Below are 56964 nucleotides of genomic sequence, written 5' to 3'. Positions count from 1 at the left end.
GGCCGCCCGTCGCCCACCACCATGCACTCTGCGACCAGGGCGTGCGCCCGGATGCGGTCCTCGATCACGGCCGGGGCGACGTTCTTGCCGCCCGCGGTGACGATGATCTCCTTCTTGCGGCCGGTGATCCTGAGGTAGCCGTCCTCGTCGAGGGTGCCGATGTCACCGGTGTGGAACCAGCCGTCGGCCAGCGCCTCCGCGGTCGCCGCCTCGTTGTTCCAGTACCCCTTGAACAGGTGCTCGCCGTGCAGCAGCACCTCGCCGTCGTCCGCGATACGGATCACCGAGCCCGGCAGCGGCTGGCCGACCGTGCCGATCTTCTGGCGGTCCCAGGGGTTGAAGGCGGTGGCGGCACAGGACTCGGTCAGGCCGTAGCCCTCCAGGACCGAGAAGCCGATGCCGCGGAAGAAGTGACCCAGGCGCTCGCCCAGCGGGGCACCGCCCGAGATGGCGTACTCGCCGCGGCCACCGAGCACCGCGCGCAGCTTGCTGTAGACGAGCTTGTCGAACGTCTTGTACTTGATCTTCAGGCCGAGCGACGGGCCGGACGGCGTGTCCAGCGCGCGGCTGTACGCGATCGCGGTGTCCGCCGCCTTGTCGAAGATCTTGCCCTTGCCGTCCGCCTGCGCCTTGGCGCGCGCCGAGTTGTAGACCTTCTCGAAGACGCGCGGCACGCCGAGGATCAACGTCGGCCGGAACGAGGCCAGTTCGTCGGTGAGGTTCTTGATGTCCGGGACCAGGCCCAGCTTGATCGGCGCCATCATCGGCGCGATCTGCACCAGCCGGCCGAAGACGTGCGCGAGCGGCAGGAACAGCAGGACGGAACACTCACCGGTACGGAACAGCGGGCGCAGCCGTTCCACGATGTTGCCGCACTCGGCGAAGAAGCTGCGGTGGGTGAGCACACAGCCCTTGGGGCGGCCGGTGGTGCCGGAGGTGTAGACGATCGTCGCCGGGTCGTCGGCCCGCGCCAGCGAGCTGCGGTCCTCGACCATCGCGTCGGTGACGTCCTTGCCGGCGTTGCCGAGTTCCTCCAGCGCGCCGGCCTCGATCTGCCAGACGTGCTTGAGGGCGGGCAGCGACTCGCGCACCGACTCGACGGCGGCCGCGTGGTTGTCCAGCTCGACGATCATGGCGGTGGCGCCCGAGTCGGACAGGATCCACTGCACCTGCTCCGGCGAGCTGGTCTCGTACACCGGCACGGTGACCGCGCCCGCGCTCCAGATCGCGAAGTCCAGCAGCGTCCACTCGTACCGGGTGCGGGACATCAGGCCGACCCGGTCGCCGGGCTGGACACCGGAGGCGATCAGACCCTTGGCGGCCGCGTGCACCTCGGCCAGGAAGGTGGTGGCCGTCACGTCCTGCCAGGCGCCGCCCACCTTGCGGGCGATCACGGCGACGTCGGGATGCTGCGCGGCGTTTCTGCGGACGATGTCGGTCAGATTGCCGTCCGCAGGGACCTCGTACAAAGCCGGAAGGCTGAACTCGCGCAAGACTGCTGCTCCTAATAAGGCGCCGGCGCCACGACGTTGTGTGATGCGACGGTGGGTCCAAGGCTCGGGCAGGTACTCAGAGATTCAGTGGTTGAAATACTGAGCACGAATGGACTGCCCGGACGTTACCCGCCGGTATGGCTTCTTCGACAGGGGGTCCCGGCGAGATGTTCGCTGCGTCACACAGGTTGGTGTTCCATTGCGTACGGTAGTCCACCCGCTAACTGACTGGCCAGTAACGGCAGGACCGGCCGCCACTGTTCACGTACACCGCACACGCTTACCCTTGATCGCCATGGCATCCACACCACCCGGCGGCCGCAGGACACGCGTCCATGTGGTCAGCGACGTGCACGGCAACGCCCGTGACCTGGCCAGAGCCGGCGAGGGTGCCGATGCCCTGATTTGTCTGGGTGACCTGGTCCTCTTCCTCGACTATGCCGACCACTCGCGCGGGATCTTCCCCGACCTGTTCGGCGAGGAGAACGCCGACCGCATCGTCGAGCTGCGCACCGCCCGCCGCTTCCAGGAGGCGCGGGAGTTCGGCGCCCGGCTGTGGGGCGGCATCGGCACGGACCGGGCCGCCGCGATCGAGCAGGCGGTACGCAAGCAGTACGCCGAGATGTTCGCGGCCTTCCCGACACCGACGTACGCCACCTACGGCAATGTCGACATGCCGCCCCTGTGGCCGGAGTACGCCGGCCCGGGCACGACCGTGCTCGACGGCGAACGCGTGGAGATCGGCGGCCGCACCTTCGGCTTCGTCGGCGGCGGCCTGAAGTCCCCCATGCGCACTCCGTACGAGATCAGCGACGAGGAGTACGCGGCGAAGATCGAGGCCGTCGGCGAGGTGGACGTGCTGTGCACCCACATCCCGCCGGAGGTGCCCGAGCTGGTCTACGACACGGTGGCGCGTCGCTTCGAGCGGGGCAGCCGGGCCCTCCTGGACGCGATCCGCCGCACCCGCCCCCGGTACGCCCTGTTCGGCCACGTCCACCAGCCACTGGTGCGCCGGATGCGGATCGGGGCCACGGAGTGCGTGAACGTGGGGCACTTCGCGGGGACGGGGAAGCCCTGGGCGCTTGAATGGTGAACAGGGCCTGTCTTTCGGGCCAGGCGGCCTTGGGAGACGGTGCTTCCCGGCCGCCCCGAGCGGGGTCAGATGCGCGTGCCAGGGCCCGCGACGCCGGGCCGGCCCGAAAGGCAGGCCCTAACGCAGGTGGGGGTGAAGGCGGGCGCCGACGTGCGCGGTAGCCTTCACGCTGCGCGCACCGTGCGCACGACGACCTCTTTACCGGCCCGCATCTGGAGGAGCCACAGCGATGGCGGAACACACCAGCTCGAGCATCACGATCGAGGCGGCACCGGCCGATGTCATGGGGGTGATCGCAGACTTCGCCCGCTACCCGGACTGGACCGGTGAGGTGAAGGAGGCGGAGGTCCTCGAAACGGACGCCCAGGGCCGCGCCGAGCAGGTCCGCCTCGTCATGGACGCCGGCGCGATCAAGGACGACCAGGTGCTGGCGTACACCTGGACCGGTGAGAACTCGGTTTCCTGGACCCTGGTCAAGTCGCAGATGCTGCGGGCGCTCGACGGGTCGTACATCCTGAAGGCCGCGGGGGCGGGAGCCACCGAGGTCACCTATCAGCTGACGGTGGACGTCAAGATTCCGATGCTGGGGATGATCAAGCGGAAGGCCGAGAAGGTCATCATCGACCGGGCCTTGGCCGGGCTCAAGAAGCGGGTGGAGTCCGGGGAGAAGTAGCCCCCGGGTCGGTCTCGGTTACCGTTCAGCCTCATGCGCACCATCCTGATCACCGGGCCCGGCGGTAGCGGTCGTACCACCCTGGCGGCGGCCACCGCTCTGGCCGCCGCTCGCGAGGGCACCCGCACCCTCGTCCTCAGCGCCGACCGCACGGACACCCTGGGTGCGGTGCTCGGCGTGGCGACGGGACCGGCCCCGGTCGCCGTCGCACCAGGTCTCACCGCCTGGCGCCCGGACGCGACCGCCGGTTTCCGGGACGACCTCACCGCGTTCCAGGAACGCGCAGCCAACGTCCTCGACCTGCTCGGCGCCTCCCGGCTCGACGCCGAGGAGGTCACCCCCCTCCCCGGTGCCGAGGAGCTCACCCTCCTGCGTGCCCTGCGGGACGCGGCCCTCGCGGAGGCCCACGACCTCCTGGTCGTCGACCTCCCGCCGACCCCGCAGGCGCTCGCCCTGCTCGCCCTGCCCGAGGAGCTGCGCCGCTATCTGCGCCGGCTGCTCCCGCCCGAGCGGCAGGCGGCCCGCGCCCTGCGCCCCGTACTCGGGCGGCTGGCCGGGGTCCCCATGCCCTCGGAGTGGCTGTACGAGACGGCCGCCCGCTGGGACACGGAACTCGGCGCCGTCGAGGCGGTCCTCGCCGACCGGGACACCGTCGTACGGCTGATCGCCGAACCCGGACCGACCGGCGCCGACGCCGTGGACTCCGCCGGACTCGCCCTCGCCCTGCGCGGCCTGCGCACCGACGTCCTGGTCGCCAACCGGGTGCTGCCCGAGGCGAACGGCTGGCTCGCCGGGCTCGTCGCCCAGCAGCGCAAGGTCCTGGAGGAGTGGCAGGGGCCGTACGACGTCCGGACGGTCGCCCACCTCGGCCGCGACCCGCGCGGCACGGACGACCTCGCCGCGCTCGCGGCCACCGGCGCCCTGCACGTCAACGGCCGGGCCTCCACCGTCGAGTGGCCCGTCACCGACCGGCTCGCCGACGACGGCGTGCTCGTCTGGCACATCCCGCTGCCCGGCGCCATACGCGACGACCTGGACCTCATCCGGCGCGGCGACGAACTCGTCGTCGCGGCAGGCCAGTTCCGCCGTATCGTCCCGCTGCCGTCCGTCCTGCGCCGCTGCACCGTCGAGGGGGCCGCGCTGCGCGAGGGCGAACTGCGCATCCGCTTCGTGCCCGACCCGGATCTGTGGCCTCAGAGGCCGTGAACCACGCACGCCCATTCGGGTAACGTCGTAGAGACGAACCGTAGTCAGGAGGTCGTCATGAGCGAAGAGCTCCCCCCGTCCGACGCCGGTGCGCGCGAGGTGATCGACGAGGTTCGGGCGACCGACGCCGACGCCTGGGCGAAGGCGTGCGCGGAGGATCTCGCCGCGGAGAAGGCCCGCCGCCGGGCCGAGCACGGCCAGCCGCCGATCTCGGCCGGCGAGGAACTGCGCAAGCTCGTCGACGCCGTCTCGGAGAAGCTGTCGTCGATCCAGTCGCCGCTGCTCGGCTCCGTCGCCGGACCGGCGGCCCAGCAGGTGGTGAAGCAGGTCGTCCAGCAGGCGAAGGCCGCGGTCGAACCCGTCATCGAACGCAATCCGGACGTCTTCGACCACCTCGCCGCCGCGGGCAACGAACTGCTCGCCGCCTACCGCTCCGCGGTCCAGGCCCAGGAGCAGCGCTGGACGACCCGCACGACGGACCTGCACAAGGACCTGGACGAGCGCCGGGACGGCGACGAGGGCGGCACCGGTCCCGGGCAACGCATCGACCTGGACTGACTCCTCCCGGATCCCTCCTCGGCCCTCGTCGGCCGCTCCCGGCTGCCCAGCGACTGGACGTCGGGGCCCTGGCGGCAGGGGCTCGGGTACGGTTGGCCGTAGCGGGGCTCGACCGAAACTGAGGGATTCATGGGACTCACCATCGGCGTCGACATCGGCGGTACCAAGATCGCGGCCGGTGTGGTCGACGAGGAAGGCAACATCCTCTCGACGCACAAGGTGCCGACCCCGGGCACGCCCGAGGCGATCGTGGACGCCATCGCCTCCGCCGTGGAGGGCGCACGCGCCGGGCACGAGATCGTGGGCGTGGGCATCGGCGCGGCCGGTTACGTCAACCGCCAGCGCTCGGAGGTCTACTTCGCGCCCAACATCGACTGGCGCAACGAGCCGCTGAAGGCGAAGGTCGAGGCCCGCGTGGGCCTGCCGGTCGTCGTGGAGAACGACGCCAACGCGGCCGCATGGGGCGAGTACAAGTTCGGCGCGGGCAAGGGCCACCGCAACGTCATCTGCATCACCCTCGGCACCGGCCTCGGCGGCGGCATCATCATCGGCAACAAGCTGCGCCGCGGGCACTACGGCGTGGCCGCCGAGTTCGGCCACATCCGCATGGTGCCGGACGGCCTGCTGTGCGGCTGCGGCTCGCAGGGCTGCTGGGAGCAGTACGCCTCCGGGCGCGCCCTCGTCAGATACGCCAAGCAGCGCGCCAACGCCACCCCCGAGAACGCCGAGATCCTGCTCGGCCTCGGTGACGGCAGCCCCGACGGCATCGAGGGCAAGCACATCTCCATGGCCGCCCGCCAGGGCGACCCGGTCGCCGTCGACTCCTACCGCGAGCTCGCCCGCTGGGCCGGCGCCGGCCTCGCCGACCTGGCCTCCCTCTTCGACCCCTCCGCCTTCATCGTGGGCGGCGGCCTCTCGGACGAGGGAGAACTGGTCCTCGACCCGATCCGCAAGTCCTACAAGCGCTGGCTGGTAGGCGGCAACTGGCGCCCGGTCGCCGAGGTCATCGCCGCCCAGCTGGGCAACAAGGCGGGGCTGGTCGGAGCAGCGGACCTGGCCCGCGAGCCGGACCCCATCATGTGACGTTCACTTTTCGGGCTGCGGCGCCTGCATGCTTCTAAGGGGCGCGGGGAACTGCGCGACAAGCCACACTCGACCGGCACTCGCGCATCCACCTCGCGCCCCGAGCCATTGGGCGTAGATTGATCCACATGGAGCTGCTGCCCAACTCCCACACGGAACCGGACGGTTCAGCCGTCATCAGGGTCCTGAGCTACAACATCCGCTCGATGCGGGACGACACGCAGGCCCTGGCAAGGGTGATCACCGCCTGCGCCCCCGACCTGGTCCTCATCCAGGAAGCCCCCCGCTTCTTCCGCTGGCGCAAGAAACTGGCCCGTCTCGCATCGGCCGCAGGCCAAGTCATCCTCACCGGAGGTGCGACCGCCTCGGGCCCGGCGATCCTCTGCACGCTCCGCGCCACGGTCGAGCGAACCGAGGACGTCCTCCTCCCGCTCACCCCCGGCCTGCACCGCCGCGGCTTCGCCACCGCAGTGGTCCGCTTCGGCGGCGCCCGCCTCGGTGTGATCAGCTACCACCTCTCCCTGCAGGCGGACGAGCGGTACGACCAGGGCGGCATGCTCCTCGACCGGCTGGCCGGCCTCGGGGTGGAGCACGCGATCGCGGGCGGCGACCTCAACGACCGCCCCACCGGCCGTACCTTCAGCCGCCTCGCCGACGGCCTGCAGGACTGCTGGGCCACGGCCCCCTGGGGCAGCGAGTACACCTGGACGCCCTCGAACCCGTTCCAGCGGATCGACGCGATCTTCGCCACCAAGGGCATCGAGGTCCTCGGCTGCGGCGTCCCGCTGGGGCATCCGGGGGTGGCCGAGACCGACCTCTTGAGGGCGACCGACCACTTTCCGGTCCTGGCCGCCCTCAAGATCCCTGCCGGCGATATCCCCGCTGGTTAGACGACGGCTCCGCGCCCCGGATCGCCGTCGTCCTCGTCGTCCGTCTTCATCCGCATCACCAGCGTGGCGAAACCGCCCAGGAAGCCGCCGATGCCGAGCGTGGCCAGCCACCAGGTCATGTCCCAGCTGAGCAGCACCGCCAGCAGGAGCAGGATCGGACCGCCGATCACCCCCAGCCAGGCGAACTTCGCGGTGGTGTCGGCGGTGGGCAGCGGGGGCGGCTCCGGCGGTACGAAGTGGCCCTCGTCGTCCTCGTCGAAGTCGTCCTCGGACGGCTCGGCGGCCGTGTAGTCGCGCGGGCCGACGCCGGGTGCGAAGGAGACCGAGCCGCCCAGGGGCTTCTTGGGCTTCTCCTGCTTCGGTGCCTCACCCTCGGAGTCGTCGTTGGTCTCCGGTTCGAGCAGCGCCAGGTCCTCGACCGACTTGAACGGCTTGCTGCCCGGCGGGTCCTTCGGCTCCTCGCCGTAGCCGGCGACGATCGCGGCCCACGCTGCGTCCTCGTCGAAGGGGACGCCCTGCTCCTCCGGCTCGCGGTCCTCGCGCTCCGAGTCGTGCTCAGCCACCTGCGGCCGTCCCTTCCTTGCCGACACTGGGTGCGAGCCGGCCGATGAACGCGAGGCTCTCTTCGAAAATCCGGTCCGCATCGTGGTCCAACGTCGCCACGTGGTAGCTCTGTTCCAGAAGTATCTCCGTCACGTCCCTCGACGAGACCCGGCCGAGGATCCGCGCCGAGTCGGCCGGCGGCACGACATGGTCCTGCGGGCTGCGCAGCAACAGCAGCGGCTGCGTGACCTGCGGCAGCTCGCCGTCGACCAGCCGGAAGAAGTTCCGCAGGGAGTGCGCCGCGTGCAGCGGAACCCGGTCGTACCCCAGCTCGGCGCTGCCCTCCTTCGCGATGTCGCTGGCGATCCCCTTCGTCGTCCGCACGAGATGGCGGGCCACGGGAAGGGCGTAGGGGGAAAGGCCGTGCATGCGGTTCGCCGGGTTGACGACCACCACGCCGGCGACCGCCGCCCCGTGCTTCGCCGCCAGGCGCAGCGCCAGGGTGGCGCCCATGGACAGGCCGGCCACGAACACCTCGCCGCAGCGCTCGCGCAGGGACCGCAGCTCGCGGTCCACCTCGGCGTACCAGTCCTGCCAGCCGGTGAGCTGCATGTCCTCCCAGCGGGTGCCGTGCCCGGGCAGCAGCGGCAGCGAGACCGTGAGGCCGCGCTCGGCGAGATACTCGGCCCAGGGGCGCAGCGACTGGGGGGAACCGGTGAAGCCGTGGCAGAGCAGGACGCCGACCTCCCCGCCCTCATGGCGGTACGGCTCGGCTCCAGGAAGGACCGGCACTTCGGTCTCCTGTTCATGAGAGTGACGTGAAGTCCAGGTGCTTCACCGTACGCGACCGCACTGACACCGACCAGGGTCGTCGGATCCTTTGACAGTGCTCCGGGTTAAGGTCTGACCGACGGAAACAGGAGGCACACGGGTGTTGTACGGCACGATGAAGGTTGCCATCGGGGGACCGCTGAAGGTCGCCTTCAGGCCCTGGGTGGAAGGCCTGGAGAACATTCCGGCGGAGGGCGCCGCCATCCTGGCGAGCAATCATCTCTCCTTCTCCGACTCGTTCTTCCTGCCCGCGGTCCTCGACCGCAAGGTCACCTTCATCGCCAAGGCCGAGTACTTCACCACGCCCGGCGTGAAGGGACGGCTGACGGCCGCCTTCTTCAAGGGCGTCGGCCAGCTCCCGGTGGACCGCTCCGGCGCGCGCGGCGCGGGCGAGGCCGCGATCAAGAGCGGCCTGGAGGTCCTGGAGCGCGGCGAGTTGTTCGGCATCTACCCGGAGGGCACGCGCTCGCCCGACGGGCGCCTCTACCGGGGCAAGCCCGGCGGCCTCGCGCGCGTGGCGCTCGCCTCCGGCGCGCCGGTCATCCCGGTCGCGATGATCGACACGGAGAAGATCCAGCCGCCCGGCAAGGTCATGCCCAAGCTGATGCGCCCCGGCATCCGCATCGGCAAGCCCCTCGACTTCAGCCGCTACCAGGGCATGGAGCACGACCGCTTCGTGCTGCGCGCGGTCACGGACGAGGTCATGTACGAGATCATGAAGCTCTCCGGCCAGGAGTACGTCGACATGTACGCGACCGCGGCCAAGCGGCAGATCGCGGAGGCGGCGAAGGCCGAGAAGGAACAGGCCAAGGAGCAGGCCAAGGAACAGGCCAAGAAGGAGAAGCCCGAGGCCTAGGCTCTCGGTCGAGGGGGGTGGGGGACATGCCCAAGCGTGAGCGTGTCATGAGGATGTCGGTCGAGCAGCCGCTGTGGCGTGCGCTCACCGCGTACCGGGTGCTCACGATGCTGTACGCGGTCGGCCTGTTCGCCACCGCCTACGACGAGTACGACCATGCGGGCGTGGCCATCGCGTACTACGGCGTCCTGTTCGTGTGGACGCTCGCCACCCTGCCCCGCGTGCAGAGCGCGGCCGCCTGCACCAAGCGCTTCCTCGCGGTCGACCTCGCCATCGCGCTCACCGGCATCCTCCTCACCCCGCTCGCCGTCAACGAGCAGCACATCCAGAGCGGCGGCCCCACCCTGCCGTCGATATGGACCGCCGGCTCGGTCCTCGCGTACGCCATCAAGGGCGGCTGGCGCTGGGCCGCGTTCGCGTCGACGCCGGTCGCCGCCGCCAACCTGATCGAGCGCGGCGCCCCCGCCCGCGACACCGTCCACAACGTGATCCTGGTCTGGGTCGCCTCCATCGCCATCGGCTACGTCGTCGAGGTCGCCCGCGCCTCCGAGCGCACCCTCGCCCGGGCCCTGGAGATCGAGGCCGCGACCCGGGAGCGGGAGCGGCTCGCCCGCGACATCCACGACGGCGTGCTCCAGGTGCTGGCCATGGTCCAGCGCCGGGGCGCGGTGCTCGGCGGCGAGGCGGCCGAGCTGGGCCGGATGGCCGGCGAGCAGGAGGTCGCGCTGCGCACACTGGTCTCCGGCGGGCTGATCCCCGTCTCCCGGGTGTCGGAGGACGCCGCAGAGGGAGCGGTCGTACGGGCCGTGGAGGAGCCGTCGTACGACGAGGACGGTCCCGTTGATCTGCGAGCGCTGCTCGCCCCGTACGCTGCCGCGAAGGTCAGCTTCGCCGAACCCGGCGCCGCCGTGCTGCTGCCCAGGGCCGCCGCGAAGGAGCTGGCCGCGGCCGTCGGTGCCGCCCTGGACAACGTGCGCAGGCACGCCGGTGAGGACGCGCGCGCGTGGATCCTGGTCGAGGACGAGCCGGGCGAGGTGGTGGTGACCGTGCGGGACGACGGCCCCGGCATCCCCGAGGGCCGGCTCGCGCAGGCCGAGGGGGAGGGGCGGCTCGGCGTCGCCCTGTCGATCCGCGGCCGGCTGCGTGACCTCGGCGGCAGCGCCGAGCTGATCTCGGTGCCCGGGCAGGGCACAGAGGTCGAACTGAAAGTACCGAAGGACGCGAAGGACCCACGGGGGAAGGCAGAGCGGCGATGACGGACTCCACCGACGAGCGGCAGGGCGCGATCAAGGTCATGGTGGTCGACGACCACCCCATGTGGCGCGACGCCGTCGCCCGCGACCTGGCCGAGTCCGGCTTCGACGTGGTCGCCACCGCGGGCGACGGCGACCAGGCCGTGCGCCGCGCCAAGGCCGCCGCCCCCGACGTGCTCGTCCTCGACCTGAACCTGCCCGCCAAGCCCGGCGTCCAGGTCTGCAAGGAACTCGTCGGCCACAACCCCGCGCTGCGCGTCCTCGTGCTGTCGGCGAGCGGTGAGCACGCCGACGTCCTGGAGGCGGTGAAGTCCGGCGCCACCGGCTATCTGCTGAAGTCGGCGTCCACCGAGGAGCTGCTGGACGCGGTGCGCCGCACGGCCGTCGGCGATCCGGTGTTCACGCCGGGCCTCGCCGGACTGGTCCTCGGCGAGTACCGCCGTCTCGCCTCCGAACCCGCGCCCGCCCCGGACACCGGCCAGCCGGGCGCCCCGCAGCTCACCGACCGGGAGACCGAGGTGCTGCGCCTGGTCGCCAAGGGCCTGAGCTACAAGCAGATCGCCGAACGCCTGGTCATCTCCCACCGCACGGTCCAGAACCACGTCCAGAACACCCTCGGCAAGCTCCAGCTGCACAACAGGGTGGAGCTCGTCCGGTACGCCATAGAGCGCGGACTCGACGACGAGTGAGAGTGCCACGAGAGCTTGACGTCCCGTAAACCAACCGCCCGCTGATTCACCGGAATTGCCCTTCCCGCCCATCCCTCTGTGACCTGGATCACCATTAGCGTGGGCGTCACCAGGCAACTGCGGCGAAGGGACATTTCCATGCGGGTCGGAGTACTGACCGGAGGCGGCGACTGCCCCGGACTCAACGCCGTCATCCGGGGCATCGTCCGCAAGGGCGTGCAGGAGTACGGCTACGACTTCGTCGGCTACCGGGACGGCTGGCGCGGACCCCTCGAAGGCGACACCGTCCGCCTCGACATCCCCGCGGTGCGCGGCATCCTGCCCCGCGGCGGCACCATCCTCGGCTCCTCGCGCACGAATCCGCTCAAGCAGGAGAACGGCATCCGGCGGATCAAGGAGAACCTCGCCAAGCAGGAGGTCGAGGCGCTCATCGCGATCGGCGGCGAGGACACCCTGGGCGTGGCCGCGCGCCTCACCGACGAGTACGGCGTCCCCGTCGTCGGCGTACCGAAGACGATCGACAACGACCTGTCCGCCACCGACTACACCTTCGGCTTCGACACCGCGGTCGGCATCGCCACCGAGGCCATCGACCGTCTGCACACCACCGCCGAGTCCCACATGCGCGTCCTGGTCTGCGAGGTGATGGGCCGGCATGCCGGCTGGATCGCCCTGCACTCCGGCCTCGCGGGCGGCGCCAACGTCATCCTCATCCCCGAGCAGCGCTTCGACCTCGAACAGGTCTGCGCCTGGATCACCTCCCGTTTCAAGGCCTCGTACGCCCCCATCGTGGTCGTCGCCGAGGGCGCCATGCCCAAGGACGGCGACGTGGTCCTCAAGGACGAGTCGCTGGACTCCTTCGGGCATGTCCGCCTGTCCGGGGTCGGTGAATGGCTCGCCAAGGAGATCGAGAAGCGCACCGGCAAGGAGGCCCGCACGACCGTCCTCGGTCACATCCAGCGCGGCGGCACCCCGAGCGCCTTCGACCGCTGGCTCGCCACCCGCTTCGGCCTGCACGCCATCGAAGCCGTCCACGAGGGCGACTTCGGCAAGATGGTCGCCCTGCGCGGCACCGACATCGTCCGCGTCCCGATCGCGGAGGCGACGGCGAAGCTGAAGACGGTGGACCCGAAGCTGTATGAAGAAGTCGGGGTCTTCTTCGGCTGACGCGAACAGGCGCTACACGGTCGTGTTCCGCAGCTGGCCGATCAGCTCCCGCACGACCGTGGCGCCGTCCAGCGTCAGTACCGACTCAGGGTGGAACTGCACGCCGGCGAACCCGGGCCCGCGTACGGCATGCACCTCACCGTTGTCGGCCCGGCTCAACTCGACGCCGTGCGCGGCGAGTTCGGTGAGCGCCTCGTCGTCGCAGCGCGCCACGAAGCTGTTGTAGAAGCCGACGGTCTCCGTCCGCCCGAACAGCTCGATCGTCGTCTGCGCCCCCTGGTACGGCACTTCCTTCCGTACGATCTCCAGCCCCAGCTCGGCCGCGATCAGCTCGTGCCCGAGGCAGACACCGAGCACACCGTGCCGGTTCTCCCGGACCACCTCGGCGGTCAGCTCCCGCAGGAACCGCATCTTGGGGTCGTCCAGGTCGGACGGGTCACCGGGGCCGGGACCCAGCACCACCGGCCCCTCGTGTGCGAGCACCGCCTGACGCAGCCCGGGTTCGTCGTAGCGCCGGACGGTCACCTCCAGGCCGCTCGACCGCAGGACGTGCGCGAGCATCGCGGTGAAGGTGTCCTCCCCGTCGACGACCAGGGCGTGTCCGGTGAGCTCCGCGGACCGCTCCTGCATCCGCAGCCAGAAGGGGGCCAGCGAGGCCCGGCGGCCGTCGAGCGCGGCACGCACGCGTGGGTCGTCGGCGAGCCGTACGCGCGCGTGCTCCTCGCGCGGCCGTGCCGGACGTACGCCCAGGGCCGCCAGCACGCCGGCTGCCTTCGCATGTGTCTCGGCGACCTCGCTCGCCGGGTCCGAGCCGCGCACGAGGGTGGCGCCGACCGGCACCCGCAGCCGCCCGTCCGCGTCGATGTCGGCGGTGCGGATGAGGATGGGGGAGTCGAGGGTCTGGGCGCCGCCGGAGTCCCGGCCGAGCAGCGCGAGGGCACCGGCGTAGTAGCCGCGCCCGCCGACCTCGTGCCGCTCGATGACCCGGCAGGCGTTCTGCACCGGAGAGCCGGTGACGGTGGCCGCGAACATGGTCTCCTTCAGCACCTCGCGCACGTCCAGCGAGGACTTCCCGCGCAACTCGTACTCGGTGTGCGCGAGATGGGCCATCTCCTTCAGCCGCGGGCCGACGACGACCCCGCCCATGTCGCCGACGGTGCACATCATCTTGAGCTCCTCGTCGACGACCATCGACAGCTCCTCGATCTCCTTGCCGTCGGCGAGGAAGTCCAGCAGGTGCTCGGGGGTGGGGCCCTCGGCGGGATATCGGTACGTCCCGCTGATCGGGTTCATCACGACGGTGCCGCCGGACATCCGCACATGCACCTCGGGACTGGCCCCGACCAGCGTCCGGTCGCCGGTGTGCACGACGAACGTCCAGTACGCGCCCCGCTCGCCCTCCAGCAGCCGCCGGAAGAGCGCGAGCGCGTCCGTGCGGGAGAACCCCGGGATCCCACCCTCGTACGTCCGCCGGATCACGAAGTTGGCGCCCTCGCCCTGCCCGATCTCCTCCCGCAGCACCCGCCCGACGATCTCGCCGTACTCCTCGTCGTCGACGTCGAAGCCGCCGCCCGACACGTTCACGTCGTGCGCCGGGAGCTGGGCGAGGGCATCGGCGAGCGGGATCTCGTACGACTCCTCGGGGGTGAGGAAGGTCAGCGGTGTCCCGTCGTCGCGGACGTCGAAGCCGCGTTCGCGGATCTGGCGGAAGGGGACGAGCGCGAGGCCCTCGTCGGGGAGGTCGGCCAGCCGGTCGTACGAGGTGACCGGCCCGAGGAACAGCTCGACCGTCTGCTCGTCGTGGCCGGGCGTGCGACGGCGGAGCAGGGCGAAGGGTCGGGGGTCGTGCAGGAGCCGTACGAGATCCATGGGTCCTCTTCCGTCGATGTCGAGCGCTGGAGGGCGCTGTCGAGCGATGTCGATGTCGGTGAGGAACGACCCCGGAAACGCCGAAGGCCGCCCCTCGGGCGGCCTTCGCGAAGTCTTGCGTACGCGCAGTCAGTGGGCCGCCGGATGAGCGGTCCACCACCAGTTCTGGGTCGAAAGCGCGAACATGCGGTGCACCCTACCGCACCACCCCGCTGTCCGGAGCGTGATCCCGCCGTCTCACCAGTCGAGCGGAGGGAAAACCAGTCGACACGACCCCGTAATGTTTACGGGGTGACCGTGAACGCTAAGACCAGCGCGAGCGCTGGCAACACCTGGCGAGATCTGCCCGCGGCGCAGCAGCCCGAGTACCCCGACACCGAGGCTCTGCGCGCAGTCGTTGCGGACCTCGAGTCGTATCCGCCGCTCGTCTTCGCGGGCGAGTGCGACCAGCTGCGCGCCCGGATGGCGGCCGTCGCCAAGGGAGAGGCGTTCCTCCTCCAGGGCGGCGACTGCGCCGAGGCCTTCGACGCGGTGTCCGCCGACCACATCCGCAACAAGCTCAAGACGCTGCTGCAGATGGGCGCCGTGCTGACGTACGCCGCCTCGGTGCCGGTGGTGAAGGTCGGCCGGATCGCCGGTCAGTACTCCAAGCCGCGCTCCAAGCCGACCGAGACCCGCGACGGCGTGACGCTGCCGACCTACCGCGGTGACTCCGTCAACGGCTTCGACTTCACCGAGGCCGCCCGGATCCCGGACCCGGAGCGGCTGAAGCGGATGTACCACGCGTCCGCGTCCACGCTGAACCTGGTGCGCGCCTTCACCACGGGCGGTTACGCCGACCTGCGCCAGGTGCACGCCTGGAACCAGGACTTCGTGAAGTCGTCCCCGTCCGGCCAGCGCTACGAGCAGCTGGCCCGGGAGATCGACAACGCGCTGAACTTCATGCGGGCCTGCGGCACCGACCCGGAGGAGTTCAAGACCGTCGAGTTCTACTCCTCGCACGAGGCGCTGCTGCTGGACTACGAGTCCGCGCTCACCCGCGTCGACTCCCGCACCGGTCAGCTGTACGACGTCTCCGCGCACATGGTGTGGATCGGCGAGCGCACCCGGCAGCTGGACGGCGCCCACATCGAGTTCGCCTCGAAGATCCGCAACCCGATCGGCATCAAGCTCGGCCCGACCACCACGGCCGAGGAGGCGCTGCAGTACATCGACCGCCTCGACCCGGACCGCGAGCCGGGCCGGCTGACCTTCATCGTCCGCATGGGCGCGGACAAGATCCGCGACAAGCTCCCCGAGCTGGTCGAGAAGGTCACCGCCTCCGGCGCCACCGTGGCCTGGGTGACCGACCCGATGCACGGCAACACCTTCGAGGCCGCCTCCGGTCACAAGACCCGCCGCTTCGACGACGTGCTGGACGAGGTCAAGGGCTTCTTCGAGGTCCACAAGGGCCTGGGCACCCACCCGGGCGGCATCCACGTCGAGCTCACCGGTGACGATGTCACCGAGTGCGTGGGTGGCGGCGACGAGATCTTCGTCGACGACCTGCACCAGCGCTACGAGACGGCCTGCGACCCGCGTCTGAACCGCAGCCAGTCCCTCGACCTGGCGTTCCTCGTCGCGGAGATGTACCGGGACCAGTAACGGCCGGTCAGAGCGATGGGGCGCGGATCACATACGATCCGCGCCCCTCTGCACTTTTGCGGAATCCAAGCGCCGGGTAAGGTTAGGTTAGCCTCACCGATCAATCGGGACGGCACCACTTCGATCCCGGCGGGAGGTGAACCGCGTGTTCGTCTGCAGTTGCTTCGGCATCACAGAACAGCAGGTCAAGAAGCACGCGGAGGACGGTGCCTGCACCCCGCGCCAGATAGCGTCGGCCTGCAAGGCGGGCACGGACTGCGGGTCGTGCGTACGCCGTATCCAGGCGCTGCTGGGCAGGGATGCGTGCCCGCGACGGGACCTCGCCGATCGGGGCAAGCCGGTGCTGTCCGAGGTCGCTGACCTCGAGGAAGCCGCCTGACTCGCCGGCAGCTGCGGGCTCAGCTCTCCGGCTGCTCGATCAGCTGCGCGATGTAGAGCGCCTCGCCGAGCTTCTCGACCAGTTCCAGCTGGGTGTCGAGGTAGTCGATGTGGTGCTCCTCGTCCGCGAGGATCGACTCGAAGATGTTCGCGGACGTGACGTCGCCCTTCGCGCGCATGACGTCGATGCCACGCCTGAGCCGGTCGATCGCCTCGACCTCGACCTGCCGGTCCGCCTCGAACATCTCCTTGACGGTCTGTCCCACGCGCACGTGGAAGAGGCGCTGGTAGTTCGGCAGCCCCTCCAGGAAGAGGATCCGGTCGGTGAGCACCTCCGCGTGCTTCATCTCGTCGAACGACTCGTGCCGCGTGTACTTGGCGAGCTTCGTCCAGCCGAAGTTCTCCTGCATCTTCGCATGCAGAAAGTACTGGTTGATCGCGGTCAGCTCGCCGGTGAGCTGCTCGTTGAGGAATTCGATGACCTCGGGGTCGCCCTGCATCGCAGAGGCTCCTTCCAAGCGGGGGGAACTGGCAGGTTGCGCCGCATGATTGCACCGGCGGCGAAGATCGTCCAGTAAGTCTTCGCTTAGTAAGTAAGTGCATGCTTAGTGCTAATTGCCCCGGTTTGGCGGGGGCGGTCAAGTGCACCGTCCGAGGTCTGTCAGGATGGAGTCATGGGTCAGCCGGTGGAGCGTGAGTCGGGAGAACGCGATTCAGGAGGAGCAGCACAGTCCGAGCTTCCGCCGGGACAGCGCCTACAGCGCGGCTGGCCGGTCACGCACTACGGGCCCGTTCCCAAGTTCCGCCCGGAGCGCTGGGAGTTCAGGGTCTTCGGTGCCACCGCGGACGGTGAGAAGCACTGCTGGACCCACGAGGAGTTCACGGCTCTGCCGTACGCCACCGTCGTCGCCGACCTGCACTGCGTCACGAAGTTCAGCATGCTCGGCGCCGAATGGGGCGGCATCCCGGCTCGTACGATCCTTGAGATCGCGCCCCCCGCGCCCACCGTCACCCATGTGATGGTGTGGGCCGAGTACGGATTCAGTTCGAACCTCCGCCTGGCGGATTTCGCCTCCGAGCGGACCCTCTTCGCCACCCACAAGGACGGCGAACTGCTGACGGCGGAACACGGCTTCCCGCTCCGCCTCGTCGTGCCCCATCTGTACGCCTGGAAGGGCCCCAAGTGGGTGCGTGGCGTGGAGTACATGACCGCCGACCGCCGGGGCTTCTGGGAGGAGCGCGGCTATCACAACATCGGCGACCCGTGGAAGGAGCAGCGCTACTCCTACCAGGAGGAGCCCGGGGAGGGCCCCGAGCTCTGACTCCCGGCGTCTTTCGCATGGGTCAGTGGTACTGGTGCACCACCGCGTGGCCCTTGCCGCGGCCGATCATCCACTTGTTGACGGGCGTCGTCACGAAGAAGGCGAGCGCGAGCGAGATCGCGAGTGAGCCCCAGAAGAGCAGGTCGGAGAGTTGGGCGTCCATGGCATCCGGCCACAGCACGATCACGCCGTTGTCGATCAGCTCCATCACCGCGATGGACAGGGTGTCCGCGGCCAGCGCCACCCGGAAGGCCGTACGGAAGTCGACGCCGGCCCGCAGCACCCCGCGCAGCGTGAGCGAGTAGCCGAAGAAGAAGGCCAGGACGATGGCGAGGATCGTCGTCGGGACATTGCCCCAGCCGAACGCCGTGCCGATCACCATGCCGAGCACCTCGCCGATGGCGCAGCCGGTGAGGCAGTGGAGGGTGGCCTGCGCGGCCATGCTCCAGGTGGCGGCCGCCGGGTGGTGGTGTACGTGTGCGTGTGCGTGTGCGTGTGCCTCGTGCGTGTGCGCCTCGTGCTGCATGACTGCCCCCAATGTCAGGTAACGGTTCCCGCACCGAGCAGGAACCGCATACCCCCCAGGGGTATTCCGAGCGGGTCAGGAATCGCGCAGTTTCTTCAGCCGCTCCACGTCGGCCGCATGCCCTTCCTTGCCGCCGGGCGTCTCGATGATCAGCGGTACGCCCTCGGTGGCGGGGTGGGTCATCAGCGCCCGGAACGGGTCCTCGCCGATGTGACCGGCGCCGATGTTCTCGTGCCGGTCCTTGTGCGCGCCGACCACGTCCTTGGAGTCGTTGGCGTGGATCAGCTTCAGCCGGCCCTCACCGACCGTGTCCACGAGCAGATCGAGGGTCTGGTGCATACCGCTCGGGCCGGTCAGGTCGTGACCGGCCGCGAAGATGTGGCAGGTGTCCAGGCAGACGCCCAGCTTCGGATGGGCGTCCAGCGCCTCGAAGTACGGCCCGAAGTCCCAGGTCCGCGAGCAGAGCGAGGCACCCTGCCCGGCCGTCGACTCCAGCAGCAGGAACGGATCGTCGTCGTGGGTGAGCTCGTCCAGGAGCGGAAGCAGATGCTCCCGCACCTGCTTCAGGGCCACGGACCGGTCCCGGCCGCCCGTCGCGCTGCCCGTGTGCACGACCACGCCGAGCGCCCCGATCTCCCGCCCGCGCCGCAGCGAGTGCCGCAGCGACTCCACCGACTTCTCCACGGTCGCCTCGGTGTGCGAGCCGAAGTTGATCAGGTACGGGGCGTGGACGTACGCCGGGATCGACTCCGCCGCGCACACCTCGCGGAACTCCTCGTCCTGCCGCGGATTGCCGGCGGGCGTGGCCCAGCCGCGCGGGTTGGCGACGAAGACCTGCACGGTCTCGGCCTTCAGATCGTGGGCGTAGGACAGGCCGACGGAGTGGAGGCCACCGGCCACGGGCACATGGCCGCCGACGGGGTTGCGGGACTGCTGACTCTTCACCCGTTCAGGGTGTCATGCACCGCGACCTGCTCCGTCACCGGATCTTGATGGTGATCGTCGACCCCTTGGGTGCCGTCTGGCCGCCCTTCACGGACTGGTTCTTGACGGTGTCGCCGAACAGACCGAGCAGACCGCGGTCCTCGTCGACCTTGAAGCCGGCGCCCTCCAGAGCCTTGTGCGCGTCGTCCACGCTGTCGCCGGTGACGTCCGGGACCTCGACCATCTCCGGGCCCTTGGACAGCGTCAGCGTCACCGTGTCGCCGTCGGCGGCCCGGCTGTCGCCCGCGGGCGTCTGCGCCGCGACCTGGCCCTTGTCGTACTCGGAGTTGAGCCGCTCGGAGGCGACCTTCACCGTCAGGCCGGCGTCCTCCAGGTCGGCCTTCGCGTCCGCCAGGTCCTCACCCGTGACGTCCGGGACGTCCACCGGGCTGCCCTTGCTGACGACCAGAGCGATCGCCGAACCCGCGTGCCGCTTGGTGCCCGCCTCGGGGGTCGTGGAGATCACGGAGCCCTTGGGGACGTCGTTGCTGAACTCCCGGGTGATCATGCCCGGTTCGAGCCCGCTCTTCTTCAGCCGGGCCCTCGCCTCGCCCAGCGGCCGTGCCGACACGTCGGGCACCTGCACGGTCTCCGGCCCGTCGGAGATGGTCAGCGCCACCGACCCGTTGTCGCGGATGCGGGAGCCGGGCGCGGGGTCCGAGGTGATGACCGTGCCCCGCTGCACCGTGTCGCTGTACGCGTGCTTGACCGCGCCGAGGTCGAGGCCCGCCTTCTGCAGTTGCTGGGTGGCCTGCGTCTGGGTCTTCGCCAGCACCGGCGGGACCTTGGTGAACTGGCCCGAGTTGATGTACCACACGCCCGTGCCGACCCCGAGGATCAGCAGTACGGCGACGAGGATCGCGAGGGGACCGCGCCGGGAGCGCGCGCCACGGCGCCGGGGCGGCAGCGGCGGGGGCGTCTCCAGCCGGCTGGTGCGGTGCAGGGCGGCCTCGTCCTCGTTCACCGGCAGCGGCCGGGGCACCGTCAGCGCGCGCGGGATCACGCTCGTACGGTCCTCGGAGATGCTCCGGTGGCCGGAGGCGAAGGCCTGCGGCGGAACCGTGTCCAGCTGGTCCGCGCTGAGCGCGGCGCGCACCTCGCGGGCCTGCGCGAGCAGCGCCACCGCGTCCTGCGGGCGGAGGTCGGGGGTGCGTGCGGTCGCCGAGGCGACCAGCTCGTCCAGCCGGTATGCCAGCCCCGGCACCGCGGCCGACGGCGGCGGGACATCCTCGTGGATGTGCTTGTAGAGGACGGTCGCCGGGGAGTCCCCGCCGTGCGGCCGGTCGCCGGTCAGCATCTCGTACAGGACGACACCGCACGCGTACACGTCGACCCGGGGGTCGGCCGTGCCGTGTTCTATCTGCTCGGGAGCGAGGTAGGAGACCGTGCCGAGGACCGTGCCGGTGGTGTTGGTGACCGTGTCCACGGACCGCACCAGCCCGAAGTCGGCGACCTTGACCCGGCCGTCGTCCCCTATCAGCACGTTCTCCGGCTTCATGTCCCGGTGCACGAACCCGGCGCGGTGCGCGGCGCCCAGCGCGGCGAGCACCGGCTCCAGGATGTCCAGGGCGGCGCGCGGCTGCAGCGCCCCGCGCTCGCGCAGTACGTCACGCAGGGTGCAACCGGCGACGTACTCCATGGCGAGATAGACGTACGACCCGTCGGTGCCCTGGTCGAAGACCTGCACCACGTTCGGGTGCGCGAGCCTTGCGACCGACTTCGCCTCGCGGATGAACCGGTCGACGAAGGTGCCGTCGGCCGCGAGCGTCGGGTGCATCACCTTGAGCGCGAGCACGCGGTCGAGGCGGGTGTCCAGGGCCCGGTAGACCGTGGCCATCCCGCCGACCGCGATCCGCGCGTCCACGCGATAGCGCCCGTCGAGCACCTGCCCGACCAGAGGGTCCTGAAGGGTCGTATCCACGCAGGTGAGTGTACGAGCCGCGACTGACAGGGCTGCCGGTTCGGTTGAGATCGGAGCGGGACTGCAGCCGAGCTGTGACGGACGTCGCACCGACTTCCGGATCTCGTCGAACGCGCGTTCAGTCAGAAGGCGGGACGTTCGGGATCGAGATGCGCGCGCCCCTGGTGGGGCGAGGACGCCTCCGCGAAGTGGCGGCGCGGAATGCGACCCGCCCGGTGCGCCAGCCTGCCCGCCTCCACCGCGTGCTTCATGGCCTCGGCCATCAGCTGCGGCTCCTGCGCCCGCGTCACCGCCGAGGCGAGCATCACACCCGCGCACCCCAGCTCCATCGCCAGCGCCGCGTCCGAGGCCGTACCGGCGCCCGCGTCCAGGATCACCGGCACGCGTGCGTGCTCGGTGATCAGCTGGAAGTTGTGCGGGTTGCGGATGCCGAGCCCGGAGCCGATGGGCGAGCCGAGCGGCATGATCGCCGCGCAGCCGACGTCCTCCAGCTTCCGGGCGAGCACCGGGTCGTCGTTGGTGTACGGCAGCACGGTGAAACCGTCGTCGACCAGGGTCTCGGCGGCATCGAGCAGCTCGATCGGGTCGGGCAGCAGGGTGCGCTCGTCGGCGATCACTTCAAGTTTGATCAGCTCGGTGCCGAGCGCTTCGCGCGCGAGGCGGGCGGTGAGGACCGCCTCGCCGGCGGTGAAGCAGCCCGCCGTGTTCGGCAGCACCTGGATGCCGAGCTTCTCCAGGACGGACAGCACCGACCCGTGCACCGAGGGGTCCACGCGCCGCATCGCGACCGTCGTCAGCTCCGTTCCGGACGCCACCAGCGCCCGCTCCAGCACATCGAGGCTGGGGGCACCTCCGGTGCCCATGATCAGGCGGGACGTGAAGGACGTACCGCCGATGACAAAGGGGTCGTCGGCCATGGGTCAGTCAGCCTCCTTGGACGGCGGTGAGGACCTCGACGCGGTCCCCCTCACGGAGGGACGTCGACGGCCACTGCGCGCGCGGGACGACGGTTTCGTTCAGGGCGGCGGCCACTCCGGAGGGAGCCGGGGCCAGCGCGCGTACGACGGTGTCGAGAGCCGTGCCGGAAGCGAACTCCCTGGGCTCTCCGTTGACGGAGATGTTCATGCGGGCTGCTCCAGGAGCGCGAAACGCTTGGGGGTGAACGGGCGGGCTTCGTCCGGGAGTTCACCGGTGGCCAGCGCGTGCGCCATGGCGTCGCCGGTGACCGGGGTGAGCAGCACGCCGTTGCGGTAGTGGCCGGTGGCCAGCAGCAGTCCGGGGAGGTGTGTCGGGCCGAGCAGCGGCGCATTGTCCGGGGAGCCGGGGCGCAGTCCCGCCCGCGTCTCCGTCAGCGGCAGCTCGGTGATCCCGGGGACCAGCTCGTGCGCGTCGCGCAGCAGCTCGTACACCCCGCCCGCGGTGACCGTCGTGTCCCAGCCCAGCTCCTCGCTGGTCGCGCCGATCACCAGCTCGCCGCTCTCGCGGGGCACCAGGTAGACGTGGCTGCCGCGGACGACGGCGCGCACCGTGCGGCTCAGGAACGGCGCGTACCGCTTCGGCACGGTCAGCCGCAGCACCTGCCCCTTCACGGGGCGTACGGGCGGCAGCACGTCGTCGGGGACGCCCGGCAGGCGGCCGCTGAGGCTGCCGGCGGCCAGGACCAGCTGACCCGCGCCCAGCTCGGCGCCGTCGGTCGTGGTGACGCCGCAGGCCCGGTCCCGTACGACATGGAACCGCTCGGCCCACGCCCGGTGGAACACGACTCCGGCCCGCTCGCACGCGGCCACCAGCGCGCGTGCCAGCCGCCGCGGGTCGATCTGGTGGTCGCCGTCCACCCGGAGGCCGCCGCGCACACCCGGTGCGAGCATCGGCTCCAGGCGCCGGCACTCGCGCCCCGACAGCCACTCCGACTCCAGGCCCGACTCCCGCTGCAGGGCATGCAGTTCGCGCAGATGGGCGCGGTCGTCGGCGTCCAGGGCGACGGCGAGCGTGCCGCACTGGCGGTAGCCGAGGTCATGACCGGTGAGCTCGGAGAGCTCGGCCGCGAAGTCCGGGTAGCGGCGGGCCGAGGCGAGGTTCAGGCCGAGCAGGGTCTGCTCGCCGTAGTGCAGCTCCGTGACCGCGGCCAGCATGCCGGCGGCCACCTGGGCGGCCCCGCCGCCCGGCTCGGGGTCCACGACGGCCGTGGCGAAGCCGCGCTGCGCAGCCCGCCAGGCCGTGACCAGGCCGATGATTCCGCCCCCGATGACGAGGACGTCTGACGTACGTGACGACATGGGCGTCCAGCCCCTCCCTTCGCCGGCATGACCCGGATCAGGTTCGTACGGTCGGAGGCCGCCAGCCTCCCTCTCAGCCCGGTGCGTCCGGGCTCCCGCGAGTGCTTGTACGTTGGCCACCCTAGCTGGACCCGCCGCGCCTCTGTAAGGGAGCCTTCCGTCATGCCCCGCTCGCTGGACGGCCTCGTCCTCGCCCCCGTCGCCGACCAAGCCGCAGGTCAGGTGGGTACCCGGACCCGGTTCAGGTACCACCAGCAGGGCGCCGAGATCTGGGCCGAGTACGCGGGCGGCGACGTCGTGCGCGGGCATCTGGTGGGTACTCGGTCAGGTGACCGACTGGACTTCCGGTACGTCCAGCTGGGGCACGACGGGACGACGTCCTCGGGGCACTGCGTCTCGGCCGTCGTGGAGCTGCCGGACGGGCGGGTGCGGCTGGAGGAGACCTGGGAGTGGGAGTCGCGGTCCGGCAGCGGAACGAGCGTTGTGGAGCAGGTCACTGAGCACGACTCCTGACTGACGAATAGTCAGTTGTCTATGGTGATCAGGTGAGTGAGCAGACGCGGGAAGTGAGCACGTCACCGGCGCGGCGCGTGGTCGTCGTCGGCGCGGGCATGGCCGGTGTCCAGACCGCGGTCGCCCTGCGCGAACAGGGCTTCACCGGCACCGTGACGGTGATCGGCGCCGAGCCGCATCAGCCGTACGACCGGCCGCCGCTGTCCAAGGCCGTCCTGCTCGGCAAGTCCGAGGGCTCCGCCTTCGACGTCGACTTCGAGGCGCTCGGCATCGAACTGCGGCTGGGGTGCGAGGTCCTCGGCGTGCGCCCTGCCGAGCACGAGCTGGACACCGAGGCCGGGCCCGTGCCGTACGACGTCCTGGTCCTCGCCACCGGCGCCGAACCGATCACGCTGCCGGGCACCGAGGGCGTGCCCGGCGTGCATCTGCTGCGCACCCTGGACGACGCCGAGCGGCTGCGGCCCGTGCTGGCCAGGCAGCACGACATCGTGGTCGTCGGCGCGGGCTGGATCGGCGCGGAGTTCGCCACGGCCGCGCGCGAGGCGGGCTGCGCGGTGACCGTCGTCGAGGCCGCGGACCGTCCCCTCGCGGGCGCGCTGCCCGCCGAGGTGGCCGCACCGATGGCCGCCTGGTACGCCGACGCGGGAGCCGAACTGCGTACGCACGCGCGCGTGGCGCACATCGAGCCCGGCGCGGTCGTCCTCGACGACGGCTCCCGGCTGCCCGCAGGCGCGGTCGTGGTCGGCATCGGCGCGCGCCCCGCAACGGCCTGGCTGGCCGGCGCCGGCATCGAGCTCGGCGCACACCGGGAGGTCGTCGCCGACGCTCAGCTGCGCACCTCGGCACCGGACGTCTACGCAGTCGGCGACTGCGCCTCCTTCCCTTCGGGACGGTACGGCGAGCGCCTGCTGGTCCACCACTGGGACAACGCCCTCCAGGGGCCGCGCACGGTGGCCGCGAACATCATCGGCGAGACCACCGGTGAGCCCCCCGCCGTGTACGACCCGGTCCCGTACTTCTGGTCCGAGCAGTTCGGCCGCTTCGTCCAGTACGCCGGCCATCACACCGCCGCCGACACGACCCTGTGGCGCGGCGACCCCGTTGGCCCCGCCTGGTCCGTCTGCTGGCTGCGCGAGAGCCGCCTGGTCGCCCTGCTGGCGGTCGGCAGGCCGCGGGACCTGGCGCAGGGCAGACGGCTGATCGAGGCGGGCATCCCGATGGACCCGGAGCTGCTGGCGGACCCGGCGCGTCCCATGAAGACGGCCACGGCGTAGTACGCAGGACGGCGGCCACGACGGGGGGCGAATCCCCAGGTCGGACGGTTCTGGCTTCCGACTGTCAGTGCGGGATGGCAGGCTTTGTTCCGTGACCGAGATTGACGCAAAGATCGATGCTCTCGTCCCCGCCTGGCTCACCCTCCCCGACATCGCAGAGATGCTCGATGTCGAGGTGACGCGTGTGCGGCAGCTGGTCAAGGAGGGCCAGCTCATCGCCGTACGCCGAGGTGAGAACCGCGCACTGCACGTCCCCGCCGCATTCATCGACGAGGCCGAGCAGAAGGTCGTCAAGGGCCTGACCGGGACCTTGACGCTCCTGAGGGACGACGGCTTCACCGACGAAGAGATGATCGAGTGGCTCTTCACCCCCGACGACAGCCTGCCCGGCACCCCCGCGCAGGCACTGAGCGAGAATCGCGGTACGGAGGTGAAGCGCCGGGCTCAGGCGCTCGCCGTCTGATCCGAACAGGCTGAACCGAACACCGTCCGGCGTACGGGCCGAGGTCCGCGCAGACAGGGCCGCGGCCGTGGTTCACTGCGGCCCGCAGAACCCACGGCCACGGCCGGCCCGTAGCCCGTACGCCGCCGACCAGGAACGACACCCACGGGGGACCTTCGTATGCCCGACACCGCCACCACCGCACGCGCCGAGCTCGCCGACGCCCGCGTCTACCTCTGCACGGACGCCCGCAGGCGCCAGGGCGATCTGCCGGAGTTCCTGGACGCCGTCCTGGCCGGCGGGGTCGACATCGTGCAGTTGCGCGACAAGGGCATGGAGGCCGCCGAGGAGCTGGAGCACCTGAAGGTCTTCGCCGACGCCTGCGCCCGCCACGGCAGGCTCCTCGCCGTCAACGACCGCGCGGACGTCGCACACGCCGCCGGCGCCGACGTGCTCCACCTCGGCCAGGGCGACCTTCCGGTGCCCGCGGCCCGCGCGGTCCTCGGTGGGGATGTCCTCGTGGGCCGCTCCACCCATGCCGAGTCCGAGGCCGCCGCGGCTGCCGCCCAGGAGGGCGTCGACTACTTCTGCACGGGCCCCTGCTGGCCGACCCCCACCAAGCCCGGTCGCCACGCCCCGGGCCTCGACCTGGTCCGGTACGCGGCCTCCCTGAGCACCGAGCGCCCCTGGTTCGCCATCGGCGGCATCGACCTCGGCAACCTCGACGAGGTGCTCGAAGCCGGCGCCCGCCGGGTCGTGGTGGTCCGCGCGATCACGGAGGCCGACGACCCGGGCGCGGCGGCGCAGGAGTTCGCGAAGCGGCTGCGGAGCGCGTAGCGCAGACCCGATCCGGGTCCGCCGTGGTGCAGGTCCGATCGGGGGCCTGCGTCCGACGGATTGTCCGATGGTCGTCAGGCGGATTGTCCGATGGAAATCCGACAGGTTGTCCGACGGGATGTGCGGCAGCTTGTCGGACGGAATGTCTGACGGGTTGTCCGAAAAATGTCCGCCGGGTTGTCCGATAGGTGGACAACAAATAGACAAATCGGGCAAATGTCCCCCATCCGGTTGGGGAGCCGCCTCCCCCTGGCTAACCTGCGGGTATGGCCCTCGGAACCGCATCCACCAGGACGGACCACGCACGCACGGTGCGTGACATGCTCGCGACCGGCAAGACGACGTTCTCGTTCGAGTTCTGGGCTCCGAAGACGGAGAAGGGTGAACGCAACCTCTGGAACGCGCTCCGCAGGGTCGAGGCGGTGGCCCCCAGCTTCGTCTCCGTGACGTACGGGGCGGGCGGCTCCACGCGCGCGGGCACGGTGAAGGCGACCGAGCAGATCGCCGCCGACACCACGCTCACCCCGGTCGCCCACCTCACCGCGGTCAACCACTCCGTCGCCGAGCTGCGCAACATCATCGGCCAGTACGCCGACGCCGGGATCCGCAACATGCTCGCCGTGCGCGGCGACCCGCCCGGCGACCCCATGGGCGACTGGGTGCCGCACCCGACGGGACTGACCTACGCCGCCGAGCTCGTCCAGCTCATCAAGGAGTCGGGCGACTTCTGCGTCGGCGTCGCGGCCTTCCCGGAGATGCACCCGCGCTCCGAGGACTGGGAGGCGGACGTCGCCCACTTCGTCGACAAGTGCCGGGCCGGCGCCGACTACGCCATCACACAGATGTTCTTCCAGCCGGAGTCCTATCTGCGGCTGCGTGACCGGGTCGACGCGGCCGGCTGCGACACCCCGGTCATCCCCGAGGTCATGCCGGTGACCAGCGTGAAGATGCTGGAGCGGTTGCCGCAGCTCAGCAACGCGGTCATCCCCTCCGCCCTGAAAGAGCGGATCCTCACAGCAAAAGACGATCCGACCGCTGTACGCTCCATTGGCATCGAATTCGCCACGGAGTTCTGCGCGCGGCTGCTGGCCGAGGGAGTGCCCGGACTGCACTTCATCACGCTCAACAACTCCACGGCGACGCTGGAAATCTACGAAAACCTGGGCCTGCACCACCCCCCGCAGGCCTAGACCGGCCGCACGGGTATACGACACACTGCGTAGCGGCGACTCGGAGAGGGGCGTACATGGGCTGGACGGTCCTCTACATCGCGTTCGGAATTGTCGCGCTGTGGCTGCTGGGCGAGGTGCTGCTGCAGTACAAGGCGCGCCTGCGCTGGCGGCTGCTCGCCTTCGCCGGATTCCTCGGCGTCGTGCTCGGGGTGCTGATCCCGTCGGTGATCGTCATCGGTCTGGGTGCCGCCGCGTTCGCGGTCGGCCAGACCTACGTGACGCTGTCGTTCCGCCGTGGCTTCGCGTCCGGCTGGGCGGTCAGCCGGACGGGCATCGCCGGCGTCGGCAAGCGCGGCCACGGCGAACCCGACCATCAGGACCCGACCCTGGAGGTCTCCGACCTCGAGCCGGGCGACGGCGGCCACGACGACCAGGGCGTCTACGACCGCGACAGCGTGTCCTACGGCAACGAGGACGACTACGACCGCGACGACGTCTTCACCCCCGCGCGGTCCGCCCAGCCCACGGCCGCCGAGACCACAGCGGTCTACGAGCCGCAGCCCCTGCCCGACGACACCGGCTCCTACGGCATATACAGCGACACCGCGTACGCCGCCGCCGACGCGTCCTACGCGAACACGGGGCAGTCCCAGGACCAGTACGCGACGGCCGCACAGGGCGCCGACCAGTCCTACGGGTACGACTACTCCGGCTACAACCAGCAGCAGTACGGCTACGACACCACAGGCCAGCAGCAGTACGCCGCCTACTCCGACCCGTACATCGGCACCCAGACCTACGGCGGCGGCTACGACGCCTACGGTCAGTACGGCCAGCAGGGCTACGGCCAGGACCAGTACGCCACCGGCACCTATGACGGCCAGACCCCGTCCGGCGGGGTGTGGGTCCCGCAGCAGCGCACCGACGAGGCCTACGGCGGCGAGCTCCCGCAGGAGCAGCCCTACCCCTACCAGGACAACGGCCATGGGCAGGGGCAAGGACAGGCTCAGGGGAACGGATACGACGAGCAGTACCGCTTCTGAACGCGCAGTACCGTTTCTGAAGGCCCGGTACCGCTTCTGTAGTCCCCTCGGACCGGGGCGCTCACTGGGAGCCCCGGAACTCCGGCCCCTCCACGATCAGACCGGCCACCAGCGCCCCCGACATGCCGGCGTGCGGCAGCCCTCCGCCGGGGTGCGACCAGCCTCCGGCGGTGAACAAGCCTGGTATGGCTGTGCGGTTGGACGGATGCAGGGTCCCCTCGGCGGACGCCAGCGAGGGCGGGGGGACGGCGCCACCCTCGGCCCCCGTCTCCCGCTCGGTGTGCACGGGGGTGCGAACTTCGCGCCACAGTGTCCGCTCCCGCAGCCCCGGCACCGCGCGCTCGGCGGCGGTGACCATCCGGTCCGCGAAGGCGTCGGCGGCCCCCGGCGCGGACCAGTCGTACCCCTTCCCGGACGGCACCGTGGCCGTCAGCACGACGGACTCGTGTTCCACGTCGGGGCGCAGGGCCGGGTCGGCCGGGCGGTCGATCCGCACCGTGGGCTGCACGGGCGTTGCCCCGGAACCGAACAGGGACAACTCGTCCGCCGCATCCGGTGAGTGCACCACCGTGCGGTGCACGGCATCCGGCTCCCGCGCGCCGCGCAGCGCGAGGCAGACCACCACCCGGCCGGGGTGCAGGCCTTCGGCGCGGGGCTCGACGTCCTCAGCCCCGTAGAGCTTCCGGCCCGGCACGAGGGCGGCCAGCCGCCAGGGGCCACCGCCGACGACCGTGTCCGCCTCCGCCACCGTGCCGTCGGCCAGTTCCACGCCCGCAGCGCGCCCGTCCTTCTCCAGCACCCCGGTGACCTCCGCGCCGAAGACGAACTCGACCTTCCGCGCCAGGCACCGCTCGTACACCGCCCGCGCCAACTCCCGTATGCCGCCTCGCACATACCAGGTGCCGAAGGCATGCTCCATGTACGGCAGCACGGCCGCGCTCGCCCGGGCGGTGCCCGGATCGACTCCGTATGCCAGGGCGTAGCCGTCCAGCAGCGCCGCGAGGCGTGGGTCGCGCAGCTCCCAGGCGCCTACCTCGGCGAGGGTGGTGGCGCGGCGGGTGCGCAGGAGCCGCTTGTGCGGGACCGCCGGGTAGGGCTCGCGGTCGGCCAGCACCGGCCAGTTGGGCCACAGGGGTTCCTCCAGCAGCGGCCGGCGGGTGCGGTCCCAGGCCTCGCGGGCCCGCACCAGGAAGTCGCCCCAGCGGCGGCCCGCGCCCGCCCCGAGCGCCTCGTCCAGAGCGGCGACCACTCCCGCGCGCGAGGCGTTCGGCAGCTCTACCGCGGTGCCGTCCGCGAAGACATGCCGCGAGGAAGGGTCGACCTGGACGAGTTCGACGCACTCCTCCAGCGGCTCCCTGCCGGTCTTGATGAACAGATCGCGCCAGACCGCGGGCAGGGTCAGCAGGCCGGGGCCGGTGTCGAAGCCGAACCCGTCCCGCTCGAAGCGGCGCACCGCTCCGCCGTACGTCTCCGCACGCTCGTACACCGCCACCCGGTGGCCCGCGACGGCCAGCCGGGCGGCGGCCGCCATCGCGCCCATCCCGGCGCCGATCACCGCAATCCGTCCCATGCCTGCGACTTTATCGACCACCACTGACAGTCACGGCACGGGCGGTCCCGCGGACAAAGCCCCAGACCCCCGGCCCGAGGGGAGTACGGATGCGGACGCGAACGTGACCAGTCGGGACCGGAGCGTTCTGCGCATGAGTGCGCAGGTCTGAGTATCCGTACCTAGTCAGTGAGATGAGTACGCGCGCGGATGGGGCCCGACCTGCGCGAACGAGAGAGTGGAGACACGGAAAGGGGCACGGCTCCGGCACCGGCGACACGGGGCGCCGGAACGGAGCCGCCCCGGATCCGCTCCTTCCGCCGGCCGAGGTCGGCGGGAGCGAGGCACGGGGGAACCCGGGGGACGACCGAAACGGGGGCCCAACAGGGAAACCGGGGGAGCACAACGGGGGAGCACGAGAAAGCGCCGGTTCGAGGTGGCCCGCGGGGGACGCGGCCACACCGGACCGGCGCTTTCGTATGCGATCAGCCGCCGCTGACGCGCCCTTGGAGCAGCCGGGACAGCGCCGCATGGACGTCGTCCAGGGAGCGCTCCGGCTGGAAGGACTGCCAGTCCAGGGCGGCCACCAGGACCATGCCGACCAGCGCGGACGCGGTCAGCGGCACATCGATCTCGGCGCTGAACTCGCCGGCCGCCACGCCCGCGCGCAGGACGTCCTCGACCACTGCCACCGCCTGCTGCCTGACCACCATCAGGGTCGACTGCCAGGCCCGGTTGGTGCGCCACAGCTCGGCCACGTACAGCTGCGTGAAGGCCGGATAGCGTTCGATGAAGACGAGACCGGCCCGGATCATGGCGTCCAGGGCGTCCACCTTGGTGCCGCCGTCCCTGGCCGTGCGCTCGGCGGCCTCCCGGAGCGAGGCGGCGAGAAGGCCGACCCCGTGCCGCAGCAGCTCCTCGAAGAGGACCGACTTGCTCGCGAAGTTGTAGTAGACCGTGCCCTTCGCGACCCCGGCCCGCTCGGCGATCTCGTCCACCGTGGTGGCGGAGAAGCCCTGCTCGGCTATGAGCGTGACGGCGGCCTCGTAGAGCTTCTGCCGGGTGGCCTCGCGGCGGGCGCTGCCGCCCGACGTGGTGCTGCTGCTTTCCATGGGCCTGATTGTCACAGGAGCCGTGCCCCGAGATGTCACCTCTGCGTTCACAGGCTCAGCTCCGGGTGCAGCCGGTCCAGGGTCCACACCTGCCGGCGGCGGGCCGACACGGCGGTCAGCGCGAGGGCGCCCACGGTGAACGCGACGAGCACCACGCACGCGTGCCACACCGGTCCCAGGCCGCCGCCCGTGATCAGCCTCCTCAGGGACTCCACGATGTAGCTCATCGGCAGGAAGGGGTGGATCGCGTTGAAGAAGCCGGGGCTGGTCTGCACCGGATACGTGCCGCCCGCTGAGGTCAACTGGAGCATCAGCAGGGCGAGGACGAGAATCCGGCCCGCCGCTCCGAAGCGCGCGTTCAGCCACTGCACGATCGCCCCGAAGCACGCCGTCACCAGGAACAGGAAGCCGATCGTTCCGGCCGCCCGGGTCATCTGCAGGCCGATCGCCCAGTGCAGGACCGCCATCAGGGACACCGTCTGCAGGACGCCGATCGCCACCACCGGGAGCCAGCCGGCCAGCGCGATGCGCCACGCGGGGGCGCCGGTGGCGAGCGCGCGCCGGTTCATCGGCGGGATCAGCATGTACGCCACCATCGCGCCCACCCACAGGGACAGCGGGATGAAGTACGGGGCGAACCCGGTGCCGTAGTTGGGCGCCTTGTGCAGGTCCTTGGAGACGAGTTTGACGGGATCGGCCATCACCTGGGTGCGCTGGTCGCGGTCCTGCTTGTCGTAGTCGGGGATCTTCCCGGCGCCGTCGTGCAGTCCGCCCGCGAGCTTCCCGGAGCCGTCGACGAGCTTGAACATGCCGCCGTTGAGGGTCTCGGCGCCGGTCTTCAGCTCGCCGACGCCCTCGTCGAGGTCTCCCGCGCCGCTCTTGGCCGTGCCGAGCCCCTGGTGCAGTTTCTGCGCGCCCGCGGCGACCTTCCCGGCGCCCTCGTTCAGCTTGTTGATCTTGGCGACGGCGTCGTCGAGGTCCTCGGCCAGGTGCGGCGCCCGGTCGGCGAGCGCCTGGGCCTGCGTCTGGAGGGTGGCCAGGTTGCCGTCGAGCTTCTTCAGGTCGCCGTGCTGGTCGGCGATCAGCGTGTTGAGGTCGTCGGCGATCGCCGCCACGTCGGCGGCCGCGTCCTTGGCCTTCTTCAGGTCGGAGCAGGCTGGATCCGGTAGTACGGCGTTCTCGCAACGCACCCGGTAGACGTCGGTCAGCGCGTCAGAGGCCGCATGCGCGCCCTTGGCGGCGGCCGGGGCCGTCCTCACCAGGGTGTCGAGGTTGTCGCGGATCGCCTTCGAGGAGTCGGCGACGAGCCGGGCCGTGTCCCCGATGGTCTTCTCGTTGCCCTTCAGGAACGGGCCCACTTTCTTGTCGATCCCGTTGACCTTGTCGGCGAGCGTCTGCGTGCCCGCCGCGACCTGCTTCGAGCCGTCCGCGAGGTCGCCCGCGCCCGTGTGAAGCTTCGTCAGGCCGTGGGACAGTCGGCCGCTGCCGTCCTTGGCGTCCTTCAGGCCGACGGCGAGCTCCTTGGAGCCCTTCTCGGCCTTCCCGATGCCGCCGCTCAGCTGGTCGGCGCCGTTCGCCGCCTTCACCGTCGCGCCGTGGATGTCGGAGAACGAGATGAAGATCTTGTCCAGGAAGGACCGTGAGGCCTTCATGGACGCGGCCTGGCGCACCTCGCTGAACACCGTCCGGGAGATCTGCCCGACGATGTAGTTGTTCGCGTCGTTCGTACGCACCTGGAGCGCGCCCGTCTCCGGGGAGGCGCCCGCACTGGACGCGATCCGCTCGCTGAAGTCGGCCGGCATGGTCAGCGACAGGTAGTACGTGCCGTCCTCCACGCCCGCGCGTGCGTCCTCGGCGCTCACCTCGTGCCAGTCGAAGGTGTCGCTGTCACGCAGCCCTTCGGTGATGGCGTCGCCCGCGGCGATCTTCTTCCCGTCGGCCGTGGCCCCCTTGTCGTCGTTGACGAGTGCCACGGGGATGCGGTCCAGACGGCCGTACGGGTCCCAGAACGACCACAGGTACAGCGCGCCGTACAGCAGCGGCAGCACCAGCAGCGCCACCAGGGCGGCACGCGGCAGCCTGCCCCGGCGGAAGCGCCTGAGCTCAAGGGCGGCCAGTTTCGGCGAGCGCATCGGCCTTCTCCTTCTCCGTCGTTGCTTTCTCCGTGGTGGCCTTCTCCGTGGTGGTTACGACGACGGTGTCCTCCGGGGCCTCGCTGCACACCGCCACGACGGTCGTCCCGGCCGCGGCGATCGACCTCAACAGCGCCCAGACCTCGGCCCGTTCGGCGTCCGAGAGCTTCAGGTCGGTGTCGTCGACGCCCAGCAGCCGGGGGCGGCCGAGCAGGGCGAGCGCGATGGACAGCCGCAGCGCCTCCAGCCGCTCCAGATCGCGTACGGCCGTCCGGGAGCCCTTGGGCAGGGCCTCCCGGTCCAGCCCGGCGGCGGCCAGCGCGGTGTCGATCCGCTGCCTGGCCTCGGCCGTGCGCTCCTTGCGCGGCCGCAGCAGCGCTCGCAGCGAGTCGCCGAACCGCCGCTGCAGCAGCGCCCGTTCGAGCAGATGCTCGCCCACGGTCAGGGCCGGCTCGAGGTCGGTGACCCCGGCGACATGTGCGAGGCCGCTGACCCGGCGCACGGCGGCCATCTGCTTGGGCAGCTTCCACTCGCCCACCTCGGCCGCTCCCGCGGTGGGTTTCATCCGTCCCGTGAGCGCGAGCAGCAGGCAGGTGCGGCCGGACCCGGACGGTCCCTCGATCGCGATCAGCGAGCCGGGTTCCGCGTCGAACGTGACGTCGTGGAACGCCCAGCCGCGCGGGCCCCTGACTCCGAGGCCGCGGGCCGTGACACCGATTCCGGGCACGGTTCCCCCCCATCCCCTGAAATTGAACTGACTGGTCAGTGCAAAAACTACTCCGAACCTTCGGTCGAAGCAAAAGCGCAGGTCGGAACGGATTGTCAGTGGCATACCGCACGATGGGCACATACGGCATCCCGTATCAGGGCATGCCGTCACGCAGACGACAGGAGGTTCGTCATGGCCAGCTATCACGCAGCAGCCGCCCGCCGGCGCCGCGCCACCGGCCCTGCCCCCTCACTGGCCGGCCCGGCGAGCGACGTCCACCCGGTGCTCCGCCGGACCACGGCGCCGCCCGCCGCCCTCGACCTGCTCGCCCAGGCCCGCGCCGGACTGGACGAGGCAGCCGTCCTCGAAACGCCCAACGAGCGCTATGCCACCGCCCACCTCGCCGCGCTGCGCACGGCCGCCGCCGTGCTCGCCGCGCGAGGCCGCCCCGAGCCCACCTCCCGACGCCGCGCCCGCATCAGGAGCGCCTGGGAAGTGCTCCCCGAAATCGCGCCCGAACTGACCGAGTGGAGCGCGCTGTTCGCCTCCGGGGCCCGGCGCCGCGCCCTGGCCGAGGCGGGCATCCGGGGCGCGGCCAGCCGCCGGGACGCCGACGACCTGATACGCGACGTGGCGATGTTCCTGCGCCTCGTCGAGCGGATGCTCGTCCTCCAGCCGGTCCTGCCGCAGCCACGCCAGGACGCCGACCATCCGCAGGCCGACGCGGACAGCGACCGCGGCTTCCCGGACACGGGCTGAGCGAGTCCGCCGTACGAGACGATCGGCGGGCGGGCCCGCGCGGTGACCAGGTGGGGCGGTGGAGGCAATAGGGTGGAAGGCGCCTGAAGCCTTCCCTCCGTGCCACGGCCGGGGAGGCACCCCGTTCGCTCCGCCGTGCAATGGGCGGTGCCGCGCCGAGGAGTCAACTGCCGTGTCGGACCCGAGCCGCCCCCGCGCCTCCCTCCGTACCGCCGTGGTCTGGGAGGTCCTCCAGGACGCCCTCGAACGCCGGGTGAAGGCCACCGGACGGGAGTCCCTGGACGTTCTCGACACCGGGGGCGGCAGCGGCAAGTTCGCGGTGCCCGTCGCCAGCCTCGGCCACCGAGTCACCGTCGTCGACCCCAGCCCCAACGCGCTGTTCGCGTTGGAGCGCCGAACCGCCGAAGCCGGCGTCGCCGACCGTGTGAAGGGCGTCCAGGGCGATGCCCACGGCCTCTTCGACGTGGTCGAGCGCGGCGGCTACGACGTGGTGCTGTGCCACGGCGTGCTGGAGTACGTCGACGACCCGGCCGAGGGCGTGCGCAACGCCGTGGACGCCCTGCGCTCCGAGGGTGTGCTCAGCGTGCTCGCCGCGGGCCTCGGCGGCGCCGTGCTGGCGCGCGCCCTCGCCGGCCACTTCAAGGAGGCGAGGCAGGCCCTCGCCGATCCGAACGGCCGCTGGGGCGCGGGCGACCCCGTGCCGCGTCGCTTCACCACCGAGCAGCTCACCGCGCTGGTCGAGGGCGCGGGTCTCAGGGTCGGCGCCGTGCACGGCGTACGGGTCTTCGCCGACCTCGTCCCGGGCGTCCTCGTGGACACCGAGCCCGGCGCCCTGGAGGCGCTGCTCAAGCTGGAGGAGGCGGCGGCCGAACTCCCCGCCTTCCACTCCGTGGCGACCCAGCTCCATGTGCTCGGCGAGACGCAGGGGGCCACCGAGGCCTGAGCCGCCTCCCGTGGTGCGCCGCTGATCAGGGACTTGGCCGCACATGGAGTACGCCACAGGCCCCCCGATCGGGCGTTCAGCGCCGTATGATCGAGGGAGACCGTCCGGCATGACGGGTCGGCCGCTGGGGAATGCAAGATTCAGCGAGCCGGGCCGTCCATGGCGGATTCCGGTTGGCCAATTGGCGCAGAGGGGCGGGTTTCACGGGGGCGATTCCCTGCCTATCCTGAAGGGACCCCCCGGGTCGCCCCGGCGACTGCACGATGAGGAGGACTCCGTGCCGCTCTCGGAGCACGAGCAGCGCATGCTCGAGCAGATGGAGCGAGCGCTGTACGCCGAAGATCCCAAGTTCGCGTCGGCGCTCGAGGGAAGCGGGCTGCGTACGTACACCCGGCGGCGGGTCTACCAGGCGGTCGCGGGCTTCCTCGTGGGTATCGCGCTCCTCATGGCTGGAATGGTCGCCAAGCAGGTCTGGCTCAGTGTGGTGGGCTTCCTGGTCATGCTGGGGTGTGCCGTGCTCGCCGTGACCGGTTGGCGCAAGGCCCCCAAGCCGGGCGAACAGCCCGCGGCCGGTGCTCCGCACGCGCGCCGTCAGGGACGGCAGAAGCGCTCCATGATGGACCGCATCGAGCAGCGCTGGCAGCGCCGTCGCGACGAGCAGGGCCACTAGCTCCTCTTCCGCCGTCCGTCCCGGACGGTGCCTCGCAGACACAGGTGAGGGGGTGACCACCCGGCGGGTGGTCACCCCCTCACGTATGCCCGGAGGACCCGGCGTGGTGCGGGCGGGGCGGCCGCACCTGCGCCGTCAGCCGCTCTGCTGCCCGGAGGGGCGCCGCACCAGCGCCGACCAGCGCTCGGCACAGCGGGCCTTGAAGGCCGTCCAGCGGTCCGTGAGGTCCCACACCGCGCGGACGGCCGACCGGGGCGCCACGACCGCCCGCACCCGGGTGGTCCAGCTGACCTGGGACCGCAGCGCCGTCCGCAGCCTGCGCACATGGTCGGCCAGTCCCGGCACGTCCCGCGCCTGAGGCGCGAACAGCACCTGCTCCACCGCACTCGCCACCCGGTGCACCGAATCGGCGGTCGCCGCGTCCAGCTGCCCGAGTCGCACGATGCGTGCGGCCGCCTTGCGCGGGGTCAGCGCGTCGTCCGGCACGATGCCGTAGTCCCAGGCCGTGTCGGTGAGTTCGCGCCAGACGGCCAGGACGTGGCCCGCGGCCACCTCCGCGGCGTACCGCGCATCCGCCTCCACGGGCAGGGCCGTCACATCGACATCGCCCGTGCCGCCCGCGTCCGCGCCCCGTGCCTTGCGGCCGTCCCGGGGCAGCGCCGGGGCGGAGACGGCATGCTGGGCCGAGGCCAGCCGCACCGCGCGCCGACGCAGTCGCCACAGCATGGGCAGCAGCGGCACGGCGACCCCCAGAAGCCCCAGCAGGGACCATCCGGCGATCTTGTACCAGGGGAGACCGCCCTCGCCCGGCTTGGCCGTCTCCAGCGGGAGCGCGGCGGCGCAGACCTCGAGCTTCTTCTGCTGCGGCGAGCAGCTCGTGCTCGCCGACGGCGCCGCCGACGCGGACGAACCCGCCGACTGCGAGGAGCGCGGCACCGGCGGGAGATTGTTGTCCGGCGTGTTCGACTGCGTGTACGAGGGGGTCACGCCCCGGTTCGGGGTCGGCTCGAAGCGGGTCCAGCCCACGCCCTCGAAGTACAGCTCGGGCCAGGCGTGTGCGTCCTTCAGCCCGATCGACACCGAGCCGTCCGCCTGTGGCGTGCCCGGGGCGAAGCCCACCGCGACCCGGGCGGGTATGCCCAGGCTGCGGGCCATCGCCGCCATCGCGAAGGAGAAGTGGACGCAGAAGCCCTCCTTGTCCTTCAGGAACTTGGCGATCGCCTGCGGGCCGCTGCCGACCTGTACCTGGGTGCTGTACTGGAAGCCGCCGCTGAAGGCGAAGTAGTCCTGGAGCTTGACCGCCTGCTCATAGTGGGTGGTCGCGCCGCCGGTGACCTTGCGGGCGGTCCTGGCCACCACCGCGGGCAGCGAGTCCGGCAGCTTGGTGTAGTCGCGCTTCAGGGACGTGGGCGGCTCCGGGGCGTCGGCGAGCTGCTCCGCCGTCGGCTGCACATCGAGGCTCTTGACCAGATAGGTCTTCCCGCGGGTGGTCTCGCCGTGGTCGCCGACCAGCGTCATGCCCACCGGTTCGTAGCGCCATTTGCCGTCGACGTCCACGCCGCTGGGCGGGTACGGCATCGGCAGCCAGTCCTGGGCGTACCAGTCGGCGGCCGAGATCCGGGTCTGTATCTCCGCCCGCTTGACGTCCCCACCGAGGCCGACCGGGGTGGGGAAGCTGCCCGGTACACCGGTGACGTGCCGCTTGGACGGTTTCCAGGTGCTGCCGTCGAAGTCGTCCAGGGACACGATCCGCAGGTACAGATTCGAGATGTCGTTGCTGTTCGTCCTCAGGGACATGACCTGGCGGTCCTGGTCCACGTTCAGACTGTCGCGCAGGGACACCAGCGGGTTCACCGCGGAGATCGTGCCCCCGCTGCCGTTGCCGCCGCCCACGCCCGTCCCGGCGGCGTCCAGCAGTCCGCCGTTCATCGCCGGCAGGGCGATCGGCACCACCAGGGCGACTCCCAGCGCGACCACTCCGATACGGCGCCCGGTGCGCACCGGTGCCACCGCGCCGAGCTCGCCGCCCGGGCTGCGCGCCGCCCCGCCGAAGACCCGGCCCCACTGCGAGAGCCGCTCGCGCCCCTCGGCCAGGAGCAGCATCAGATAGCCGCCCGCCGCGACCAGGAACCACAGCCAGTCGGTGCCGCCTTCGGAGAGCCCCGCGGCGACGGAGTACAGCGCCAGCAGCGGCAGGCCGGCCGGGGCCGCGCTGCGGAAGGTCACCGCGAGGGTCTCCACCGCGAGGCCGATGACCAGGACCCCGCCGAGGACCATCAGCCGGATGCCGTCGGACTCCAGGGGCGCCGGGATCGCATACCGCGCGATGTCGTCGCCGCCCTGCCGCAGCAGGTCCGCGAAGTGACGCAACGCGTCAGGACCCGGGACGATGCCTATGAGGGCCTGCCGCCGGGCGAAGACCAGGGTCAGCATCATCAGCGTGACCAGCGCCTGCGCCGCCACCGTCAGCGGCCGCGCCAGCGGCACCCGCCGGGTCGCCGCGCCCACCCCCGTCTGCACGGCGAGCATGACCGCCACCTGCAGGATCCAGGTGGCCGGCGAGACCAGCGGCAGCAGCGCGCAGGACGCCATCAGCGTGGCCGCCCAGGCGCACAGCGCCAGTCGTGCCCGCCCGCTCATGAGTCCGTCCCCCCGCCGTTCGTCCCGCTCGTCGCGGGGAGACCCGTGCGCTCACGGTCCGCCTGACGCCACAACTCGGCGAGCGATACGGCCCGCGGCACCTTCAGGGCCGTCCAGCCCGCCTCTCGCAGCATCCGCAGCCGTTCCTCGCTCCTGTCCAACGGACCGGGCACATCGCTCGGTTCCCGCACCCAGGCGTTGCTGTCGAGGAGGAAGGCGACCGCGCCACCGCTGCGCTGACGCATCTTGGCGGCCACCGCCGCCTGCTCCTCGTCGAGGTCGCCGAGGAACGCCACCAGCAGCCCCTCGTTCCCGCCGCGCAGCACGTCGTACGCCCTCGACAGGCCCGCCCCGTCGGAGTGGTCGACCACCGCGAGGGTGTCCATCATCAGCCCGGCCGCGTCCGCAGTCTCCTGGCTGGCGCCCGCGAACCCGTCGGCGCCCTCGCCGGGCACCGAGTTGCCGGTGTCGGTCAACAGCCGGACGGAGAAGCCCCGTTCGAGCATGTGCACAAGGACGGACGCCGCACCCGAGACCGCCCACTCGAACGCCGAGTCGGGACCCGCGCCCTGGAAGGCGAGGCCCCGAGTGTCGAGCAGCACCGTGCAGCGGGCGCGCTGGGGCTGCTCCTCGCGGCGCACCATCAGCTCGCCGTAGCGGGCGGTGAGGCGCCAGTGGACGCGGCGCAGATCGTCGCCGTAGCGGTAGCCGCGCGGGATCACGTCGTCCTCGCCGGCCAGGGCGAGCGAGCGCTGCCGCCCGTCGCCGTACCCCTTCGACTCGCCGCTCAGGCGCACCGGAGGCAGCGCCTCCACGCGCGGGATCACCGTCAGGGTGTCGTACGTCGAGAAGGACCTGGTCAGCTCGCACATCCCGAACGGGTCGGTCAGCCGCAGCTGCAGCGGGCCCAGCGGATAGCGGCCGCGCAGGTCGGAGCGGACCCGGTAGGACACCTCGCGGCGGCCGCCCGGCTCCACCCGGTCCAGGACGAAGCGGGGGCGCGGGCCGAGCACGTAGGGCACCCGGTCCTGGAGCATCAGCAGGCCCGTGGGCAGCCGCGAGACGTTGTCCATCCGCAGATGGACGCGGGCCTCGCTGCCGGCGGGCACGCGCGCGGGGCTCAGACGGCGGCTGCCGGCCACCCGGTAGCGCGTGCGGTAGAGGAACAGCGCGCAGATCAGGGGCAGTGCGGCGAGCAGCAGACCGACCCGCAGCAGATCGCTCTGTCCCAGGACGTAGGCGCAGATGGCGGCCGCGATGCCGGCGGCCAGGAAGGAGCGCCCGCGGGTGGTCAGGCCCGCCAGGGCGGTACGGATACCGCCCTTCTCGCTGTGGCCGCTGTCCGGGTGGCCCGTCCCCCCGGTGGTCATCACAGCCTCCGCGGCGGCTGCTGGGGGTACGCGGGCGTACCGCGGCCGAGGCCGCCGAAGCCCGGCTGCTGCTGGGGGGCCGCGGGCACCGCGGTGCGCTGCAGGATCTCCTGCACGACCTGTTCGGAGGTACGGCGGTTGAGCTGGGCCTGGGCGGTCGGCAGCAGCCGGTGGGCCAGAACGGCCACGGCGAGAGCCTGCACGTCGTCCGGCAGCGCGTACTCCCGGCCGCTCAGGGCGGCGGAGGCCTTCGCCGCGCGCAGCAGATGCAGCGTCGCGCGCGGGGAGGCGCCGAGTCTGAGGTCGGGGTGGTTGCGGGTGGCTGCGACCAGGTCCACCGCGTACCGCCGGACCGCGTCCGCGACGTGGACGCCGCGGACGGCCTCGACCAGCTTCACGATGTCGTGCGCATGCGCCACCGGCTGCAGGTCGTCCAGCGGGTTCACCCCGCCGTGGATGTCGAGCATCTGCAGCTCGGCGTCGGCGCTGGGGTAGCCGATGGAGACCCGGGCCATGAAGCGGTCGCGCTGGGCCTCGGGCAGCGGGTAGGTGCCCTCCATCTCGACCGGGTTCTGCGTGGCCACCACCATGAAGGGGCTGGGCAGCTCGTAGGTCTGCCCGTCGATGGTGACCTGGCGCTCCTCCATCGACTCCAGAAGTGCGGACTGCGTCTTGGGCGAGGCGCGGTTGATCTCGTCGCCGATCACGATCTGGGCGAAGATCGCGCCCGGCTTGAACTCGAAGTCCCGGCGCTGCTGGTCCCAGATGGACACACCCGTGATGTCCGAGGGCAGCAGGTCGGGGGTGAACTGGATGCGCCGCACCGAACAGTCGATGGACTTGGCCAGCGCCTTGGCCAGCATGGTCTTGCCCACGCCGGGGACATCCTCGATCAGAAGATGTCCCTCGGCGAGCAGTACGGTCAGCGAAAGCCGTACGACCTCGGGCTTGCCCTCGATCACTCCTTCCACCGAACTGCGGACCCGCTCCACAGTGGCAGTCAGATCTGTAAGGCTCGCTCGATCGTCATAGGTCGTCACCCGGCCCTCCTAGGCCCGTTCTTTCTCCGGGCCGACGCTTGCTGTGCGGACCGGCCCACCCCGAAACACGGACACCACGCGTGAATAGTTCCGCGTGACGCCACACCCCGCATTCTTGCTGCCGTTACCGTTTCGTGTCACTCGACTGTGGACAACTGGCTGCGGTATGTCGGGTTTTACGACGCTTGGGCTCCAGCATGCGCGGGATTTACGAAAAACGAGAGGGGCCCAGCGCCGTTACGCGGGGTCGATCTCGCGCAGCAGACCCGTCTTCACGTCGAAGACGAAGCCGCGTACGTCATCGGTGTGCTGCAGGAACGGAGAGGTGCGCACCCGCTGCATGGACTGCCGTACGTCCTGGTCGACGTCCCGGAAGGCCTCCACCGCCCAGGCCGGGCGCTGGCCGACCTCGTCCTCCAGTTCGGTGCGGAAGTCCTCGGTGATGGCCTCCAGGCCGCAACCGGTGTGATGGATGAGGACGATGCTGCGGGTGCCGAGCTTGCGCTGGCTGATGGTGAGCGAGCGGATCACGTCGTCGGTGACGACGCCGCCCGCGTTGCGGATGGTGTGGCAGTCGCCGAGCTCCAGGCCGAGTGCGGCGTGCAGGTCGAGACGGGCGTCCATGCAGGCCACGACCGCCACGTGCAGCACGGGACGGGCGTCCATCCCGGGGTCGGTGAATGCCTCGGCGTACCGTCCGTTCGCCTCGACCAGGCGGTCGGTGACGGTGCCGCCGCGTATGGCGCCTTCGGACTCGGTGGGAACGGATGCAGAAGTCGTCATGGCTATGACGGTACTGGTCACAGGCGATCGGGTCGCGGTGTGAGAGCGGGAGAAGAGCGTCATCACAGTCCTCTTGTGAGGTAACCCACACGGGTGGCGGAGGTGAAGCCGTACGGGTGATTTTCCCGGATTTGCGGCTTCACACTCACGCCGGAGCGCGACGCGCAGGCCAGTTGATTGACCGCGAGACACCGTGGACTAAAGTGACGCGAAGCGGGAGGCGAGGCTCTCCCTGCTGGACTGAAATCCCCGGAGACCCCGGCTCGCACGGACGGTCTCCCCACGTGCGCGGCGCGTACGTACGGCTCGGCCTCCTCCCGCTCCCGGTCGGCTGACGCTCCTGGCGCCGGCAGACCTCCCCTTCACGAGCGGGCGGGGACCCGGCGGTGCGTACGGCCCGCGCCGGATCTGAGAGGGCCCCTTGAGCCAGAGTCGACATGTCCCGGTGATGCTCCAGCGGTGCCTGGACCTGTTGGCCCCCGCCCTGCAGCGGCCGGGAGCGGTGGTCGTCGACTGCACCCTCGGCCTCGGCGGCCACAGCGAGGCCCTGCTGACACAGTTCCCCGAGGCCCGGCTGGTCGCCCTGGACCGTGACAAGGAGGCGCTGCGCCTGTCCGGCGAGAGGCTCAAGCCCTTCGGCGAGCGGGCCACCCTGGTGCACGCGGTCTACGACGAGCTGCCGGACGTACTGGAAAGACTCGGCATCGCGCGCGTGCAGGGCGTTCTGTTCGACCTCGGCGTCTCCTCGATGCAGCTCGACGAGGCCGACCGCGGCTTCGCCTACGCCCAGGACGCCCCCCTCGACATGCGTATGGACCAGACGACGGGCATGAGCGCCGCCGAGGTCCTCAACACCTACCCGGCGGGCGAACTCGTCCGGATCCTGCGGGCCTACGGCGAGGAGAAGCAGGCCAAGCGGATCGTGGCCGCCATCGTGCGCGAGCGCGAGAAGGAGCCGTTCAGCAACAGCGCGCGACTGGTCGAGCTGATCCGGGACGCGCTGCCGCAGGCCGCCAAGCGCACCGGCGGCAACCCGGCCAAGCGCACCTTCCAGGCCCTGCGCATCGAGGTCAACGGTGAGCTCTCCGTCCTGGAGCGGGCGATCCCCGCCGCCGTTCAGGCGCTCGACGTGGGCGGACGGATCGCCGTCCTGTCGTACCACTCGCTCGAGGACCGCCTGGTCAAGCAGGTGTTCGCGGCCGGCGCCGCCACCACCGCGCCCCCCGGGCTGCCGGTCGTGCCCGAGCAGTACCAGCCCCGGCTCAAGCTGCTCACCCGGGGTGCCGAACTTCCCACCGAGGAAGAGGTCGCCGAGAACCGGCGGGCTGCACCGGCGCGACTGCGCGGAGCCCAGCGCATCAGGGAGTCCATCGAATGAGGGGCGTGAACGAGTTGGCGAGCGAGTGGGTTGGGAAACCGGACTCACTGGAGGCCGTGTGAGCAGGAAACCCGAACTGAGGGGGCGGGCCGCTCGTCTCGCACGTCTCTTCCCCGGACCCGGGAGCCGTGCACAGGCGGCCCGCACCCCCTTCGTCCTCCTCGTCGTGCTCCTCCTGGGCGGCGGCCTGATCGCGCTCCTGGTGCTGAACTCCGCGCTCAGCGAAGGCTCGTTCAAGCTCGACGACCTCCAGAAGGACACCAAGAGCCTCACCGACGAGGAACAGGGGCTCCAGCGGGACATCGACTCCTACTCCGCTCCGGAGGCCCTGCAGCAGCGCGCCCGCGAGCTCGGGATGATCCCGGGCGGAGACCCCGTGTTCCTCGATCCCGACGGCACCGTCAAGGGCGTCCCCTCGGTCGCCGGCCAGCAGGCCGTCAGCCGGGCCGTCGAGCAGTCCGCGGTGCAGATGCCGCTCGTGCTGCTCCCGCCGGGGCCCGCCGCGGCCCCGCCGGCCCCCAGCACGCCCCCCACCCCCCAAGCCGATCCCGCCCCGACGACCACGAACCCCGGCAGGTGACGGAAGTGCCAGACACTTCTGGAGAGAGGCAACCGCCGCGCCGCCGCGTGCCCGGCCCCGCGCGCCCCGACCGCCCCGCCGCCGGGGCCCGGCGCCCGGGGCCCGGCCCCCGCCCAGCCCGCCGCCCGGCACCCGGCCGCCCCGCGGCCCCGGGCGCCCTGCGGCTGGGCAGCCCCCGCCCCCGGCTGCGCATGGTCAGCCTGGCGCTCACCCTGGTGCTGGTCGCCTTCGTCGTACGGCTGCTGCAGGTGCAGGCCGTCGATGCGAGCGCGTACGCCGCCAAGGCCGACCAGAACCGCTACGTGGGCCATGTCCTGACCGCCGAGCGCGGCGGCATCCTCGACCGCAACGGCGTGGCCCTCGCGACCAGCGTGGACGCCTACGACCTCACGGCCGACCCCACGATGTTCACCCGCGAACAGCTGAAGGTCGGCAACGGGCCCGAGCAGGCGGCCGCCCTCCTCGCGCCGATCCTCGGCATGGAGCAGGACACCCTCGTCCACAAGCTCCGCCCCAAGAACAAGAAGCTGCGCTACGTCCTGCTCGCCCGCCGCCAGACCCCGCAGGTCTGGAAGCAGATCAAGGACCTGAAGACCGCGCTCACCGCGAAGGGCGAGAAGGACAAGTCCACGGTCAACGTCCTCGCCGGCGTCTTCGCCGACCCCAGCAGCAAGCGGATCTATCCCAACGGGGACCTCGCCGCCGGGATACTGGGCTGGGTCAACGACCAGGGCAAGGGCGGCGGAGGCGTCGAGCAGGAGCTCAACAAGGAGCTGGCCGGCAAGGACGGCAAGATCCGCTACGCCCAGTCCGGCGGCCGCCTGGTGCCCACCGCGGGCTCCACCGAGACGCCCGCCGTGCCCGGCAGCGACGTCGAGCTCACCCTCGACCGCGACATCCAGTGGGCCGCGCAGAACGCGATCAGCCAGCAGGTGAGGAGGTCCGGGGCGGACCGCGGGTACGTGATAGTGCAGGACACCCGCACCGGCGAGATCCTGGCGATGGCCAACGCGCCCGGCTTCGACCCCAACGACCTCTCCAAGGCGAACCCGAACGCCCTGCACAACTGGGCCGTCGAGGACGCCTACGAGCCCGGCTCCACCGCCAAGATCATGTCGATGGCGGCGGTACTGCAGGAGAACGTCGCCACCCCGCTGACGCATGTCGTCGTGCCGAACCGGCTGCACCGCGGCGACCGGCTCTTCAAGGACGACATCGACCACGACACCTGGAACCTCACGCTCAACGGGGTGCTCGCCAAGTCCAGCAACATCGGCACCATCCTGGCCACCGGCCAGCTGGGCAGGACACAGGCGCAGGCCAACAAGGTCCTCTACTCGTATCTGCGCAAGTTCGGCATCGGCAGCTACACCGGACTCGGCCTGCCCGGCGAGACCAGGGGCATCCTCGCGCCGCCGGAGAAGTGGTCGACGTCGCAGCAGTACACGATTCCTTTCGGCCAGGGCGTGTCCGTCACCGCGCTGCAGGCGGCGTCCGTCTACTCGACCATCGCCAACGGGGGCGTACGTATCCAGCCCACTCTGGTGCGCGGCACGAAGGGACCCGACGGGCGCTTCACCCCCAGCCCGAAGCCCGAGAAGACAAGGGTCGTCAGCGCGAAGACGGCGAAGACCCTCGCCCAGATGCTGGAGTCGGTCGTCGACGACCGGGAGGGAACCGGCAACAAGGCGCGCATCCCCGGCTACCGGGTCGCGGGCAAGACGGGCACGGCCAACCGCGTGGATCCGGCCACCGGCCAGTACCGCGGCTACACATCGTCGTTCGCCGGATTCGCACCCGCGGACAACCCCCGCATCACCGTGTACTGCGCCATCCAGAACGCCACGAGCGGGAGTTACTTCGGCGGCCAGATCTGCGGACCCATCTACAAGGAGGTGATGGAGTTCGCACTGAAGACCCTCCAGGTCCCGCCCACGGGGGCCAGAGCCGCGAACCTGCCCGTCACCTTCTGATCAGCGCAACCAGCCAGGAACGCTCCGTGACCATGATCACTCCCGACCCCGGCAAGCCGGGCGCACCCGCCCCCTCACTTCGCTCGCAAGCGGGTGCGCCCGGTACGCTCACCGCCGTGCCACACGCTGATCAGTCCCAAACCACCCAGAAGGGCGCATCCGTGACATACCCGGGGCCGCCCAGGCCGGTGCAGGTCTCCGCCACACCCCTCGCGGAACTCGCCGATCAGCTGGGTGCCACCGCGCCGGAGAGCGCCGCCGAGGTCACGGGCATCACCCATGACTCGCGCGCCGTCCGCCCCGGCGACCTGTACGCCGCCCTTCCGGGCGCCCGTCTGCACGGCGCCGACTTCGTCACCCAGGCCGCCGGCCTCGGCGCGGTCGCCGTGCTGACCGACCCGACCGGCGCCGAGCGCGCCGCCGCGACCGGTCTGCCGGTCCTCGTGGTGGACGACCCGCGCGGGCGGATGGGCGAGCTGGCGGCCACGATCTACGGCCACCCGGGCCGCGATCTGCTCCAGATCGGCATCACCGGCACCTCCGGCAAGACCACCACCGCCTACCTCGTCGAGGGCGGCCTGAAGACCAAGAGCAACACCGGTCTGATCGGCACCGTCGAGATGCGCATCGGTGACGAGCGCATCAAGTCCGAGCGGACCACCCCCGAAGCCACCGACCTGCAGGCCCTGTTCGCGGTGATGCGCGAGCGCGGCGTCGAGGCGGTCGCCATGGAGGTCTCCAGCCACGCCCTGGTCCTCGGCCGGGTCGACGGCTGCGTCTTCGACATCGGCGTCTTCACCAACCTCAGCCCGGAACACATGGAGTTCCACTCCGACATGGAGGACTACTTCCGGGCCAAGGCGCAGCTGTTCACGCCGGAACGCAGCAAGCTGGGCGTCGTCAACTTCGACGACGAGTACGGCCGCAGGCTGATCGACGAGGCCGGCGTCCCGGTCGTGACCTTCTCGGCCGAGGGCCACCCCGACGCCGACTGGCGCGCCGAGGACGTCCAAGTCGGCCCGATGGACTCGACGTTCACCGTGATCGGCCCCGAGGGCGAGCGGATCGAGGCGAAGGCGCCGCTGCCGGGCGGCTTCAACGTGGCCAACACCCTCGCCGCCGTCGTCGCCCTCGCCGCCGCGGGCCTCGACCCGCAGACCGCCGCCGACGGCATCGCCGCCGTCCCGGGCGTGCCGGGCCGCCTGGAGCGCGTGGACGCCGGGCAGCCGTATCTCGCGGTCGTCGACTACGCCCACAAGACCGACGCCGTCGAATCGGTCCTGCGCGCCCTGCGCAAGGTCACCGAGGGCAGGCTGCACGTCGTGCTCGGCTGCGGCGGCGACCGGGACAGGACCAAGCGGGCGCCGATGGGCGCCGCCGCGGCCCGCCTCGCCGACACCGCCGTACTGACCTCCGACAACCCCCGCTCCGAGGACCCCCTCGCGATCCTTGCAACCATGCTCGAGGGCGCGGCGTCCGTACCAGCACACGAGCGCGGCGAGGTCCAGGTCTTCGAGGACCGGGCCGCCGCGATCGCCGCAGCCGTCGCCCGAGCACGGCCCGGGGACACCGTGCTGGTCGCGGGCAAGGGCCACGAGCAGGGCCAGGACATCGCCGGTGTGGTCCGTCCGTTCGACGACCGCCAGGTGCTTCGAGAAGCCATCCAGAAGACCCAGGGATGAACTTGTGATCGCCCTCTCTCTCGCCGAGATCGCAGAAGTCGTCGGCGGGCAGACGCACGACATACCGGATCCGTCCGTCCAGGTCACGGCTTCGGTCGTCCGGGACTCCCGCGAGGTGCGGCCCGGCAGCCTCTTCGTCGCCTTCGTCGGCGAACGGGTCGACGGCCACGACTTCGCAGCTCAGGTCGTCGAGGCGGGCGCGGTCGCCGTACTGGCGTCGCGCCCCGTCGGCGTGCCCGCGATCGTCGTCGAGGACGTCCAGAGCGCCCTCGGAGCCCTGGCCCGCCATGTCGTACGGCGCCTCGGCGCGACCCTTGTGGCTCTCACCGGCTCCGCGGGCAAGACCAGCACCAAGGACCTGATCGCCCAGGTCCTGCAGCGCAAGGCACCGACGGTGTTCACGCCCGGCTCGCTCAACAACGAGATCGGACTGCCCCTCACCGCCCTGTCCGCCACCGAGGAGACCAGGTTCCTCGTCCTGGAGATGGGCGCCCGCGGCATCGGCCACATCCGCTACCTCGCCGACCTGACGCCCCCGAAGATCGGCCTCGTCCTCAACGTCGGCACCGCCCACATCGGCGAGTTCGGCGGCCGCGAGCAGATCGCGCAGGCCAAGGGCGAACTGGTGGAGTCCCTTCCGGAGGACGGAGCCGCGATCCTCAACGCGGACGACCCCCTCGTACGGGCCATGGCATCCCGTACGAAGGCGAAGGTGCTCCTCTTCGGAGAGACCGACGAAGCGGACGTACGCGCCGAGAACGTGCGACTCACGGACAGCGGACAGCCTGCCTTCACGCTCCACACACCCTCCGGTGCAAGCGATGTGACCATGCGCCTGTACGGTGAGCACCACGTGTCGAACGCGCTCGCCGCGGCCGCCGTCGCCCATGAGCTGGGCATGTCCGCGGAAGAGATCGCCACCGCGCTCTCCGAGGCGGGCTCCCTCTCCCGCTGGCGCATGGAGGTCACTGAGCGACCGGACGGCGTGACCATCGTCAACGACGCCTACAACGCGAACCCCGAGTCCATGCGAGCCGCCCTGCGCGCGCTCGCGGCCATGGGCAAGGGGCGGCGGACCTGGGCGGTGCTCGGCAAGATGGCCGAGCTCGGGGACGAGGCGCTCGCCGAGCACGACGCGGTCGGACGGCTCGCCGTCCGGCTCAATGTCGGCAAGCTCGTCGCGGTCGGGGGCAGGGAAGCGTCCTGGCTGCAACTGGGCGCATATAACGAGGGTTCGTGGGGTGAGGAGTCGGTGCACGTGTCCGACGCACAGGCGGCGGTCGACCTGTTGCGCAGCGAGTTGCGCCCGGGAGACGTCGTACTCGTGAAGGCGTCCCGTTCGGTCGGCCTCGAGAGCGTCGCCCAGGCGCTGCTGGAGACCGGTGCCGAGGGTGAGGTTGCCGCCCGATGATGAAGCAGATCCTGTTCTCGGGAGTCATCGGCCTGTTTCTGACTCTGGTCGGCACCCCGCTGCTGATCAAGCTCCTGGCCCGCAAGGGCTACGGCCAGTACATCCGGGACGACGGCCCGCGCGAGCACGCCAGCAAGCGCGGTACGCCGACCATGGGCGGCATCGCCTTCATCCTGGCGACGGTGGCCGCGTACTTCCTCTCCAAGGTCATCACCGGCTACGCCCCGAGCTACTCGGGCCTGCTGGTGCTCGGCCTGATGGTCGGCATGGGTCTGGTCGGCTTCCTCGACGACTACATCAAGATCGTCAAGCGGCGTTCGCTGGGCCTGAGGGCCAAGGCGAAGATGGCCGGCCAGCTGATCGTCGGCATCAGCTTCGCGGTGCTCGCGCTGCAGTTCCAGGACGCCCGCGGCAACACCCCGGCCTCGACGAAACTGTCGTTCATCACGGACTTCGGCTGGTCGATCGGCCCGGTGCTGTTCGTGGTCTGGGCCCTGTTCATGATCCTCGCGATGTCGAACGGCGTGAACCTGACGGACGGTCTGGACGGTCTGGCGACCGGCGCCTCCGTCCTCGTCTTCGGTGCCTACACCTTCATCGGCGTCTGGCAGTTCCAGGAGTCCTGCGCCAACGACCAGACCCTCACCAACCCTGTCGCCTGCTACGAAGTGCGCGACCCGCTCGACCTCGCGGTCATCGCCTCCGCGCTGATGGGCGCCTGCCTGGGCTTCCTGTGGTGGAACACCTCGCCGGCCAAGATCTTCATGGGTGACACCGGTTCGCTCGCCCTCGGCGGTGTCCTCACGGGCCTGGCCATCCTCTCCCGCACGGAGCTGCTGGTGGCCATCATGGGCGGTCTGTTCGTCCTCATCACCATGTCGGTGGTCATCCAGGTCGGCTCCTTCCGCCTGACCGGCAGGCGCGTCTTCCGGATGGCGCCACTCCAGCACCACTTCGAACTCAAGGGCTGGTCCGAGGTCCTTGTGGTGGTCCGCTTCTGGATCATCCAGGGCATCTGTGTGATCGTCGGACTGGGCCTCTTCTACGCGGGATGGGCAGCGGACAAGTGACCGACTGGCAGGGCAAGCACGTCACCGTCGCCGGGCTCGGCGTCTCCGGTATCCCGGCGGCCAAGGTGCTGCACGCGCGCGGGGCGGTCGTCACGGTCGTCAACGACGGCGACGACGCACGCGCGCGTGAACAGGCTGCCGAACTGGAGGCGCTGGGCGTCACCGTGCGACTCGGCGACGGCGCGACCCTGCCCGAGGGCACCGAGCTGATCGTCACCACCCCCGGCTGGAAGCCGGACAAGCCGCTGTTCGTCGCGGCCCGCGAGGCCGGCGTCGACATCTGGGGCGATGTCGAACTCGCCTGGCGCCTGCGGGGCCCCGACGCGGCCCCCTGGCTCGCCGTCACCGGCACCAACGGCAAGACCACCACCGTCCAGATGCTGGCGTCGATCCTGAAGGCCGCGGGCCTGCGCACGGCCGCCGTCGGCAACATCGGCGTCTCGCTCCTCGACGTGGTCCTCGGCGAGGAGCAGTACGACGTCCTCGCCGTGGAGTTGTCCAGCTACCAGCTCCACTGGGCGCCCTCCCTGCGCGCCCACTCCGCCGCAGTCCTGAACCTGGCCCCCGACCACCTCGACTGGCACGGCTCCATGGAGGCGTACGCCGCCGACAAGGGCCGTATCTACGAGGGCAATCGCGTCGCCTGCGTCTACAACGTCGCCGACAAGGCCACCGAGGACCTGGTGCGCGAGGCGGACGTCGAGGAGGGCTGCCGAGCCATCGGCTTCACCCTCGGCACCCCGGGCCCCTCCCAACTCGGCGTCGTGGACGGCATCCTGGTCGACCGCGCCTTCGTCGAGAACCGGCAGAAGAACGCCCAGGAGCTCGCCGAGGTCTCCGACGTCAACCCGCCGGCCCCGCACAACATCGCCAACGCCCTTGCGGCGGCGGCCCTAGCGCGCGCCTTCGGGGTGCCCGCCGCGGCCGTACGCGACGGCCTGAGGAACTTCACCCCCGACGCGCACCGCATCGCGCATGTGGCCGACGTGGACGGGGTCGCGTACATCGACGACTCCAAGGCCACCAACACGCATGCGGCAGAGGCTTCTTTGGCGGCGTACGAGTCCATCGTGTGGATCGCGGGCGGGCTCGCCAAGGGGGCGACCTTCGACGAACTGGTCGCCAAGTCGGCAAAGCGACTTCGCGGAGTCGTCCTCATCGGCAAGGACCGCGCTCTCATCCGTGAAGCCCTCGCGCGACACGCGCCCGAAGTACCCGTCGTCGACCTCGACCGGACCGACACTGGGGCGATGCTCGCGGCTGTCCAGGAGGCCCAGCGGCTCGCGGCCCCAGGCGACACGGTGCTGCTGGCCCCGGCCTGCGCCTCGATGGACATGTTCGCCAACTACAACAAGCGCGGCGACGCGTTCGCAGCAGCGGTCCGCGAACTCGGCGCCTGACCCGGCCGCCTGCAGCCGGGCGACCTTGGGAGTGACGCGTGGGATCGTCCAGGACTAGGGCCTGTCCGGCGGATCGGGCAGGCCGTAACGTACGGCGCTTCTCGGCCGCCCCGAGCGGGGCCCGGTGCGCCGCAGATCACCGTGCCAGGGCCCGCGACGCCGGGCTGATCCGCCGGACAGGCCCTACGGACAGCGGAGGACCCGATGCCCGGTAGCCGGACCGGACGTCCGCCCGTGCAGGGGGCCGTCAGGCGGCCCGCCGCATCCGGGCCGGTCCGTGAGAACCCGCTGCGTCGCTTCTACCTCAACGCCAGGCGCGCCTGGGACCGGCCGCTGACCGCCTACTACCTGATCATGGGCGGCAGCCTGCTGATCACCGTGCTCGGTCTGGTGATGGTCTACTCCGCCTCCCAGATCACGGCGCTGCAGATGTCCCTGCCGGGCTCGTACTTCTTCCGCAAGCAGCTCCTCGCCGCCGTCATCGGCGGTGTCCTGCTGCTGATCGCGTCGCTGATGCCGGTGAAGCTGCACCGGGCGCTGGCCTACCCGATTCTCGCGGGTGCCGTCTTCCTGATGGCGCTGGTGCAGGTGCCGGGGATAGGGATGTCGGTCAACGGCAACCAGAACTGGATCTCTCTCGGCGGCTCCTTCCAGATCCAGCCCAGCGAGTTCGGCAAGCTGGCGCTGGTGCTGTGGGGCGCGGACCTGCTGGCCCGCAAGCAGGACAAGAAGCTGCTGACCCAGTGGAAGCACATGCTGGTGCCGCTCGTTCCGGTCGCCTTCATGCTGCTCGGGCTGATCATGCTCGGCGGCGACATGGGTACGGCGATCATCCTGACGGCGATCCTTTTCGGCCTGCTGTGGTTGGCCGGGGCACCCACCCGTTTGTTCGTCGGCGTGCTGTCGGTTGCGGGCGCGATCGGTGTGATCCTCATCAAGACCAGCCCGAACCGCATGGCCCGGCTCGCCTGCATCGGCGCCACCGAGCCGAAGTCCGGGGTCGCCGACTGCTGGCAGGCCGTGCACGGGATCTATGCGCTCGCATCAGGCGGAATCTTCGGATCCGGGCTCGGTGCGAGTGTGGAAAAATGGGGTCAACTCCCCGAAGCGCACACGGACTTCATCTTCGCCGTCACCGGTGAGGAACTGGGCCTGGCGGGGACGCTGTCGGTGCTCGCCCTCTTCGCGGCTCTAGGCTATGCGGGTATCCGCGTGGCCGGACGTACGGAGGACCCCTTCGTCAGGTATGCCGCGGGAGGCGTGACCACCTGGATCACGGCCCAGGCCGTGATCAACATTGGTGCGGTGCTCGGCCTGCTGCCGATCGCCGGTGTTCCCCTCCCGCTGTTCTCCTACGGAGGATCCGCCCTGCTGCCGACCATGTTCGCCATCGGGCTGATGATCGCGTTCGCGCGTGACGAGCCCGCTGCGCGGGCGGCGCTTTCCATGCGGCAACCCCGCTTTGGTAGAAAGCGGGCGGGAGGCGCCGTGGGGAACCGGGGGCCTCGGAGATGGAACACGATGCGACGGCGTGCCTCGGCGGCGCGCTCGTCCGGAGAGCGGTGAATTTCGGTGCATGTCGTACTCGCCGGTGGGGGGACCGCCGGCCACATCGAGCCCGCGCTCGCCCTCGCGGACGCCCTGCGCAGGCAGGACCCGACCGTGGGAATCACGGCCCTGGGCACGGAGCGAGGCCTTGAGACCACGCTCGTCCCCCAGCGGGGCTACGAGCTCGCGCTGATCCCGGCGGTCCCGCTGCCACGCAAGCCGACGCCCGAACTGATCACCGTCCCGGGCCGGCTGCGCGGCACGATCAAGGCGACCGAGCAGATCCTGGAGCGCACCAAGGCGGACGCGGTCGTCGGCTTCGGCGGCTATGTCGCGCTGCCCGGCTACCTCGCCGCCAAGCGCCTCGGTGTGCCGATCATCATCCACGAGGCCAACGCCCGCCCCGGCCTCGCCAACAAGATCGGCTCGCGCTACGCCGCCAGGGTCGCCGTCTCCACCCCGGACAGCAAGCTGCGCGACGCCCGCTACATCGGCATCCCGCTGCGCCGCACCATCGCCACCCTCGACCGGGCCGCCGCCCGCCCCGAGGCCCGCGCGGCGTTCGGCCTCGACCCCAACCTGCCCACGCTGCTGGTCTCCGGCGGCTCGCAGGGCGCCCGCCGCCTCAACGAGGTCGTCCAGCAGGTCGCGCCCTGGCTGCAGCAGGCCGGCATCCAGATCCTGCACGCGGTCGGACCGAAGAACGAACTGCCGCAAGTACAGCAGATGCCGGGAATGCCCCCCTACATCCCGGTAAGTTACCTGGACCGGATGGACCTCGCGTACGCCGCGGCCGACATGATGCTCTGCCGCGCGGGCGCGATGACCGTCGCCGAACTCTCCGCCGTCGGACTGCCGGCCGCCTATGTCCCGCTGCCCATCGGCAACGGCGAGCAGCGGCTGAACGCCCAGCCGGTGGTCAAGGCCGGCGGCGGACTGCTGGTCGACGACGCGGAACTGACGCCGGACTGGGTCCGGGCCAACGTCCTGCCCGTGCTCGCCGACCCGCACCGGCTGTACGAGATGTCCCGCGCCGCCGCCGAGTTCGGTCGCCGGGACGCCGACGACCTGCTCGTCGGCATGGTGTACGAGGCGATCGCCGCCAAGCGTGCACACCACTAGGCACGTGTGACGAAAGGCAGGAAGCGTGGCCGGACCGACGACCGCCGAGCGCGGTGAACGCCAGCAGGAGTCGTCCGGCCCGCCTCCGGCGCGGAGGTTGAGGCTGCGCCGCCTTCGTACGATCATCATCCTTGCCGTGGCGCTCGTCCTTCTCGGGGCAGGCACGGTCTGGCTGTTGTACGGCTCGCAGTGGGTGCGGGTGGAGCGCGTATCGATCTCCGGAACCCGGGTGTTGACGCCCGCGCAGGTGCGCGAGGCCGCCCAGGTTCCGGTCGGGGCGCCGATGATTTCCGTCGACACCGATGCGATCGAGGCGCGACTGCGCCGGAAACTGCCCCGAATTGACACGGTTGACGTGGTCCGTTCCTGGCCCCATGGAATCGGGCTGAAAGTGAGCGAGCGCACTCCGGTTCTCATTGTGCAAAAGGGTGGAAAGTTCGTCGAAGTGGACCGCAAGGGTGTCCGTTTCGCCACGGTTTCCGAAGCCCCGAAAGGCATTCCCGCACTGGAATTGAGCACCTCCTCCTCGGAGTCCTCCGCCGCGAGCCTGCGGCGCTTCGGCGAGGACCGCTTGGTGGCGGAGGCGGCGCTCGTCGCCCGCGCCGTTCCGGCCGCCGTCGCGCGCGTGACCGAGGCCGTCAAGGTCCGTTCGTACGACGACATCTCGCTGGTGTTGGGCGACGGCCGGAACGTCCTGTGGGGGAGCAGCGAGAAGGGTGCCGCGAAGGCCCGTACGCTCACTGCACTCATGAAAGCGGCGCCGGATGCGCGGCACTTCGACGTCTCGGTTCCCACCGCCCCTGCGTCATCGGGGAGTTGACGCACATCCGCGCAGGCCAGCACCCTGGTTGGGTAGCGCTATGGCTGATCACATAGGGTGAAAAGAAAAACGGGAGGTTCGGCGTGTTCGTTGAACGTGCGCCACTTGTCGACTTAGTGTCCTGTTCGGAAGACTCCAGCGAACAGTCACACTGGTAACCCTAAACTTCAACGTTAGGGTTCGGGTCGGCGTAACGGACCGTCCCATTCGGCATCAGTCGCCGGATCGCATCCTCTGCGAAGCGGCGACACGTAACTCGAGGCGAGAGGCCTTCGACGTGGCAGCACCGCAGAACTACCTCGCAGTCATCAAAGTCATCGGTGTCGGCGGCGGTGGTGTCAATGCCATCAACCGGATGATCGAGGTCGGTCTCAAGGGCGTCGAGTTCATCGCCATCAACACCGACGCGCAGGCGCTGTTGATGAGCGACGCCGACGTCAAGCTCGACGTCGGCCGCGAACTCACTCGCGGACTCGGCGCCGGAGCCAACCCGGCCGTGGGCCGCAAGGCCGCCGAGGATCACCGCGAGGAGATCGAGGAGGTCCTCAAGGGGGCCGACATGGTCTTCGTGACGGCCGGTGAAGGCGGCGGCACCGGCACCGGCGGCGCGCCCGTCGTGGCCAACATCGCCCGTTCCCTGGGCGCCCTCACCATCGGTGTGGTCACGCGCCCGTTCACCTTCGAGGGACGGCGCCGCGCCAACCAGGCCGAGGACGGCATCGCCGAACTCCGCGAAGAGGTCGACACCCTCATCGTCATCCCGAACGACCGGTTGCTGTCCATCTCGGACCGCCAGGTCTCGGTGCTCGACGCCTTCAAGTCGGCCGACCAGGTCCTGCTCTCCGGTGTGCAGGGCATCACCGACCTGATCACCACGCCGGGTCTGATCAACCTCGACTTCGCCGACGTCAAGTCCGTGATGTCCGAAGCCGGTTCGGCCCTCATGGGCATCGGCTCGGCCCGCGGCGACGACCGCGCGGTGGCCGCGGCCGAGATGGCGATCTCCTCCCCGCTGCTGGAGGCGTCCATCGACGGCGCCCGCGGGGTCCTGCTCTCCATCTCCGGCGGCTCCGACCTCGGCCTGTTCGAGATCAACGAGGCGGCCCAGCTGGTCAGCGAGGCCGCCCACCCCGAGGCCAACATCATCTTCGGCGCGGTCATCGACGACGCCCTCGGCGACGAGGTCCGGGTCACCGTGATCGCGGCCGGTTTCGACGGGGGCCAGCCTCCCGCCCGCCGGGAGACCGTCATGGGCTCGTCCTCGTCCTCGGCCCGCCGCGACGAGCCCACTCCGGTACGGCAGCCCGAGAGCCGCCCGTCCTTCGGCTCGCTCGGCAGCGTCACGCCGAAGGAGGACCCGGAGCCCGCACCGGAGCCGGCGAACGACCTCCCGGCCGCCCCGCCGGTCCCGCCGTCGCGGACCTACGCGGACAGCGCGGCCGAGGAACTGGACGTGCCGGACTTCCTGAAGTGATAGGACAGCGCTCCGGAACGAGCACAGTGAACGGCGCGCACTTCGCCTTCACCGACCGGTGGGGCGGGGTGAGCGCCGTTCCGTACGAGGAGCTCAACCTCGGCGGAGCCGTCGGCGACGACCCCGGTGCCGTACGGACCAACCGCGAACTGGCGGCCAAGTCCCTTGGACTGGAACCGGCCCGGGTGGTCTGGATGAACCAGGTGCACGGGGCGGAGGTGGCGGTGGTCGACGGCCCGTGGGGTGATCGTCCGGCGCCCGAG

Annotated in this window: 54 protein-coding genes and 1 riboswitch (2 of these 55 cut by a window edge); of the genes, 34 read left to right on the top strand and 20 right to left on the bottom strand. The window is 70.9% G+C overall.

The features are described 5' to 3' along the window. Positions 1-1493: the 5' portion of an AMP-dependent synthetase/ligase gene (locus tag ACWDAG_RS10400; RefSeq protein ID WP_450695166.1), read on the bottom strand. Its footprint begins 304 nt before the window's first position; the window shows 1493 of its 1797 coding nt (coding positions 1-1493); the start codon lies at positions 1491-1493; the stop codon falls past the left edge of the window. A 337-nt stretch (positions 1494-1830) separates the two neighbouring features. Here ACWDAG_RS10400 and ACWDAG_RS10395 point away from each other — a divergent pair, with 337 nt between their 5' ends. The 6 genes from ACWDAG_RS10395 (at position 1831) to ACWDAG_RS10370 (ending at position 6996) form a co-directional block, all read left to right on the top strand. Continuing rightward, positions 1831-2586 carry a metallophosphoesterase gene (locus ACWDAG_RS10395; protein ID WP_180292491.1) on the top strand — a complete coding sequence of 252 codons (756 nt, stop codon included), beginning with the start codon at positions 1831-1833 and terminating at the stop codon, positions 2584-2586. 229 nt (positions 2587-2815) lie between these two features. Then, positions 2816-3259, top strand: coding sequence for an SRPBCC family protein (locus tag ACWDAG_RS10390; RefSeq protein ID WP_099928221.1), 444 nt, complete (start codon positions 2816-2818; stop codon positions 3257-3259). Positions 3260-3292: 33 nt separating this feature from the next. Further along, complete coding sequence (locus tag ACWDAG_RS10385; protein ID WP_450695165.1) at positions 3293-4465, top strand: ArsA family ATPase; 1173 nt, start codon at positions 3293-3295, stop codon at positions 4463-4465. A gap of 57 nt (positions 4466-4522) precedes the next feature. Next, positions 4523-5023: a DUF5304 domain-containing protein gene (locus ACWDAG_RS10380; protein WP_450695164.1), complete on the top strand. Its 501-nt coding sequence runs from the start codon at positions 4523-4525 to the stop codon at positions 5021-5023. 129 nt (positions 5024-5152) lie between these two features. Further along, positions 5153-6106, top strand: a complete 954-nt coding sequence (locus ACWDAG_RS10375) for an ROK family glucokinase (RefSeq protein ID WP_123964607.1) — start codon at positions 5153-5155, stop codon at positions 6104-6106. A gap of 128 nt (positions 6107-6234) precedes the next feature. Next, positions 6235-6996 (top strand): endonuclease/exonuclease/phosphatase family protein, encoded by a 762-nt coding sequence (locus ACWDAG_RS10370; protein ID WP_450695163.1) that lies wholly within the window; start codon positions 6235-6237, stop codon positions 6994-6996. Here ACWDAG_RS10370 and ACWDAG_RS10365 read toward each other — a convergent pair. Both ACWDAG_RS10365 and ACWDAG_RS10360 read right to left on the bottom strand, forming a co-directional pair. Next, entirely contained in the window at positions 6993-7559 is a 567-nt protein-coding gene (locus ACWDAG_RS10365; RefSeq protein ID WP_450695162.1) for a hypothetical protein, read from the bottom strand. The genes ACWDAG_RS10370 and ACWDAG_RS10365 overlap by 4 nt on opposite strands. Further along, positions 7552-8331, bottom strand: coding sequence for an alpha/beta hydrolase (locus ACWDAG_RS10360; RefSeq protein ID WP_450695161.1), 780 nt, complete (start codon positions 8329-8331; stop codon positions 7552-7554). The genes ACWDAG_RS10365 and ACWDAG_RS10360 overlap by 8 nt, the downstream gene beginning before the upstream one ends. A gap of 154 nt (positions 8332-8485) precedes the next feature. On the opposite strand from ACWDAG_RS10360, the gene ACWDAG_RS10355 reads away from it, so the two are divergent. The 4 genes from ACWDAG_RS10355 (at position 8486) to ACWDAG_RS10340 (ending at position 12335) form a co-directional block, all read left to right on the top strand. Further along, positions 8486-9226 (top strand): lysophospholipid acyltransferase family protein, encoded by a 741-nt coding sequence (locus ACWDAG_RS10355; protein ID WP_450695201.1) that lies wholly within the window; start codon positions 8486-8488, stop codon positions 9224-9226. Between the two features lie 26 nt (positions 9227-9252). Continuing rightward, positions 9253-10482 carry a MacS family sensor histidine kinase gene (macS, locus tag ACWDAG_RS10350; RefSeq protein WP_450695160.1) on the top strand — a complete coding sequence of 410 codons (1230 nt, stop codon included), beginning with the start codon at positions 9253-9255 and terminating at the stop codon, positions 10480-10482. Continuing rightward, a complete protein-coding gene (locus ACWDAG_RS10345) occupies positions 10479-11168 on the top strand; it encodes a response regulator (RefSeq protein WP_450695159.1) in 690 nt (229 codons plus the stop codon). Before macS ends, ACWDAG_RS10345 begins: the two co-directional genes overlap by 4 nt. A gap of 138 nt (positions 11169-11306) precedes the next feature. Further along, positions 11307-12335 (top strand): 6-phosphofructokinase, encoded by a 1029-nt coding sequence (locus ACWDAG_RS10340; RefSeq protein ID WP_398951297.1) that lies wholly within the window; start codon positions 11307-11309, stop codon positions 12333-12335. Between the two features lie 12 nt (positions 12336-12347). On the opposite strand, the gene ACWDAG_RS10335 is transcribed toward ACWDAG_RS10340, so the two are convergent. Together ACWDAG_RS10335 and ACWDAG_RS10330 are read right to left on the bottom strand one after the other, a co-directional pair. After that, positions 12348-14204, bottom strand: a complete 1857-nt coding sequence (locus tag ACWDAG_RS10335) for an anthranilate synthase family protein (protein WP_450695158.1) — start codon at positions 14202-14204, stop codon at positions 12348-12350. A gap of 129 nt (positions 14205-14333) precedes the next feature. Beyond that, on the bottom strand, positions 14334-14390 hold the full coding sequence (locus ACWDAG_RS10330; RefSeq protein ID WP_078912442.1) for a trp operon leader peptide: 57 nt from the start codon (positions 14388-14390) through the stop codon (positions 14334-14336). A 105-nt stretch (positions 14391-14495) separates the two neighbouring features. Here ACWDAG_RS10330 and ACWDAG_RS10325 point away from each other — a divergent pair, with 105 nt between their 5' ends. Together ACWDAG_RS10325 and ACWDAG_RS10320 are read left to right on the top strand one after the other, a co-directional pair. Next, the gene (locus tag ACWDAG_RS10325; protein ID WP_450695157.1) at positions 14496-15848 is read left to right on the top strand and encodes a class II 3-deoxy-7-phosphoheptulonate synthase; all 1353 of its coding nucleotides are present in this window, start codon (positions 14496-14498) and stop codon (positions 15846-15848) included. Between the two features lie 145 nt (positions 15849-15993). Beyond that, on the top strand, positions 15994-16227 hold the full coding sequence (locus ACWDAG_RS10320; protein ID WP_450695156.1) for a (2Fe-2S)-binding protein: 234 nt from the start codon (positions 15994-15996) through the stop codon (positions 16225-16227). A gap of 19 nt (positions 16228-16246) precedes the next feature. Here ACWDAG_RS10320 and bfr read toward each other — a convergent pair whose 3' ends face one another. Beyond that, positions 16247-16726, bottom strand: a complete 480-nt coding sequence (gene bfr / locus ACWDAG_RS10315) for a bacterioferritin (protein ID WP_450695155.1) — start codon at positions 16724-16726, stop codon at positions 16247-16249. A 174-nt stretch (positions 16727-16900) separates the two neighbouring features. Between bfr and ACWDAG_RS10310 the strand changes: the two genes are divergently transcribed. After that, entirely contained in the window at positions 16901-17548 is a 648-nt protein-coding gene (locus ACWDAG_RS10310) for a sulfite oxidase-like oxidoreductase (RefSeq protein ID WP_450695154.1), read from the top strand. Positions 17549-17570: 22 nt separating this feature from the next. On the opposite strand, the gene ACWDAG_RS10305 is transcribed toward ACWDAG_RS10310, so the two are convergent. The 6 genes from ACWDAG_RS10305 to thiO all read right to left on the bottom strand — a co-directional run bounded on the left by ACWDAG_RS10305 (position 17571) and on the right by thiO (position 23255). Further along, the gene (locus ACWDAG_RS10305; RefSeq protein ID WP_450695153.1) at positions 17571-18074 is read right to left on the bottom strand and encodes a DUF4396 domain-containing protein; all 504 of its coding nucleotides are present in this window, start codon (positions 18072-18074) and stop codon (positions 17571-17573) included. 75 nt (positions 18075-18149) lie between these two features. Continuing rightward, positions 18150-19019 carry a deoxyribonuclease IV gene (locus ACWDAG_RS10300; protein WP_030932718.1) on the bottom strand — a complete coding sequence of 290 codons (870 nt, stop codon included), beginning with the start codon at positions 19017-19019 and terminating at the stop codon, positions 18150-18152. Positions 19020-19053: 34 nt separating this feature from the next. Continuing rightward, positions 19054-20979, bottom strand: coding sequence for a Stk1 family PASTA domain-containing Ser/Thr kinase (pknB, locus tag ACWDAG_RS10295; RefSeq protein WP_450695152.1), 1926 nt, complete (start codon positions 20977-20979; stop codon positions 19054-19056). 122 nt (positions 20980-21101) lie between these two features. Beyond that, a complete protein-coding gene (locus tag ACWDAG_RS10290) occupies positions 21102-21896 on the bottom strand; it encodes a thiazole synthase (RefSeq protein ID WP_450695151.1) in 795 nt (264 codons plus the stop codon). A gap of 7 nt (positions 21897-21903) precedes the next feature. Continuing rightward, the gene (thiS, locus tag ACWDAG_RS10285) at positions 21904-22104 is read right to left on the bottom strand and encodes a sulfur carrier protein ThiS (RefSeq protein WP_450695150.1); all 201 of its coding nucleotides are present in this window, start codon (positions 22102-22104) and stop codon (positions 21904-21906) included. Then, positions 22101-23255: a glycine oxidase ThiO gene (thiO, locus tag ACWDAG_RS10280; RefSeq protein WP_450695149.1), complete on the bottom strand. Its 1155-nt coding sequence runs from the start codon at positions 23253-23255 to the stop codon at positions 22101-22103. Before thiO ends, thiS begins: the two co-directional genes overlap by 4 nt. Then, a riboswitch (TPP riboswitch) is annotated at positions 23253-23364 on the bottom strand. Its footprint overlaps the gene before it by 3 nt. Positions 23365-23417: 53 nt before the next feature. Here thiO and ACWDAG_RS10275 point away from each other — a divergent pair. The 6 genes from ACWDAG_RS10275 to ACWDAG_RS10250 all read left to right on the top strand — a co-directional run bounded on the left by ACWDAG_RS10275 (position 23418) and on the right by ACWDAG_RS10250 (position 28536). After that, complete coding sequence (locus ACWDAG_RS10275; protein ID WP_450695148.1) at positions 23418-23768, top strand: hypothetical protein; 351 nt, start codon at positions 23418-23420, stop codon at positions 23766-23768. A gap of 32 nt (positions 23769-23800) precedes the next feature. Beyond that, positions 23801-25042, top strand: a complete 1242-nt coding sequence (locus ACWDAG_RS10270; protein ID WP_450695147.1) for an NAD(P)/FAD-dependent oxidoreductase — start codon at positions 23801-23803, stop codon at positions 25040-25042. A gap of 91 nt (positions 25043-25133) precedes the next feature. After that, positions 25134-25505, top strand: coding sequence for an Rv2175c family DNA-binding protein (locus ACWDAG_RS10265; RefSeq protein ID WP_351469871.1), 372 nt, complete (start codon positions 25134-25136; stop codon positions 25503-25505). 159 nt (positions 25506-25664) lie between these two features. Next, the gene (gene thiE / locus ACWDAG_RS10260; protein WP_450695146.1) at positions 25665-26321 is read left to right on the top strand and encodes a thiamine phosphate synthase; all 657 of its coding nucleotides are present in this window, start codon (positions 25665-25667) and stop codon (positions 26319-26321) included. Positions 26322-26587: 266 nt separating this feature from the next. Then, positions 26588-27511 (top strand): methylenetetrahydrofolate reductase [NAD(P)H], encoded by a 924-nt coding sequence (metF, locus tag ACWDAG_RS10255; protein WP_450695145.1) that lies wholly within the window; start codon positions 26588-26590, stop codon positions 27509-27511. 56 nt (positions 27512-27567) lie between these two features. After that, on the top strand, positions 27568-28536 hold the full coding sequence (locus tag ACWDAG_RS10250) for an SCO2102 family sporulation regulator (RefSeq protein WP_450695144.1): 969 nt from the start codon (positions 27568-27570) through the stop codon (positions 28534-28536). 61 nt (positions 28537-28597) lie between these two features. Here the strand turns inward: ACWDAG_RS10250 and ACWDAG_RS10245 are convergent, their stop codons facing one another. The 4 genes from ACWDAG_RS10245 to ACWDAG_RS10230 form a co-directional block, all read right to left on the bottom strand. Next, a complete protein-coding gene (locus ACWDAG_RS10245; protein WP_450695143.1) occupies positions 28598-30106 on the bottom strand; it encodes a phytoene desaturase family protein in 1509 nt (502 codons plus the stop codon). A gap of 464 nt (positions 30107-30570) precedes the next feature. Continuing rightward, positions 30571-31197, bottom strand: coding sequence for a TetR/AcrR family transcriptional regulator (locus tag ACWDAG_RS10240; protein ID WP_450695142.1), 627 nt, complete (start codon positions 31195-31197; stop codon positions 30571-30573). 47 nt (positions 31198-31244) lie between these two features. Beyond that, complete coding sequence (locus ACWDAG_RS10235) at positions 31245-33329, bottom strand: YhgE/Pip family protein (RefSeq protein WP_450695141.1); 2085 nt, start codon at positions 33327-33329, stop codon at positions 31245-31247. Further along, positions 33301-34056 (bottom strand): ATP-binding cassette domain-containing protein, encoded by a 756-nt coding sequence (locus tag ACWDAG_RS10230; RefSeq protein ID WP_450695140.1) that lies wholly within the window; start codon positions 34054-34056, stop codon positions 33301-33303. Before ACWDAG_RS10230 ends, ACWDAG_RS10235 begins: the two co-directional genes overlap by 29 nt. Before the next feature lie 174 nt (positions 34057-34230). Here ACWDAG_RS10230 and ACWDAG_RS10225 point away from each other — a divergent pair, with 174 nt between their 5' ends. The 3 genes from ACWDAG_RS10225 (at position 34231) to ACWDAG_RS10215 (ending at position 36410) form a co-directional block, all read left to right on the top strand. Further along, a complete protein-coding gene (locus ACWDAG_RS10225; RefSeq protein ID WP_450695139.1) occupies positions 34231-34797 on the top strand; it encodes an SAV_6107 family HEPN domain-containing protein in 567 nt (188 codons plus the stop codon). A 172-nt stretch (positions 34798-34969) separates the two neighbouring features. Continuing rightward, positions 34970-35740, top strand: a complete 771-nt coding sequence (locus ACWDAG_RS10220; RefSeq protein WP_450695138.1) for a methyltransferase — start codon at positions 34970-34972, stop codon at positions 35738-35740. Between the two features lie 277 nt (positions 35741-36017). Further along, positions 36018-36410 (top strand): DUF3040 domain-containing protein, encoded by a 393-nt coding sequence (locus ACWDAG_RS10215; protein WP_099928183.1) that lies wholly within the window; start codon positions 36018-36020, stop codon positions 36408-36410. Positions 36411-36545: 135 nt separating this feature from the next. Here ACWDAG_RS10215 and ACWDAG_RS10210 read toward each other — a convergent pair whose 3' ends face one another. The 4 genes from ACWDAG_RS10210 to ACWDAG_RS10195 form a co-directional block, all read right to left on the bottom strand. After that, entirely contained in the window at positions 36546-39050 is a 2505-nt protein-coding gene (locus ACWDAG_RS10210; protein WP_450695137.1) for a transglutaminase TgpA family protein, read from the bottom strand. Further along, a complete protein-coding gene (locus ACWDAG_RS10205) occupies positions 39047-40420 on the bottom strand; it encodes a DUF58 domain-containing protein (RefSeq protein WP_450695136.1) in 1374 nt (457 codons plus the stop codon). The genes ACWDAG_RS10210 and ACWDAG_RS10205 overlap by 4 nt, the downstream gene beginning before the upstream one ends. Then, positions 40420-41460, bottom strand: a complete 1041-nt coding sequence (locus ACWDAG_RS10200) for an AAA family ATPase (protein WP_450695135.1) — start codon at positions 41458-41460, stop codon at positions 40420-40422. The genes ACWDAG_RS10205 and ACWDAG_RS10200 overlap by 1 nt, the downstream gene beginning before the upstream one ends. A gap of 237 nt (positions 41461-41697) precedes the next feature. After that, a complete protein-coding gene (locus ACWDAG_RS10195; RefSeq protein WP_450695134.1) occupies positions 41698-42306 on the bottom strand; it encodes a beta-class carbonic anhydrase in 609 nt (202 codons plus the stop codon). A 358-nt stretch (positions 42307-42664) separates the two neighbouring features. Here ACWDAG_RS10195 and rsmH point away from each other — a divergent pair, with 358 nt between their 5' ends. From rsmH to pgeF, 12 genes are all read left to right on the top strand, one after another. Beyond that, entirely contained in the window at positions 42665-43621 is a 957-nt protein-coding gene (gene rsmH, locus ACWDAG_RS10190) for a 16S rRNA (cytosine(1402)-N(4))-methyltransferase RsmH (RefSeq protein WP_450695133.1), read from the top strand. 58 nt (positions 43622-43679) lie between these two features. Continuing rightward, positions 43680-44201: a septum formation initiator family protein gene (locus ACWDAG_RS10185; protein WP_450695132.1), complete on the top strand. Its 522-nt coding sequence runs from the start codon at positions 43680-43682 to the stop codon at positions 44199-44201. Next, positions 44198-46174: a penicillin-binding transpeptidase domain-containing protein gene (locus ACWDAG_RS10180; RefSeq protein ID WP_450695131.1), complete on the top strand. Its 1977-nt coding sequence runs from the start codon at positions 44198-44200 to the stop codon at positions 46172-46174. Before ACWDAG_RS10185 ends, ACWDAG_RS10180 begins: the two co-directional genes overlap by 4 nt. A 26-nt stretch (positions 46175-46200) precedes the next feature. Beyond that, positions 46201-47856: a UDP-N-acetylmuramoyl-L-alanyl-D-glutamate--2,6-diaminopimelate ligase gene (locus ACWDAG_RS10175; RefSeq protein ID WP_450695130.1), complete on the top strand. Its 1656-nt coding sequence runs from the start codon at positions 46201-46203 to the stop codon at positions 47854-47856. 4 nt (positions 47857-47860) lie between these two features. After that, complete coding sequence (locus tag ACWDAG_RS10170; protein ID WP_450695129.1) at positions 47861-49267, top strand: UDP-N-acetylmuramoyl-tripeptide--D-alanyl-D-alanine ligase; 1407 nt, start codon at positions 47861-47863, stop codon at positions 49265-49267. Continuing rightward, entirely contained in the window at positions 49264-50337 is a 1074-nt protein-coding gene (gene mraY, locus ACWDAG_RS10165) for a phospho-N-acetylmuramoyl-pentapeptide-transferase (RefSeq protein WP_450695128.1), read from the top strand. The genes ACWDAG_RS10170 and mraY overlap by 4 nt, the downstream gene beginning before the upstream one ends. Continuing rightward, positions 50319-51737 (top strand): UDP-N-acetylmuramoyl-L-alanine--D-glutamate ligase, encoded by a 1419-nt coding sequence (gene murD / locus ACWDAG_RS10160; protein WP_450695127.1) that lies wholly within the window; start codon positions 50319-50321, stop codon positions 51735-51737. Before mraY ends, murD begins: the two co-directional genes overlap by 19 nt. A 204-nt stretch (positions 51738-51941) precedes the next feature. Beyond that, the gene (gene ftsW / locus ACWDAG_RS10155) at positions 51942-53303 is read left to right on the top strand and encodes a putative lipid II flippase FtsW (RefSeq protein ID WP_450695126.1); all 1362 of its coding nucleotides are present in this window, start codon (positions 51942-51944) and stop codon (positions 53301-53303) included. 6 nt (positions 53304-53309) lie between these two features. Next, entirely contained in the window at positions 53310-54407 is a 1098-nt protein-coding gene (gene murG / locus ACWDAG_RS10150; protein WP_450695125.1) for an undecaprenyldiphospho-muramoylpentapeptide beta-N-acetylglucosaminyltransferase, read from the top strand. 25 nt (positions 54408-54432) lie between these two features. Further along, positions 54433-55227, top strand: a complete 795-nt coding sequence (locus ACWDAG_RS10145; RefSeq protein WP_450695124.1) for a cell division protein FtsQ/DivIB — start codon at positions 54433-54435, stop codon at positions 55225-55227. Between the two features lie 277 nt (positions 55228-55504). After that, positions 55505-56701: a cell division protein FtsZ gene (gene ftsZ, locus ACWDAG_RS10140; RefSeq protein ID WP_450695123.1), complete on the top strand. Its 1197-nt coding sequence runs from the start codon at positions 55505-55507 to the stop codon at positions 56699-56701. Further along, on the top strand, positions 56698-56964 hold the 5' end (the start) of the coding sequence (pgeF, locus tag ACWDAG_RS10135) for a peptidoglycan editing factor PgeF (protein ID WP_450695122.1). The gene runs 471 nt beyond the window's last position; 267 of the gene's 738 nt are visible here — the first part of the coding sequence; the start codon lies at positions 56698-56700; its stop codon lies beyond the right edge, outside the window. The genes ftsZ and pgeF overlap by 4 nt, the downstream gene beginning before the upstream one ends.

The organism is Streptomyces sp. NPDC001157 (genome assembly GCF_053598255.1).
Note: the sequence above shows the minus strand (reverse complement) of the source record. Positions and strands in the feature narration are given on the sequence as shown.

Coding starts and splice junctions, on each gene's coding strand:
- ACWDAG_RS10390 (WP_099928221.1), top strand. CDS start 2,816: ATGGCGGAACACACCAGCTCGAGCATCACGATCGAGGCGGCACCGGCC.
- ACWDAG_RS10385 (WP_450695165.1), top strand. CDS start 3,293: ATGCGCACCATCCTGATCACCGGGCCCGGCGGTAGCGGTCGTACCACC.
- ACWDAG_RS10380 (WP_450695164.1), top strand. CDS start 4,523: ATGAGCGAAGAGCTCCCCCCGTCCGACGCCGGTGCGCGCGAGGTGATC.
- ACWDAG_RS10375 (WP_123964607.1), top strand. CDS start 5,153: ATGGGACTCACCATCGGCGTCGACATCGGCGGTACCAAGATCGCGGCC.
- ACWDAG_RS10370 (WP_450695163.1), top strand. CDS start 6,235: ATGGAGCTGCTGCCCAACTCCCACACGGAACCGGACGGTTCAGCCGTC.
- ACWDAG_RS10355 (WP_450695201.1), top strand. CDS start 8,486: ATGAAGGTTGCCATCGGGGGACCGCTGAAGGTCGCCTTCAGGCCCTGG.
- macS (WP_450695160.1), top strand. CDS start 9,253: ATGCCCAAGCGTGAGCGTGTCATGAGGATGTCGGTCGAGCAGCCGCTG.
- ACWDAG_RS10345 (WP_450695159.1), top strand. CDS start 10,479: ATGACGGACTCCACCGACGAGCGGCAGGGCGCGATCAAGGTCATGGTG.
- ACWDAG_RS10340 (WP_398951297.1), top strand. CDS start 11,307: ATGCGGGTCGGAGTACTGACCGGAGGCGGCGACTGCCCCGGACTCAAC.
- ACWDAG_RS10335 (WP_450695158.1), bottom strand. CDS start 14,204: ATGGATCTCGTACGGCTCCTGCACGACCCCCGACCCTTCGCCCTGCTC.
- bfr (WP_450695155.1), bottom strand. CDS start 16,726: ATGCAGGGCGACCCCGAGGTCATCGAATTCCTCAACGAGCAGCTCACC.
- ACWDAG_RS10310 (WP_450695154.1), top strand. CDS start 16,901: ATGGGTCAGCCGGTGGAGCGTGAGTCGGGAGAACGCGATTCAGGAGGA.
- ACWDAG_RS10305 (WP_450695153.1), bottom strand. CDS start 18,074: ATGCAGCACGAGGCGCACACGCACGAGGCACACGCACACGCACACGCA.
- ACWDAG_RS10290 (WP_450695151.1), bottom strand. CDS start 21,896: ATGGCCGACGACCCCTTTGTCATCGGCGGTACGTCCTTCACGTCCCGC.
- thiS (WP_450695150.1), bottom strand. CDS start 22,104: ATGAACATCTCCGTCAACGGAGAGCCCAGGGAGTTCGCTTCCGGCACG.
- thiO (WP_450695149.1), bottom strand. CDS start 23,255: ATGTCGTCACGTACGTCAGACGTCCTCGTCATCGGGGGCGGAATCATC.
- ACWDAG_RS10275 (WP_450695148.1), top strand. CDS start 23,418: ATGCCCCGCTCGCTGGACGGCCTCGTCCTCGCCCCCGTCGCCGACCAA.
- thiE (WP_450695146.1), top strand. CDS start 25,665: ATGCCCGACACCGCCACCACCGCACGCGCCGAGCTCGCCGACGCCCGC.
- metF (WP_450695145.1), top strand. CDS start 26,588: ATGGCCCTCGGAACCGCATCCACCAGGACGGACCACGCACGCACGGTG.
- ACWDAG_RS10250 (WP_450695144.1), top strand. CDS start 27,568: ATGGGCTGGACGGTCCTCTACATCGCGTTCGGAATTGTCGCGCTGTGG.
- ACWDAG_RS10245 (WP_450695143.1), bottom strand. CDS start 30,106: ATGGGACGGATTGCGGTGATCGGCGCCGGGATGGGCGCGATGGCGGCC.
- ACWDAG_RS10240 (WP_450695142.1), bottom strand. CDS start 31,197: ATGGAAAGCAGCAGCACCACGTCGGGCGGCAGCGCCCGCCGCGAGGCC.
- ACWDAG_RS10235 (WP_450695141.1), bottom strand. CDS start 33,329: ATGCGCTCGCCGAAACTGGCCGCCCTTGAGCTCAGGCGCTTCCGCCGG.
- ACWDAG_RS10225 (WP_450695139.1), top strand. CDS start 34,231: ATGGCCAGCTATCACGCAGCAGCCGCCCGCCGGCGCCGCGCCACCGGC.
- ACWDAG_RS10210 (WP_450695137.1), bottom strand. CDS start 39,050: ATGAGCGGGCGGGCACGACTGGCGCTGTGCGCCTGGGCGGCCACGCTG.
- ACWDAG_RS10205 (WP_450695136.1), bottom strand. CDS start 40,420: ATGACCACCGGGGGGACGGGCCACCCGGACAGCGGCCACAGCGAGAAG.
- ACWDAG_RS10195 (WP_450695134.1), bottom strand. CDS start 42,306: ATGACGCTCTTCTCCCGCTCTCACACCGCGACCCGATCGCCTGTGACC.
- mraY (WP_450695128.1), top strand. CDS start 49,264: ATGATGAAGCAGATCCTGTTCTCGGGAGTCATCGGCCTGTTTCTGACT.
- murD (WP_450695127.1), top strand. CDS start 50,319: ATGGGCAGCGGACAAGTGACCGACTGGCAGGGCAAGCACGTCACCGTC.
- ftsW (WP_450695126.1), top strand. CDS start 51,942: ATGCCCGGTAGCCGGACCGGACGTCCGCCCGTGCAGGGGGCCGTCAGG.